Annotated in this window: 44 protein-coding genes and 1 tRNA gene (1 of these 45 cut by a window edge); 34 read left to right on the top strand and 11 right to left on the bottom strand. The window is 61.8% G+C overall.

Annotation, left to right across the window (positions count from 1 at the left end; translation table 11 throughout):
- Nucleotides 1-5, bottom strand: partial view of a class I SAM-dependent methyltransferase gene (locus WJU21_RS04285; protein ID WP_346322141.1) — the start only. 520 nt of this gene lie to the left of the window's left edge; the window shows 5 of its 525 coding nt (coding positions 1-5); it begins with the start codon at nucleotides 3-5; its stop codon lies off the left edge, out of view.
- Between the two features lie 117 nt (nucleotides 6-122).
- Here WJU21_RS04285 and WJU21_RS04280 point away from each other — a divergent pair, with 117 nt between their 5' ends.
- A complete protein-coding gene (locus WJU21_RS04280; RefSeq protein WP_346322140.1) occupies nucleotides 123-545 on the top strand; it encodes a DUF1178 family protein in 423 nt (140 codons plus the stop codon).
- Here the strand turns inward: WJU21_RS04280 and ubiG are convergent.
- Nucleotides 542-1,291 carry a bifunctional 2-polyprenyl-6-hydroxyphenol methylase/3-demethylubiquinol 3-O-methyltransferase UbiG gene (gene ubiG / locus WJU21_RS04275; RefSeq protein WP_346322139.1) on the bottom strand — a complete coding sequence of 250 codons (750 nt, stop codon included), beginning with the start codon at nucleotides 1,289-1,291 and terminating at the stop codon, nucleotides 542-544. The two genes, WJU21_RS04280 and ubiG, sit on opposite strands and share 4 nt — an antisense overlap.
- Before the next feature lie 135 nt (nucleotides 1,292-1,426).
- On the opposite strand from ubiG, the gene WJU21_RS04270 reads away from it, so the two are divergent.
- From WJU21_RS04270 to clpB, 10 genes are all read left to right on the top strand, one after another.
- Complete coding sequence (locus tag WJU21_RS04270) at nucleotides 1,427-2,647, top strand: aspartate kinase (RefSeq protein WP_346322138.1); 1,221 nt, start codon at nucleotides 1,427-1,429, stop codon at nucleotides 2,645-2,647.
- Between the two features lie 4 nt (nucleotides 2,648-2,651).
- On the top strand, nucleotides 2,652-3,668 hold the full coding sequence (locus WJU21_RS04265) for a nitronate monooxygenase family protein (RefSeq protein WP_346322137.1): 1,017 nt from the start codon (nucleotides 2,652-2,654) through the stop codon (nucleotides 3,666-3,668).
- Between the two features lie 2 nt (nucleotides 3,669-3,670).
- Entirely contained in the window at nucleotides 3,671-5,941 is a 2,271-nt protein-coding gene (ptsP, locus tag WJU21_RS04260; RefSeq protein WP_346322136.1) for a phosphoenolpyruvate--protein phosphotransferase, read from the top strand.
- A 251-nt stretch (nucleotides 5,942-6,192) separates the two neighbouring features.
- On the top strand, nucleotides 6,193-6,675 hold the full coding sequence (locus WJU21_RS04255) for a helix-turn-helix transcriptional regulator (RefSeq protein WP_346322135.1): 483 nt from the start codon (nucleotides 6,193-6,195) through the stop codon (nucleotides 6,673-6,675).
- Nucleotides 6,676-6,766: 91 nt separating this feature from the next.
- Nucleotides 6,767-7,891, top strand: a complete 1,125-nt coding sequence (ispG, locus tag WJU21_RS04250; protein WP_346322134.1) for a flavodoxin-dependent (E)-4-hydroxy-3-methylbut-2-enyl-diphosphate synthase — start codon at nucleotides 6,767-6,769, stop codon at nucleotides 7,889-7,891.
- A gap of 22 nt (nucleotides 7,892-7,913) precedes the next feature.
- Nucleotides 7,914-9,155 carry a histidine--tRNA ligase gene (gene hisS, locus WJU21_RS04245; RefSeq protein ID WP_346322133.1) on the top strand — a complete coding sequence of 414 codons (1,242 nt, stop codon included), beginning with the start codon at nucleotides 7,914-7,916 and terminating at the stop codon, nucleotides 9,153-9,155.
- Nucleotides 9,155-10,252 (top strand): peptide chain release factor 1, encoded by a 1,098-nt coding sequence (prfA, locus tag WJU21_RS04240; protein ID WP_346322132.1) that lies wholly within the window; start codon nucleotides 9,155-9,157, stop codon nucleotides 10,250-10,252. Before hisS ends, prfA begins: the two co-directional genes overlap by 1 nt.
- Nucleotides 10,253-11,122 (top strand): peptide chain release factor N(5)-glutamine methyltransferase, encoded by an 870-nt coding sequence (gene prmC / locus WJU21_RS04235; RefSeq protein WP_346322131.1) that lies wholly within the window; start codon nucleotides 10,253-10,255, stop codon nucleotides 11,120-11,122.
- A 229-nt stretch (nucleotides 11,123-11,351) separates the two neighbouring features.
- A complete protein-coding gene (locus tag WJU21_RS04230) occupies nucleotides 11,352-12,188 on the top strand; it encodes a DUF4167 domain-containing protein (protein ID WP_346322130.1) in 837 nt (278 codons plus the stop codon).
- Nucleotides 12,189-12,406: 218 nt separating this feature from the next.
- Nucleotides 12,407-15,058, top strand: a complete 2,652-nt coding sequence (gene clpB, locus WJU21_RS04225; protein WP_346322129.1) for an ATP-dependent chaperone ClpB — start codon at nucleotides 12,407-12,409, stop codon at nucleotides 15,056-15,058.
- A gap of 83 nt (nucleotides 15,059-15,141) precedes the next feature.
- On the opposite strand, the gene WJU21_RS04220 is transcribed toward clpB, so the two are convergent.
- On the bottom strand, nucleotides 15,142-16,509 hold the full coding sequence (locus WJU21_RS04220; RefSeq protein WP_346322128.1) for a peptidoglycan DD-metalloendopeptidase family protein: 1,368 nt from the start codon (nucleotides 16,507-16,509) through the stop codon (nucleotides 15,142-15,144).
- A gap of 306 nt (nucleotides 16,510-16,815) precedes the next feature.
- On the opposite strand from WJU21_RS04220, the gene WJU21_RS04215 reads away from it, so the two are divergent.
- From WJU21_RS04215 to WJU21_RS04200, 4 genes are all read left to right on the top strand, one after another.
- A tRNA-Ala gene (locus tag WJU21_RS04215) sits at nucleotides 16,816-16,891 on the top strand.
- A 296-nt stretch (nucleotides 16,892-17,187) separates the two neighbouring features.
- A complete protein-coding gene (locus tag WJU21_RS04210; protein WP_346322127.1) occupies nucleotides 17,188-18,774 on the top strand; it encodes a site-specific integrase in 1,587 nt (528 codons plus the stop codon).
- Nucleotides 18,775-18,910: 136 nt separating this feature from the next.
- Nucleotides 18,911-19,135 (top strand): helix-turn-helix domain-containing protein, encoded by a 225-nt coding sequence (locus tag WJU21_RS04205; RefSeq protein WP_346322126.1) that lies wholly within the window; start codon nucleotides 18,911-18,913, stop codon nucleotides 19,133-19,135.
- 2 nt (nucleotides 19,136-19,137) lie between these two features.
- Entirely contained in the window at nucleotides 19,138-20,370 is a 1,233-nt protein-coding gene (locus WJU21_RS04200; RefSeq protein WP_346322125.1) for a type II toxin-antitoxin system HipA family toxin, read from the top strand.
- A 263-nt stretch (nucleotides 20,371-20,633) separates the two neighbouring features.
- Here the strand turns inward: WJU21_RS04200 and WJU21_RS04195 are convergent, their stop codons facing one another.
- The gene (locus WJU21_RS04195) at nucleotides 20,634-21,059 is read right to left on the bottom strand and encodes an XRE family transcriptional regulator (protein ID WP_346322124.1); all 426 of its coding nucleotides are present in this window, start codon (nucleotides 21,057-21,059) and stop codon (nucleotides 20,634-20,636) included.
- Nucleotides 21,060-21,334: 275 nt separating this feature from the next.
- Here WJU21_RS04195 and WJU21_RS04190 point away from each other — a divergent pair, with 275 nt between their 5' ends.
- The gene (locus WJU21_RS04190) at nucleotides 21,335-22,345 is read left to right on the top strand and encodes an NADP-dependent oxidoreductase (protein WP_346322123.1); all 1,011 of its coding nucleotides are present in this window, start codon (nucleotides 21,335-21,337) and stop codon (nucleotides 22,343-22,345) included.
- A 262-nt stretch (nucleotides 22,346-22,607) separates the two neighbouring features.
- Entirely contained in the window at nucleotides 22,608-23,225 is a 618-nt protein-coding gene (locus WJU21_RS04185; protein ID WP_346322122.1) for a plasmid pRiA4b ORF-3 family protein, read from the top strand.
- Between the two features lie 600 nt (nucleotides 23,226-23,825).
- Here the strand turns inward: WJU21_RS04185 and WJU21_RS04180 are convergent.
- The gene (locus WJU21_RS04180) at nucleotides 23,826-24,965 is read right to left on the bottom strand and encodes a hypothetical protein (RefSeq protein WP_346322121.1); all 1,140 of its coding nucleotides are present in this window, start codon (nucleotides 24,963-24,965) and stop codon (nucleotides 23,826-23,828) included.
- Between the two features lie 397 nt (nucleotides 24,966-25,362).
- Between WJU21_RS04180 and WJU21_RS04175 the strand changes: the two genes are divergently transcribed.
- Complete coding sequence (locus WJU21_RS04175; RefSeq protein WP_346322120.1) at nucleotides 25,363-25,719, top strand: hypothetical protein; 357 nt, start codon at nucleotides 25,363-25,365, stop codon at nucleotides 25,717-25,719.
- A 250-nt stretch (nucleotides 25,720-25,969) separates the two neighbouring features.
- On the opposite strand, the gene WJU21_RS04170 is transcribed toward WJU21_RS04175, so the two are convergent.
- Nucleotides 25,970-26,644 carry a hypothetical protein gene (locus tag WJU21_RS04170; protein ID WP_346322119.1) on the bottom strand — a complete coding sequence of 225 codons (675 nt, stop codon included), beginning with the start codon at nucleotides 26,642-26,644 and terminating at the stop codon, nucleotides 25,970-25,972.
- A gap of 230 nt (nucleotides 26,645-26,874) precedes the next feature.
- Here WJU21_RS04170 and WJU21_RS04165 point away from each other — a divergent pair, with 230 nt between their 5' ends.
- Nucleotides 26,875-27,801, top strand: coding sequence for a hypothetical protein (locus WJU21_RS04165; protein WP_346322118.1), 927 nt, complete (start codon nucleotides 26,875-26,877; stop codon nucleotides 27,799-27,801).
- Between the two features lie 593 nt (nucleotides 27,802-28,394).
- Here the strand turns inward: WJU21_RS04165 and WJU21_RS04160 are convergent.
- Entirely contained in the window at nucleotides 28,395-29,180 is a 786-nt protein-coding gene (locus tag WJU21_RS04160; RefSeq protein WP_346322117.1) for a hypothetical protein, read from the bottom strand.
- Between the two features lie 209 nt (nucleotides 29,181-29,389).
- Here WJU21_RS04160 and WJU21_RS04155 point away from each other — a divergent pair, with 209 nt between their 5' ends.
- The 7 genes from WJU21_RS04155 (at nucleotide 29,390) to WJU21_RS04125 (ending at nucleotide 44,886) form a co-directional block, all read left to right on the top strand.
- A complete protein-coding gene (locus tag WJU21_RS04155; protein WP_346322116.1) occupies nucleotides 29,390-32,416 on the top strand; it encodes a DEAD/DEAH box helicase family protein in 3,027 nt (1,008 codons plus the stop codon).
- Entirely contained in the window at nucleotides 32,413-33,324 is a 912-nt protein-coding gene (locus WJU21_RS04150) for a hypothetical protein (protein ID WP_346322115.1), read from the top strand. The genes WJU21_RS04155 and WJU21_RS04150 overlap by 4 nt, the downstream gene beginning before the upstream one ends.
- A complete protein-coding gene (locus WJU21_RS04145; protein ID WP_346322114.1) occupies nucleotides 33,324-36,125 on the top strand; it encodes a site-specific DNA-methyltransferase in 2,802 nt (933 codons plus the stop codon). The genes WJU21_RS04150 and WJU21_RS04145 overlap by 1 nt, the downstream gene beginning before the upstream one ends.
- 83 nt (nucleotides 36,126-36,208) lie before the next feature.
- Entirely contained in the window at nucleotides 36,209-37,483 is a 1,275-nt protein-coding gene (locus WJU21_RS04140; RefSeq protein ID WP_346322113.1) for a hypothetical protein, read from the top strand.
- A complete protein-coding gene (locus WJU21_RS04135; RefSeq protein WP_346322112.1) occupies nucleotides 37,465-40,323 on the top strand; it encodes a DEAD/DEAH box helicase in 2,859 nt (952 codons plus the stop codon). Before WJU21_RS04140 ends, WJU21_RS04135 begins: the two co-directional genes overlap by 19 nt.
- Before the next feature lie 2 nt (nucleotides 40,324-40,325).
- Nucleotides 40,326-42,404, top strand: a complete 2,079-nt coding sequence (locus WJU21_RS04130; RefSeq protein ID WP_346322111.1) for a UvrD-helicase domain-containing protein — start codon at nucleotides 40,326-40,328, stop codon at nucleotides 42,402-42,404.
- A 283-nt stretch (nucleotides 42,405-42,687) separates the two neighbouring features.
- Nucleotides 42,688-44,886, top strand: a complete 2,199-nt coding sequence (locus tag WJU21_RS04125) for a Z1 domain-containing protein (protein WP_346322110.1) — start codon at nucleotides 42,688-42,690, stop codon at nucleotides 44,884-44,886.
- 7 nt (nucleotides 44,887-44,893) lie between these two features.
- Here WJU21_RS04125 and WJU21_RS04120 read toward each other — a convergent pair whose 3' ends face one another.
- Entirely contained in the window at nucleotides 44,894-45,883 is a 990-nt protein-coding gene (locus WJU21_RS04120; protein ID WP_346322109.1) for a hypothetical protein, read from the bottom strand.
- Nucleotides 45,884-45,979: 96 nt separating this feature from the next.
- Here WJU21_RS04120 and WJU21_RS04115 point away from each other — a divergent pair, with 96 nt between their 5' ends.
- From WJU21_RS04115 to WJU21_RS04090, 6 genes are all read left to right on the top strand, one after another.
- Nucleotides 45,980-46,381 (top strand): hypothetical protein, encoded by a 402-nt coding sequence (locus tag WJU21_RS04115; RefSeq protein WP_346322108.1) that lies wholly within the window; start codon nucleotides 45,980-45,982, stop codon nucleotides 46,379-46,381.
- A 41-nt stretch (nucleotides 46,382-46,422) separates the two neighbouring features.
- Entirely contained in the window at nucleotides 46,423-47,547 is a 1,125-nt protein-coding gene (locus tag WJU21_RS04110; RefSeq protein WP_346322107.1) for a DNA repair exonuclease, read from the top strand.
- A gap of 3 nt (nucleotides 47,548-47,550) precedes the next feature.
- Nucleotides 47,551-50,214: an AAA family ATPase gene (locus WJU21_RS04105; protein WP_346322106.1), complete on the top strand. Its 2,664-nt coding sequence runs from the start codon at nucleotides 47,551-47,553 to the stop codon at nucleotides 50,212-50,214.
- 86 nt (nucleotides 50,215-50,300) lie between these two features.
- Entirely contained in the window at nucleotides 50,301-50,612 is a 312-nt protein-coding gene (locus WJU21_RS04100; RefSeq protein ID WP_346322105.1) for a hypothetical protein, read from the top strand.
- 313 nt (nucleotides 50,613-50,925) lie between these two features.
- Nucleotides 50,926-51,591: a hypothetical protein gene (locus tag WJU21_RS04095; protein WP_346322104.1), complete on the top strand. Its 666-nt coding sequence runs from the start codon at nucleotides 50,926-50,928 to the stop codon at nucleotides 51,589-51,591.
- A 513-nt stretch (nucleotides 51,592-52,104) separates the two neighbouring features.
- Complete coding sequence (locus tag WJU21_RS04090) at nucleotides 52,105-52,755, top strand: hypothetical protein (protein ID WP_346322103.1); 651 nt, start codon at nucleotides 52,105-52,107, stop codon at nucleotides 52,753-52,755.
- A gap of 561 nt (nucleotides 52,756-53,316) precedes the next feature.
- On the opposite strand, the gene WJU21_RS04085 is transcribed toward WJU21_RS04090, so the two are convergent.
- The 3 genes from WJU21_RS04085 to WJU21_RS04075 form a co-directional block, all read right to left on the bottom strand.
- Complete coding sequence (locus WJU21_RS04085; protein WP_346322102.1) at nucleotides 53,317-54,579, bottom strand: MFS transporter; 1,263 nt, start codon at nucleotides 54,577-54,579, stop codon at nucleotides 53,317-53,319.
- Between the two features lie 70 nt (nucleotides 54,580-54,649).
- A complete protein-coding gene (locus WJU21_RS04080; protein WP_346322101.1) occupies nucleotides 54,650-55,003 on the bottom strand; it encodes a DsrE family protein in 354 nt (117 codons plus the stop codon).
- Between the two features lie 49 nt (nucleotides 55,004-55,052).
- Nucleotides 55,053-55,787: an MBL fold metallo-hydrolase gene (locus WJU21_RS04075; RefSeq protein WP_346322100.1), complete on the bottom strand. Its 735-nt coding sequence runs from the start codon at nucleotides 55,785-55,787 to the stop codon at nucleotides 55,053-55,055.
- Nucleotides 55,788-55,905: 118 nt separating this feature from the next.
- Here WJU21_RS04075 and WJU21_RS04070 point away from each other — a divergent pair, with 118 nt between their 5' ends.
- Nucleotides 55,906-56,562 carry a metalloregulator ArsR/SmtB family transcription factor gene (locus WJU21_RS04070; RefSeq protein ID WP_346322099.1) on the top strand — a complete coding sequence of 219 codons (657 nt, stop codon included), beginning with the start codon at nucleotides 55,906-55,908 and terminating at the stop codon, nucleotides 56,560-56,562.
- Between the two features lie 62 nt (nucleotides 56,563-56,624).
- Entirely contained in the window at nucleotides 56,625-57,395 is a 771-nt protein-coding gene (gene mddA, locus WJU21_RS04065) for a methanethiol S-methyltransferase (protein ID WP_346322098.1), read from the top strand.
- Nucleotides 57,396-57,671: the final 276 nt, after the last annotated feature.

Genomic DNA, 57,671 nt, shown 5'->3' with positions numbered 1-57,671 from the left:
TTCATGGTGGGCTCATCACTAGCGCCCCGGCGGCGCCGTGCCTAGCGGAACTGCAACAAAACATTGAACTCCGATGGTTTCGCAAACATGTTGAGTGGACAGACGAGCGTGGCGAAAGACAGATGATCAAATACGAACTCAGATGCCGCGGCTGCGAACACCAGTTCGAAGGCTGGTTCGCCGACAGCGCCACCTATGACGTACAGGCCGGCTCGGGCGATATCCAGTGCCCGATGTGCTCAGGCGCCGACGTGGGCAAGGCCATCATGGCGCCCAATGTCTCGGTGCGCCGCGACCATGCGCAGCCCAGCAGCGCCCAGATCGCCGCAGAAGTACGCCGTGTGTTCATGGAGATTCGCCGCAAGGTCGAGGACAATTGTGATTATGTCGGCACCGATTTCGCCGACGAGGCCCGCAAGATCCATTCCGGCAAGGCCGACGATCGCGGCATTTACGGCGAGACGACCGAGGACGAAGCCGAGGAGCTGCGCGACGAGGGCATCGACATCGTCGCGATCCCCTGGCTGCCGCGCAGCGACGCCTAAGCGGCCGGCTTGACCGCCACGACCATGTAATTCACGCCGGTGTCGCCGCTCAGCGCCCACTCATCCCTGAAGGGCAGATAGCTGACACCCTGCAGCGCCGTGACCGAAAGGCCGGCGCGGCGGATGGCGCGCGACAGTTCGGCCGGCGTCAGGAACTTCTGCCAGTCGTGGGTGCCGCGCGGCAGCCAGCGCAGCACATATTCGGCGCCGATCTTGGCCATGGCGAGGCTCTTGAGGGTCCGATTGAGCGTGGCGCAGATCATCAGGCCGCCGGGCTTCAGCAGGCTGCCGGACGCCGCCAGAAAGCCTTCCACATCGGCCACGTGCTCGACCACTTCCAGATTCATCACCATGTCGAACCGCGCGCCGGAGGCGGCCAGTTCTTCGGCGGTGGTCGCGCGATAGTCGATATCCAGGCCGCCTTGGGCGGCATGCACGCGCGCCGTGCCGATGTTTTTCGTGGACGGATCGATGCCGGTAACGCTGGCGCCCATGCGCGCCAGCGGTTCGCTGATCAGGCCGCCGCCGCAGCCGATATCGACCACCGCAAGGCCGTCCAGCGGCCTGAGGGTCGCCGGGTCGCGGCGCCAATAGCGCACCGCCTGTTCGCGGATGAAGAGCAGCCGCGCCGGGTTGAACCGGTGCAGCGGCTTGAACGGTCCGGTGGGGTCCCACCATGATTCAGCCATGGCCTCGAAGCGGGCGACCTCATCGGCGTCGATACTGGTAGAATTGGCTTTGGCCAAGGATTCCGCCTCCCTGCGCAGCTTGCGCTGCCGTTGGTGACCGAGTATGTAAGGGCCGCTTTTGTGAGGGCAAGCGGCATTCCTGTATAGCGGCGCGTCGGCCTCCAGATAAACAACACTCTAGTGCGAGGGACGATGGCGCGGATCGTCAAGAAATTCGGCGGAACGTCGGTGGCGGATCTGGATCGGATCCGCAACGTGGCAAAAAAGGTCAAGCAGGCGGTCGATGCCGGCGACCAGGTAGTCGTGGTGGTGTCCGCCATGTCGGGCGTGACGAACCAGCTCGTCTCGTGGGTGTCGGAGTCCTCGACCCTGTACGATTCCCGGGAATACGACTCGGTGGTGGCGACAGGCGAACAGGTGACCAGTGGTCTGCTGGCGCTCACCCTGCAGAACATGGGCGTCGACGCGCGATCCTGGCTGGGCTGGCAACTGCCTGTCCGTACGTCCATGGCGCACGGTTCGGCCCGTATCCTGGAAATCGAGACGGCTGAACTGGAGAAGCGCCTCGACGCCGGCCAGGTTGCCGTCATCGCCGGTTTCCAGGGACTGTCTGCAGACGGCCGCATCGCCACTCTGGGCCGCGGCGGCTCGGACACCACGGCGGTCGCGTTCGCTGCGGCGCTCAAGGCGGATCGCTGCGATATCTATACCGACGTGGACGGCGTCTACACCACCGATCCCCGGATCGTTACGAAGGCCCGCAAGCTCGATAAGATCACTTACGAAGAAATGCTGGAAATGGCCTCGTTGGGCGCCAAGGTCCTGCAGACCCGCTCCGTCGAACTCGCCATGCGCTTCAAGGTGCCGGTGCATGTATGCTCCAGCTTTTCGGATGAACCCGGCACGATGGTTGTCGACGAGGAAGAAATCGTGGAACAAGCAGATATCAGCGGAATTGCCTATACCAGCGACGAAGCCAAGATCACCGTGCAAGGCGTGCCAGACCGGCCCGGCGTGTCGGCCTCGATCTTCGGTCCGCTTGCGGAGGCGAGCATCAACGTGGACATGATCGTCCAGAACATGGCGGCCGACGGCCAGACTACGGACCTGACATTCACGGTGCCGCGCGCCGATCTGACCCGTTCGGTCAAGGTGATCGAGGGCCTGAAGGACACGCTCGGTTACAGGGCGGTCAGTACGGACAGCGACGTGGTGAAAGTGTCGGTCATCGGCGTCGGCATGCGCAGCCACGCGGGCATCGCCAGCCGCATGTTCGCGGCACTGGCGAATGAGGGCATCAACATTCAGGTGATTTCCACCTCGGAGATCAAGATCAGTGTGTTGATTGCCGCGAAATACACCGAACTGGCGTTACGCTCGCTCCACTCGGCCTACCAGCTCGACGCGACCTGATCACATGACAGACACGCGGGGGAAGGCACGTCTCGACGAGCTGTGGCGCCGGGGGTGTGAATTCCTCGGTGCGCGTTATGCAGTTCTCGGCGGCGCCATGACATGGGTGTCCGAGCGGCACCTGGTGTCCGCCATTTCAAATGCAGGCGGCTTCGGCGTGATCGCCTGCGGTTCCATGACCCCTGAACTGCTTGAGCGGGAGATACGCGAAACACGCGCTTTGACCGACCGGCCGTTCGGTGTGAACCTGATCACCATGCATCCGGCGCTGGAGGATCTGATCGGGGTCTGCCGCGAACAGAATGTGGGGCATGTGGTTCTGGCCGGCGGTTTGCCGCCGGGCAAGGCCATCGAAGCCGTCAAGGCGTATGGCGCCAAGCTCATCTGCTTCGCGCCGGCGCTCGGTTTTGCCAAGAAGCTGGTGCGCAGCGGCGTCGACGCCCTGGTCATCGAAGGCAGCGAAGCCGGCGGCCATATCGGGCCGGTCAGCACGGCCGTCCTCGCGCAGGAAATCCTGCCCCATATCAGGGACGTCCCGGTGTTCGTGGCTGGCGGCATCGGCCGCGGCGAGGCCATGGCCATGTATCTGGAAATGGGCGCCAGCGGCGTGCAGCTTGGCACCCGCTTCGTCTGCGCGACCGAATGCGTCGCCCATCCGGCATTCAAGAAGGCGTTCATCCGGGCCAATGCCCGCGACGCCATGCCGTCGGTGCAGCTCGACAAGCGTTTTCCGGTCATACCGGTGCGCGCCCTTGCCAACGCGGCCACCGATCAGTTCATGGATACCCAGCGGATCGTGATCGATCGCTTTCATGCGGGCGAGCTGGATCAGCAGGCCGCCCAGCTCGAGATCGAGCATTACTGGGCCGGTGCCCTGCGCCGCGCGGTGATCGATGGCGACGTGGAGAACGGCTCGCTGATGGCTGGCCAGAGCGTTGGCATGGTCACGGCCGAGCAGCCGACCGCCGATATCCTTGCCGAACTTGTCGATCAGGCTGCCGCGCATCTGGCAGGCCGGTAGTCATGCCTACGGCGCCCCTCAACCCAGCTGGCCCCAGATTGCTGCTGCGGCGCATGCGCGAGGTGATGGCCTCGCCGGAGTCGCCGCAGCTGAAGCTGGACCAGATGGTGCGGGTGATCGCCAACAACATGGTCGCGGAGGTGTGCTCCATCTATCTGGTGCGCGCGGGCGACATCCTTGAACTATTCGCCACCGTCGGCCTGAATCCGCAAGCGGTCCACAAGACCAATCTGCGGGTGGGCGAGGGCCTTATCGGCGAAGTGGCGGCGCGCGGCACGCCGCTCAACCTGGCCGACGCCCAGTCCCATCCCAATTTCGCCTACCGGCCGGAGACGGGCGAGGACATCTACCATTCGCTGATGGGCGTGCCGGTGATCCGCGCCGGACGCGTACTCGGTGTGCTCGCAGTGCAGAACGTCACCCAGCGCCTCTACACCGAGGAAGAGGTCGAGGCGCTGCAGACCGTGGCCATGGTGCTGGCCGAGCTGGTCGGCTCCGGCGAGTTGATCGATCCCGGCGAGGTCCATGCCGGCACCTTCGCCCAGGGCCATCCGCCGAAGATCGACGGCGTGGCGCTGGCAGAGGGCATTGCCATCGGCAAGGTCGTGCTGCATGAGCCGAGGGTGCAGGTGACGCGGCTGATCGCCGAGGACGAGGCCGAGGAGCAGGCGCGCCTCGATGAGGCGCTGGGCGGCCTGCGCTCGTCGCTGGACTCCCTGCTGGAAAATTCGGACCTGGGAATCGAGGGCGATCACTTCGAGGTGCTCGAGACCTACCGCATGTTCGCCAACGACCGGGGATGGATCGAAAAGATCCGCGATGCCATCCGCGGCGGCCTGACCGCCGAGGCGGCGGTGCAGCGTGTCCAGGTCGACAACCGGGTGCGCATGGCCAAGGTGAGCGATGTCTACCTGCGCGAGCGGCTCTCCGACCTGGATGACCTGGCAAACCGGCTGATCCGCCATCTGATGGGGCTGGAACAGGGAGCGGTGGCTGAACTCTATGACAACACCATTGTTGTCGCGCGCAACCTTGGCCCCACGGAATTGCTCGATTACGACCGCGCCAGGCTGCGCGGCCTGATCCTGGCCGAAGGATCGCCCAGCGCGCATGTGGCGATCATCGCCAAGGCGCTGGGCATTCCGGTAATCGGCCAGATAGAAGGCATCGTGGGGCTGGTCGATCCGGGTGACCAGATCATCATCGACGCCATGACCGAGCAGGTCTTCCTGCTTCCCACCCAGGACATCGTCGACGTCTACGAGGAGGCCATCGCGCTGCGCGAGCAGCGGCGGGCGGCCTACGCCGAACACCGCCACCTGCCGGCGATCACCCGGGACGGCGTCGACATGGCGCTGCACATCAATGCCGGTCTGCTGGTCGATCTGCCGCATCTGGACGATACCGGCGCCCAGGGCATCGGCCTGTTCCGCACCGAATTCCAGTTCATGATCGGCTCGACCTTTCCGCGCCACGTGGCGCAGCGCGAGCTGTACAGCCGGGTGCTCGACGCGGCCGGCGACAGGCCGGTGGTCTTCCGCACCCTGGACATCGGCAGCGACAAGGTGGTGCCGTTCCTGGAGCGGCCCAAGGAAGAGAACCCGGCGCTCGGATGGCGGGCGATCCGCATGGGCCTCGACCGGCCCGCATTGCTCCGCTACCAGTTGCGCGCATTGCTGGCGGCCACCGCAGGGCGCGAGTTGCGGGTCATGTTTCCGATGGTCAGCGACGTCTCGGAGTTCCTTGCCGCCAAGTCGATTCTCGACCGCGAGCTCGGCCGGCACATGCGCCTGAAGTACCAGCCGCCGACCAGGCTGCTGGTCGGCACCATGCTGGAAGTGCCGGCGCTGGCCTGGCAACTCGACGCGCTGATCCCGCATGTCGACTTCGTGTCCATCGGCAGCAATGACCTGATGCAGTACCTGTTCGCCGCCGACCGCGGCAACATCATGCTGACCGACCGCTATGACCTGTTGTCGCCGGCGGCGCTGTCGTTCCTGTCCGCGATCATCGACAGGCTGGGGAAGGGCGGGGTCAGCGTCTCGCTGTGCGGCGAGGCGGCGGGCAAGCCCCTGGAGGCGATGGCGCTGATCGGACTCGGTCTGCGCAGCCTGTCCATGACGCCGGCGTCGGTTGGACCGGTCAAGGAAATGATCCGCAGTCTCGATGTCGGCAAGCTCCGTGCCTACCTGATGACCCTGCTCCAGCTGCCCGACCATAGCTTACGGAGCAAATTGACGAATTTTGCCCGGGATCACGGCGTGGAATTGTAATTACCTGCAGCCATGGCCGTTGAATACCCCTCCGGAACTCGTTACCCTTTGAGTTATCGAATCTTCTTGACTGTGATTTCCCGGGAACAGCGCGAACTAAGGTGGATACACACTCGGTGCTCAATCTGATACGGCCCGCGCGCAAAGCGGGTGCGGAGCCGGAAATCGAGGTCGAAGAGTCGGGGCGGGGGCTCCTGATTGTTGACGAGAATGGCGAGGCCCTCCCCTCTGTTCGGCATCAGCGTAGCAATGTGGTTTCCATCAAGGACCGCAAGCCCGGCGCCATGGATGCGGCGGCCGAACTCGGCGAGCGTCTGCGGCACACACGCGAGGCGCGCGGCTTGTCCATCGAGGACGTTGCCGAGGTGCTGAAATTCCGCGCCGACTACGTCGAAGCGCTGGAATACGGAGAAATCAAGGAACTGCCCGTCGCCTATGCCGTTGGATTCCTGCGGTCCTATGCCGAATTTCTCGGCGGCTCCGCTCTCGGGATCGACATTCCCACGGCGGTTGCCCAGGTGCGCCGCGCCTATGAAGATCCGCGCCATCGCGGCAGCATGTGGAGCATCGCGCAGGAAAACGCCATGCCCAAACTGTCGCTGCTGATCGTGGCGGTGCTGCTGGCGTTGGGCATTTGCGTCGCATGGGAGTTGTCGCAGGATCCGTCGTTTACCAAGTCTGAGGCGCCGGCCACCTATCAGGGGCAGTTGTCGGCGATCACCCAGGACCAGTAGACTTCCGTCCGGATCGCCCCAACTGTCAGGCTGACATCGGGGGGGCCTTGGGGTATAAGCCCAGCCAACTGCCACGGGATCACTGATCAACATGACCGTCCGCGCTTACAGACATATCGAACGCCGCAAGTCGCGCCAGATTCACGTCGGCAACGTGCCGATCGGCGGCGACGCACCCATCGCCGTCCAGTCGATGACCAATACCCGCACCACGGACATCAAGGGCACCATCGAGCAGGTGCTGGGCCTTGAGAAGGCCGGTGCCGATATCGTGCGCATTTCGTGCCCCGACGAGGAATCAACGGCGGCGCTGAAGCATATTATCAAGGAAGTGAACGTCCCGATCGTCGCGGACATCCATTTTCACTACAAGCGCGCCATCGAAGCCGCCGAAGCCGGCGCATCGTGCCTGCGGATCAATCCGGGCAATATCGGTTCCATGGACCGGGTGCGCGAGGTGGTCAGGGCCGCCAAGGACCATAATTGCTCCATGCGCATCGGCGTCAATGCCGGCTCGCTGGAACGGGAGTTGCTGGAGCGGTATGGCGAGCCATGCCCCGAGGCCATGGTCGAGAGCGCCCTGAATCACGCCAAGGTGCTCGAGGATGCCGACTTCCGCGAGTTCAAGATTTCGGTCAAGGCATCGGACGTATTCCTTGCCGTGGCGGCCTATCAGGGTCTGGCCGAAGCCTGCGATTACCCGCTGCATCTCGGCATCACCGAAGCCGGCGGCCTGATGACCGGCACCGTCAAATCGTCGATCGGCATGGGCATGCTGCTCTGGGCCGGCATCGGCGACACCATCCGCGTCTCGCTCTCGGCCGAACCGGTCGAGGAAGTGAAGGTCGGCTTCGAGATGCTGAAGAGCCTGGGCCTGCGCCATCGCGGCGTGTCGATCATCTCATGCCCGTCCTGCGCGCGGCAGGCGTTCCAGGTGATCAAGACCGTCGAGACGCTGGAGAAGCGGCTGGCCCATATCGACACCCATCTGACGCTGTCGATCATCGGCTGTGTCGTCAACGGTCCGGGCGAGGCCCGCGAAACCGACATCGGCCTGACCGGTGGCGGCAGCGGCAACCACATGATCTATCTGTCGGGCGTCACCGACCACAAGATCAACGACGAGAACATGGTCGAGCACATTGTCGACCTGGTCGAGAAGAAGGCGGCCGAGCTCAAGATCGAGCGTGCCGCTGCCCTCGCCGAGGCCTCGTAGCGACCCTTACCGGAGCCCCGAAGTGGCAAAGCTGCAACCCGTCCGCGGGACCCATGACCTGTTGCCTGATGAGGCACGCAAGCACCAGTACGTGATCGCCACCTTCCGCGATCTGGCCGAGCGCTACGGCTATGGCCAGATCGATACGCCGATCTTCGAGTTTACCGAGGTATTCGACCGGTCGCTGGGCGAGACCACCGACGTGGTCACCAAGGAGATGTACACGTTCCAGGATCGCGGCGGCGACAGCCTGTCGCTGCGGCCGGAGCCCACCGCCGGTATCGCCCGGGCCTTCATCTCCGGTGGGCTGGCGCAGCATCTGCCGCTGAAGTTCTATGCCTATGGCCCCATGTTTCGCCACGAACGGCCCCAGAAGGGCCGGCTGCGCCAGTTCCATCAGCTCGACATCGAGGTGCTGGGTGTAGCCGAGCCGCAGGCCGACATCGAGGTGATCGCGCTCGGCGCGCACCTGCTCGAACTCCTCGGCGTCCGTGACAAGGTGACGCTGGAGCTGAACACGCTCGGTGACACGGAAAGCCGCACCGCCTATCGCGACGTGCTGGTCGAGTATTTCTCCGGCCACGAGGCAAATCTCAGCGAGGACAGCCGCATGCGGCTGAAGCGCAATCCGTTGCGCATCCTCGATTCCAAGGACGAGGGCGACCGCAAGATTGTCGCCAACGCGCCGCAGATGGGCGATTACCTCAACCAGACGTCGAAGGACTTTTTCCGGAAGGTGAAGGACGGTCTCGACGCGCTGGGGCAGGACTACACCGTCAACGACCGGCTGGTGCGCGGTTTCGACTATTACACGCACACGGCGTTCGAATTCACCACCACGCTGCTGGGCGCGCAGAGCGCGGTCATCGGCGGTGGCCGCTACGACCACCTGATCGAATATATGGGCGGACCGTCCACGGCGGGCATCGGCTGGGGCTGCGGCATCGAGCGGCTGGTGATGCTGCTCGACGAACCGCCGGCGCCCGAGCGGCCTGTCTCCGTCATCCCCGTGGGTGACGACGGAGACGCCGCGGCACTGGTGCTGACGCAGCAACTGCGCCGCGCCGGCGTGAAGGCCGACCTGGGGTTCCGCGGCAATGTGGGCAAGCGCATGAAGCAGGCCAACAAAATCAATGCGTGCATTGCCGTGCTGGTCGGCGGCGACGAACTGGCCCGGGGCGCTGTCGCGGTACGCGACCTGGACACGGGCGAACAGACCGAAGTGTCGATGGACGAGGTCGTCGCCCGGCTGGGCGGGAACTGATGGCCGGCTTTTCGCAGGAACGGGTGCGGCAGCTCATCAACCGCTTCGAGGGGCTCGAGGCGCAGATGGCGGATGCCGGCAATCTGACAGGCGAGGCCTATACCAAGCTTTCGCGCGAATATTCCGAACTGACCGAAGTGGTGGTGGGTGCACGCGAATTGCGCCGCATCCGCGAGGAAATCGACTCTCTGGGCGAGCTGATCCGCGATCCGGACAGCGACGCCGAGATGAAGGCGCTGGCCGAAGAGGAGCTGCGCGAACTCAACACAAGGCTGCCGGAGGTCGAGCGCGACCTGCAGCTTCGTCTGTTGCCCAAGGATGCCGATGACGGCAAGGATGTCATCCTGGAAATCCGGGCCGGAACCGGCGGCGACGAGGCGGCGTTGTTTGCTGGCGATCTCTTCCGGATGTATCAGCGGCATGCCGATTTGCACGGCTGGAAGATCGACCTGATGTCGGCCAGCGAGTCCAGCGTCGGCGGCTACAAGGAAATCATCGTCTCGGTGAACGGCAAGAACGTCTATGCGCGGCTGAAATTCGAATCCGGCGTCCACCGTGTCCAGCGCGTGCCGGTGACCGAGGCCGGCGGCCGTATCCATACGTCGGCTGCTACCGTCGCGGTGCTCCCTGAAGCCGAGGAAGTCGACATCGTTATCGAGGACAAGGACATCCGCATCGACGTATTCCGTGCCTCTGGCGCCGGCGGCCAGCACGTCAACACCACGGAAAGCGCGGTACGCATCACCCATCTGCCGACCGGCATCGTCGTGTCGCAGCAGGACGAGAAATCGCAGCACAAGAACAAGGCCAAGGCGCTCAAGATCCTGCGCGCCCGGCTGTACGACCACGAACGGGCGCAGCTCGATGCCGAGCGTTCGGATGCGCGCCGCACCCAGGTGGGCAGCGGCGACCGGTCCGAGCGCATCCGCACCTACAATTTTCCGCAGAACCGCATCACCGATCACCGTATCAACCTGACCCTCTACAAGCTTGACCTGATCATGCAGGGGCAGGGGCTCGACGAGCTGATCGATGCGCTGATATCCGAGGACCAGGCCGAGCGGCTTGCGGCCATGGAGACTGCCGGAGATTTCTGAGTGACCGACACCGGCGCGACCCTTGGCGACCTGCAGCGGTCCGGACGGGCGCGCCTGGCCGCGGCGGGCGTGGCGTCGGCGGCGCTGGATGCGGCCCTGCTGCTGTGCGCGGCGACCGGTGAGCGGCGCGAGGCACTCATGGCCTATCCGGAACGGACTGTCGATGACCCGGCCGCCGATGCTTACCGCGCCATGATCGACCGGCGTGTCGCCCGCGAACCCGTGTCGCGCATTCTGGGCCGGCGGGAGTTCTGGGGGCTCGACTTTGCCGTGGCGGCGCCGGTGCTGGATCCGCGTCCCGACACGGAGACCCTGGTGGGCGCGGCGCTGGACTGGCTTGAGGAGCGGCCTGCTGCGCGGATCGCCGACCTGGGAACCGGCAGCGGCTGTATCCTGCTCGCGCTGCTGCACGAGCGGCCCGGGGATGGCGGCCTGGGCATCGACATCAGCGATGCTGCGTTGGACGTGGCGCGCGCCAATGCCGCGGCGCTTGGCCTGTCGGCGCGGGCTTCATTTGCCATAGGCGACTGGTCGGCGGAATTGCCCGATGGCGCAATGGACCTGATCGTGTCCAATCCGCCCTACATTCCAAGCGGCGATATCGACGGTCTCGAACCCGAGGTGGCGGTGTTCGATCCCGTCGGCGCCCTCGACGGAGGCGCCGATGGCCTTGCCGCCTACCGCCGCATTGCGGCCGACCTGAAACGCGTCCTGGTGCCTGGCGGCGCGGCATTCCTAGAAATCGGCGCCGGACAGGAAAACGATGTGGCTGCCCTGCTGGAACGGGGCGGCGCCAGCATGGTCCAGCAAATTCCCGACCTTTCCGGCCGAATTCGCTGCCTGGGCGCTTTTTTCCGGGCAGAGCGCTGAAAGATGAATTTTATGTTGGAAAATGTTGGCGGGATGAGTAGGGTCGCCACTAAGAGAAGCGCGGGGCATCTTAGGGCCTGCCCTCTTGAAGTCATCCAGAACTAGAATCGCTGGATGCAGTCTCCTTTGGCTGCACAACCTACGCTCTAGGGCCCGTTACGGGTCTGTCCGGATGATCATCGGTGGCAATAGCCGCAAGACCGAAACGAGATAACAACATAGTGACGCGATGAGACACAGCAACGGCAAGCGCTCCCGGGGTCGCTCGGGCAGAAGACCCGCGCCCCAACAGAATATGAATCGGGCTTACGACAGCAACGGACCGGCGGGCAAGCTCCGCGGCACCGCGGCGCAGTTGGTTGAAAAATATGTCAGCTTGGCGCGTGACGCGCGGGTGGGCCGCGACCGGGTACTGGTCGAGAATTTCCTGCAGCACGCCGAGCATTATCAGCGCATCATGAACGAGATCATGATCGCCCAGGGCATCGAGCCGCAGGCCATCGAGGACGATGAGCAGTCCGGCTACGACGAGCAGTCCGATAGCGACGGCAACCAGACCGGTGAATCGGGCGACGATGACAACCAGGACAGCGGCAACCAGGGCAACCGTGGCCAAGGCAACGGTGGCCAGGACACCCGCAACCAGGACAACCGCAATCAGGATAACCGCAACCAGGACGCGCGTGGCCAGGGTAACGGTGGCCAGAATAATGGCGGCCAGAACAACGGCGGCCAGCAGCGCAACAACAATGGCGCTGCGAATGCCAACGGAAGTCAGCGCCGCGACAATGGCGGGCAACCGGCCGCGCCGCAGGCTCAGTCGCAGCCGCAGCCCAAGCCGGTCATCTCGGGCACCGACGACCAGCCCGACATTTCCGCAGATATCGCCGTCGATGTGCCGCCCGTCTCACTGACGCCGCCGTCATTGCCGTCGGCGCCGCGTGCCATACGTGGTCGGCGTCCGCGCCGACCCGCGGAGCCCCGCGAGGCAGCTCCGGAAGGCGCCGCGGCGGCAGCGCCTGCTGCTGCTGCTCCGGCCACGGAAGAGCCTTCGGACGCCGAGTAACCTTCACTATTGAGTATCTGGACGGGCGGCCCGCTCGGGCCGCCCGTTTTCTTTTACGGCTGCCCGGCAGCGCGCGCCCGCGTCGGGGCGATGCGGGAAACCGCGCCGGTTTTTCCCGTCCTCGTGCCTCTTGTGTTGCCGATGTGCAACACCATATGCAGGCCATGCTCGCGGTTCCCGCCGCCAAATCCAAGCATCCCGCAGAGGGAGGACACACCATGGACATCGAGAAATACACCGAGCGTCTGAAGGGCTTTATCCAGACGGCGCAATTCACCGCACAGCGGATGAGTCATCAGCAATTCACGCCCGAACACCTGCTGAAGGTGATCGTCGAGGATGAGGAAGGGCTTGCCGCCAACCTGATCAACGCAGCCGGCGGCGACGCCAAGCAGGTGTTGCTGCAGGTCGATGCCGAGCTGGCCAAGCTGCCCAAGGTCGAAGGCGCCGGCGCCGGCCAGCTCTACATGGCGCCGCAGCTTGCCAAGCTGTTCCAGAGCGCCGAGGATCTGGCCAAGAAGGCCGGCGACAGCTTTGTCACCGTCGAGCGCCTGTTGCAGGCGCTGGCGCTCGCCGCCGGCACCGGCGCAGCGGAAGTGCTGAAAAAGGCCGGCGTCACCGCCCAGAATCTCAACGCGGTCATCAACGACGTACGCAAGGGCCGCACGGCGGATTCCGCATCTGCCGAGAATGCCTATGACGCCCTGAAGAAATATGCCCAGGATCTGACCCAGGCCGCGCGGGACGGCAAGCTCGACCCGGTGATCGGCCGCGACGAGGAAATCAGGCGCACCATTCAGGTGCTGGCGCGGCGCACCAAGAACAATCCCGTTCTGATCGGCGAACCGGGCGTCGGCAAGACCGCCATCGTCGAGGGGCTTGCCCTGCGCGTCGCCAACGGCGATGTGCCCGAGGGCCTGAAGAACAAGCGCGTTCTCACCCTCGACATGGGCAGCCTGATTGCCGGCGCCAAATATCGCGGCGAGTTCGAGGAGCGGCTCAAGAGCGTGCTCGAGGAGGTCCAGGCCTCCGAGGGCGAGATCATCCTGTTCATCGATGAAATGCACACCATCGTCGGCGCCGGCGCGGCGGAAGGCTCAATGGACGCCTCCAACCTGCTGAAGCCGGCGCTTGCGCGCGGCAAGCTGCACTGCATCGGCGCGACCACGCTCAACGAATACCGCAAATATGTCGAGAAGGACGCGGCGCTGGAGCGGCGCTTCCAGCCGGTTTTTGTGGGCGAGCCGACCGTCGAGGACACCGTGTCCATCCTGCGCGGGTTGAAGGAAAAATACGAACTGCACCATGGCGTGCGGATCACCGATGGCGCGCTCGTCGCCGCGGCGACCCTGTCGAACCGCTACATCTCCGACCGGTTTCTGCCGGACAAGGCCATCGACCTGATGGACGAGGCGGCGAGCCGCCTGCGTATGGAGGTCGAATCCAAGCCCGAGGAGATCGAACAGCTCGACCGGCGCATCATCCAGCTCAAGATCGAGCGCGAGGCGCTGAAGAAGGAGACCGACGAGGCCTCCCGCGACCGCCTCAAGAAGATCGAGCAGGATCTGGCCGGCCTGGAGGAGCAGTCGGACGGGCTGACAGCCCGGTGGCAGGGCGAGAAGGACAAGCTCAATGCCGAACAGCGGCTGAAGGAAGAGCTGGACAATGCCCGCATTGAACTGGACCGCGCCCAGCGTTCAGGCAATCTGGCGCGCGCCGGCGAACTCGCCTATGGCGTGATCCCGGAGACCGAGCGCAAGCTGGCCGAGGCGGCCGCCACGTCCAGCGATCGCATGCTGAAGGAAGAGGTCACCGACCAGGACATCGCCTTTGTGGTGTCGCGCTGGACCGGCGTGCCCGTCGACAAGCTGATGGCGGGCGAACGGGAAAAGCTGCTGCATATGGAGGAGGAACTGGGCAAGCGGGTGATCGGCCAGCACGAGGCGGTCGATGCCGTCTCGAAGTCGGTGCGCCGGGCGCGTGCCGGCCTGCAGGACGCATCGCGGCCTATCGGATCGTTCCTGTTCCTGGGCCCTACCGGCGTCGGCAAGACCGAGCTGACCAAGTCGCTCGCGGCCTATCTGTTCGACGATGAGCACGCCATGGTGCGCCTCGATATGTCCGAGTACATGGAGAAGCATTCCGTGGCCCGGCTGATCGGCGCGCCTCCCGGCTATGTGGGATATGAGGAAGGCGGTGCGCTCACCGAGGCGGTGCGGCGCCGGCCTTACCAGATCATCCTGTTCGACGAGGTGGAGAAAGCCCATCCGGATGTCTTCAACGTGCTCCTCCAGGTGCTCGACGACGGGCGCCTGACCGATGGCCAGGGCCGGACTGTGGACTTCACCAACACCATGATCGTGCTGACTTCCAATCTGGGCAGCGACATCCTGGCCGCCCAGCCCGAAGGGGCTGATGTGGACGCGGTGCGCGACCAGGTGATGGACGTGGTGCGCGGTGCATTCCGGCCCGAGTTCCTCAACCGGCTCGACGAGGTCATTCTCTTCCACCGGCTGGGACGCGGCGACATGACCGGCATTGTCACCATCCAGCTCCGGCGGCTGGAGAACCTGCTGGCCGAGCGCAAGATCACCATCGAGCTGGACGAGGCGGCCAAGGCCTGGCTGGCGAATGCCGGCTATGATCCGGTCTACGGTGCGCGGCCGCTGAAGCGGGTGATCCAGCGGAACCTGCAGGATCCGCTCGCCGAGCTGATCCTCAAGGGCGAACTGGCGGACGGCGCGCGGGTCGAGGTCACGGCCCGTGACGGCCATCTGTTTGTCAACGGCCACGACGTCGATGGATCGGCCTACGGCGCCTTTGGGGGCGCCGGCGCCAGACTCGCGCCTGGCAGCGGCTCGATCAACTAGGATTGTCGGGGTAAACAGGGAAGGGCGGCGCCTCGCGGCGCCGCCCTTTGTCTGTTCCGGCATATCGGGAGGTCGGGCGCGCCCTATTCCGCGTTGGCGACCAGTTGCCGCATGACGGGAAGGGCGGCTATCTGGCTCTTGACCTGCTCCAGCGAGGTCCTGAACGAGGCCAGTTCATTGCCGGCGAGTTGGCGGCCCGACGGCATCTTGATGCCCCGCGGATCGACTTGCCTGGCTTCCTTCAGCACTTCGTAATGCAGGTGCGGGCCTGTCGAACGCCCGGTGGTGCCCACGTAGCCGATGACATCGCCCTGACGGACACGCGCGCCGGCCCGGATACCCTTGCCGAAGCCGTTCATGTGGGCATAGGCGGTGGCATAGGTTCCGTTATGGCGGATGCGCACGTAATTGCCGTAGCTGCCCTTGGGGCCGGCCACCTCGACGGTGCCGTCGCCGGCCGCATGGATCGGGGTGCCGCGGGCCGCTCCGAAATCCAGCCCCTTGTGCATTTTGGTATAGCCCAGGATGGGATGGGTGCGCCGGCCGAAGCCGGACGTCAGCCGGGCGCCATCGATCGGCGTCTTGAGCAGCGCCTTGCGCACGCTCTGGCCGTTCTCGTCGTAATAATCGGCATTGCCGTCGTCGCGTGTGGTGTAAAGGTAGAGATTGTGGGCCTTGCCGCTCAGGTTAAGGCCGGCATAGAGCAGCGGGCCGGTCTTCACCATCCGGCCTTTGCCGTTCTCGTAGCGGTCGAAATAAATCTCGAAGCTGTCGCCCGGCTGGACCTCGCGCTGGAAATCCACGTCCCAGGAATAGATGCGGATGAACTCGGCAATCACGTTGTGCGGCACCCCGGCCTTGCGCATGGCGGCGTACAGGCTTTCGTGGATTTCGCCGGCGGCGCGGGTGGCATGGGTGTCGAGCCTGATGGCTTCGATGGCGCTGACAAACGAGCCATCGTTCTGCCGGGCCACGCGAACGGCGCTTTCGACCTCGGACTGCAGCCGGATGGCCTGCAGGGTCTGCTCGTCGCTGGCCGGATCGTCATGGCCGAACGTCAACTCGATTTCCTGGCCTTCTTTCAGGCGGCGGACATTGAGGTGCTCCGACAGGGCGGTGATGGCGCTGTGTGCGTCGGCCAGTTCGACGCCGGCCTTGATCAGCACGCCAGCCAGCGTGTCGCCGCGCATGATGCGCGCCTGTTTGACCGGGGAGGTGTCGACTTCCTCGAGCAGCACACGGGCGATGGGGCTGCCGTCGCTCATGGGGCCGGTCAGGCTCAGGCCCGGCTGGCCGCTGCGGGCGCTCGGGCCCATCGAGGCGATGGTCGAGAAGGGCGAGGGAACCGAACCGCCGATCGCCGCGTTGTAGGCATTGTAGACAGAAAAGTTGGACTGGACGCCAAATCCGACGGTTGTGCCGACCAGCATGACAAGTGCGGCGGTGCGCAAAAACCAGCCCGGCGAGCCGACATGACGGTGCAAATCAAATTGCGCCGCCGGTTGGATGTTCTCTAACCCGCTGTTTTCGTTGACCATCAAGCGTCCGATGTCTTCCGTGTTCTCCGCGAAAATACAACGCCACCGCGCCGGCTTCTCCAAAGAAGTCAGTGTGACTGACCTAAGGATGCCGGTCGTGAGAATCGCTGTCAACGCCGAACGCCGCCGCCGATAACTTTTTTGTGAGTAAGCCTGTGTCTTGCCGGGCAACGCGACATTGACTTGCCCCGGCCCATACCGATATAGACCACCGTCGTTGGGGCCATAGCTCAGTTGGGAGAGCGCTAGCTTTGCAAGCTTGAGGTCGTCGGTTCGATCCCGTCTGGCTCCACCATTTTCCCTAAAAACCCCAATGTTTCCGCGGGGTCTGCGGCGCGCCGTTCGACACGAGGGCTCGATCGTTACACAGATCGTTACACAGAGTGCCCCGTGGTTACCTCAAACATCTACCCTCGAGCCGGGATCTACCGGCTGCGGCTACGCATCGCTGGCGACATCTCCGGCCGCATCGGCCGCAGCGAAATATCCCGCTCTTTAGGCACCCGAGACAACTCGCTAGCGCGTGTGCGAGGTGCCCGGTTGGTCGCGCATCTTGCACGGGCAATGGCGCTTATCAGGAACGATCCCGATATGCCCAAGGTAATGATCAACGACCTCGTGAACGGTTGGCTGCGGTTGAGGCTTGATGAGGATCTGCAGGCCCGCTCCAGTCGAACCGCTGGTTATCTCGATGGCGCGAGAGAACTCGATCTTCCTGTCGGGCACTATATCAACATCGGCATTGGTCTCGATGCGACAGACGAGCTCGCGCGGATGGCACACATCCTGAGAGACGCCGATCTGCATGCGATGCAGACTTCCATGAGCGGAGAGATAACCGCGTTGGGAGTGACGGCGGAACAGGGTACTCCCCAATACATCAAGCTGGCTCAGGCACTTTTTGCGGCGTCACAGCGCCTGAGGGAAGTGCAAGTCGAACGCTCCGATGGCCGCACGATCAACGCCTCCAGACTTGACCTCGTAGAGTTCCAGGAGGAAGAAATTGAGATATCTGGAGGCGCTTCCGCACCGGCCGCCGCCGCCGCATCCGGGGCTGTTGAATTATCGCCTCCGTCTCAAATGGTTGATGAGGAGGCGGCGCTATCCACCGTTAGAGACCGTTATATCGCGGAGATGCGCGCGACCCAGTCGCTTCGCATCAAAGCCATGGACACCCACCTGACGGCCACCTCGCTCCTGGTCGAGGTACTGGGCAACGATGCCCTACTGCAGAGCATCACTCCTGCAATGCTTGGGAGATTCAAGCAGGTGGTGCTCAGCCTCCCGAGCAACAGAACGAAGAAGCTGCCGGGATTGGGCTACGCTGAAGCCATTCGTGTAGCGGCCGAGCGCGGCCTACCGAAACTCGATAACGGCACCGCGAAGGGCAAGTACCTGATCCCGATGAAGCTGTTTTTCAGGTGGTGCAAGGAGTCAGGTCTCCTGGGCATCAACCCAGCAGAGGGGATCAATCATCGCGCTCCCAAGAAAACTACCAAGCCGCGCAGCCCGTTCGATGCCTCGGAATTGCAGATCCTTTTCGATGCACCATTGTTCCGAGGCTGCAGGTCGTCAGGCCGTGTTACGGAGCCAGGAAATTTTCAGGTTCGTGATCACCGCTTCTGGATGCCGCTCATCGCGCTGTTTACCGGGGCACGCCTCGGTGAAATCTGCCAGCTTCGGGTTGCCGATATCGTGACCGAAGAGGGTGTGCCGTGTTTCGATATTAACGACGCCGGCGACAAGAATCTCAAAACCGCGGCCTCGAAGCGACTAACGCCCATCCATCGCGAACTGCTCGATATCGGTTTTCTGGACTACGTGGCGCAACGTCGACGATCTGGAAGTGCTCTACTGTGGCCAGCCGTCAAGAAGGGCGCTTCTGGATATGAATCCGATCCGGAGAGCAAGCGGCTCAACCGCTTGCTAGGTCAGATCCTCGGCGAGGATTTGCGTAGGAGGCGGTCACTGAGTTTCCACAGCTTCCGCCATACGATGATCGACGCCCTTCGAGCTGCCGACGTAGGCGAGGATGTGAGGCACGCTGTTGTCGGCCACGAGGGCACCCATGTCGAACAGCAACATTACGGGAAGGGTTATGGGCCACAATCGCTGCTGAAGGCGGTGAACGCGGTCAACTACCCGATCGATCTGACCGGCCTGTATCCAGGCACATGATTGGAGAAGCCGGTTTGATGGAATTGACCCGATCGGGCAAACGTCAACATGACCGCAGCGCGCGGAGACGATTTCCCGAACGGGATAATTCGCGCTGCAAGGTTCTCAACCCCCTGCGTTTTCCCGATCAGGAAAAATGAACACTTCCCTAGTCATATTCAACGCATCCGAGTTCGGGGCCGTCATCCGTCAAGGTCGCAAGTCACAGGGTCTAACCCAGAGCGAGCTGGCCCTCGCCGCGGGTGTCAGTCTCCGGTTTGTCAGCGAGCTGGAGCGCGGCAAGCAGAGCGCCAGCCTGGAATTGGCCTTCCGCATCGCCGGGCTGCTGAATATCCGCGTAAGCGCCTCGTTGCCGGCCTGACCATGTTGGGTGTCTGGTGCGAACAACAGCGGGTCGGTATCCTGGAGCGTACCAGCGGGGGGGGGCTGTCCTTCGCCTATGACCCTGACTGGATCCGAGAAGGGTTCGCGATCTCGGTGTCGATGCCTCTTGTTAAGGATGTCTACCCCATCGACGTGGCGACGCCCTGGTTCGCCAATCTGCTGCCCGAGGAACCGCAGCTTGAGATGATCGGCCAGATTCTTGGCCGCGCTGCGGGCGACACATATGGCATTTTGGAAGAGATCGGTCGCGACACCGCCGGTGCACTGTCGATCGGCGACGCCAAGAAGCCGGAGAGCGGGCGCTACCAAGCTCTTGACGAGCACGACCTTGCGGCTGCAATCCGTCGGCTGCCGCAGAGGCCGCTACTCATCGGCGACGAAGGGGTGGCCCTGTCGCTGGCGGGGGCGCAGAGCAAGATGCTCGTCGCAGTGATCGGAGGGCGCGTAATGCTGCCGATCAACGGCGCCGCTTCGACGCATATTCTGAAGCCCGCCAATGATCGCCTCTACGCGTCGGTTGCAAACGAATTGATGTGCATGAGGCTGGCGTCTGCCGTGGGAATCCCCACGCCGGAAGCCGCTTTCGGGCGAGCCGGGGATCAACGCTATCTGCTGGTGCGCCGCTATGATCGTAGCATCGCCCAGGATGGGCGGGTCACCCGCCGCCACCAGGAAGATTTCTGCCAGGCTCTTGGGCGCTACCCAACGGAGAAGTACCAGGCATCCGGTGGCCCCGGCCTACAGCAGCTATTTGAGGTGGTGGTTCATCACTCCGCGGCCGCGGCGCGCGATCGACTGACGCTGCTCGACATGGTCATCTTCTCGTGCTGCATCGGCGACACGGATCGGCACGCTAAGAACTACAGCTTGTTGCTTGATGACCGAGGCTGGCGGCTTGCGCCGCACTACGATGCCATGACGTCACTGATCTACAGCAACATCACCCGGAACATGGCGATGAAGATCGCAGACAATTCGCGTGCTGAGCACCTGCAAAGGCGGCATTGGGAGAACTTCGCTCAAGCGGTCGGTTTAGCGCCTGCCGCGACCGTGCGGCGAGTGGAGGCGCTCGCCGAAAGCGTTCTCGCAAGGTTGCCTTCCTTGACCAGGCTGGCTGCGAATGATGCTGGCGGCGTGCTGATACCCTTCGTGGTCTTCCAAAGGCACATCGAGGAGCGCACGCGCGCCGTAATGACGAACTGTCGACTATAGCCGACCCACCAATCGCTTGGGCTTGCCTTGGCAAGATGACGTCGAAACTGGTGAAGGCCGGGGGCGCGCATCTCGCACTCGTCGGTCGGTGAAGAGCTACGGAAACCAGAGGGGCGGAAAATTTAGGAACGGCTCGATCCCATCGTAGACCCTCAGCAGGATGCCTGCGTGTGCACCCGCGTACCGAGCCAGGCGGATTGACGGCGGCGGATGTGCGTTCGACGAGGTACCTCTTCCCGAACGCCTATCCGCCGCCGCCTTGCTCAGCCTTGGGTGACCACGTTGTTGCGGAAGTGCTCTTCAAGAAGGCCGCGGATATCGGGGGTTATCCGCGGATCGGTGTCGCCGGAGATGTGTCGCACCACCTTGAGCCATTCTTTCTGGTTCGGTGTGGCGATATGATCGAACGTCTCCTCCATCGCCCGCAAAATCGCCGGGCAGTAGTCTTCCAGCGCGAGCGTCATCATGTGAGAGGGCTCGACGTTGAGCGCCCTTGCCAGGCTGGGTACCTTGTCGATCGGCACCTTGCAGATGCCGGCCAGCATCATCGTGAGCACGTTTTCGCTGCGATATCCCATCTCATGCGCGATCTCGGCATGTGTCTTGGGGGAGCGCTCGAAGGCGAATTCGAGGTACTCGAGGAGGCTGGTGAAAGTGGTGCGGGTGTCTTCATTCATGCCGTCGGTCATCTCGTTCCTGTTGTCTGTGAGAGATCAATACAGACATAATAGTTATCGGGATAAACGGTATACAGATTATTAGTTAGGATTTAATAGATATTATTTAGGCGCCATACGATCTATGCATTATGCGAATATCTATACGGGAATCATTTATGGTTATGAGCAACGGCGGCGCGCCCAGCGCGCGCCCAGCGCGCGCCATCGACGGTTAGTGCGGCATTGTTGCGCTCGGGTTGAGCGCTCTCTAGGTTCAATGGCTGTGGCATTGGAGGGGAGGTGTGATGCTCAACACACAATTGCGCTTGGCTCGTAGGCCGAGTGGGGAAGCGAAATCGACCGACTTCAGTGTGACGCGCGAGGCGGTGCCGTCGCCGGAGAACGGGCAAGTAACTGTGCGCGCGGAGTATATCTCGATCGACCCATCCGTGCGCACCCACCTCAACGCTGGTCAGTCGTACCGCGCCATGGTGGGCATTGGCGACATTGTCGATGTTCCCGTGGCGGGAGAGGTCGTCGCCTCGGCGCATCCGGGTTTCATCTCAGGCGATAAAGTCACCGGCATGCTGGGCACGCAGGAATATGCGGTCGTCGATGGCGCCACCCTGACGAAAGTAGACGTGTCACTGGCGCCGCTTCCGTCTTGGCTCGGGGGGCTTGGGTTGACGGGCCTCACGGCGTATTTCGGCTTCGAGGAAGTCGGTAAGCCGAAGCCGGGCGAGACGGTCGTGGTTACAGCAGCCAGCGGCGCGGTAGGCTCCGTCGCCGGTCAGATCGCCAGGATCAAGGGCGCGCGGGCGGTCGGTATCTGCGGCTCCGACGAAAAGTGCCGGTGGCTGACAGAGGATCTCGGGTTCGATGCCGCCGTGAACTACCGCTCACCCGATCTTTACCGCGACCTGAAGGAGGCGACACCTAACAGGGTCGACGTCGTGTTCGACAACGTGGGCGGCCCGCTGCTCGACACGCTCTTCCGCCGGCTGGGGATGCGCGGGCGCGTCATCATCTGCGGCGCCACGTCGCAGTACAACGAGGGCGAGATCTACGGGCCGAAGAACTATCTGGCACTGGCAACGCTGCGGGCCCGCATGGAGGGCTTCATCATCTTCGACTATGTGGATCGCTACGACGCGGCACGCCGCGAGATGGCTGGTTGGATGAAGCAGGGCCTGCTGGGCTTCAGGGAGAACATCGTAGAAGGCACTGTCACCGACTACCCGACCGTGCTTCACCGCCTCTACCAGGGCGAGAACGTTGGCAAGATGGTTATGCGGGTGGTGCCATCTAAACCGTGAGCGGTGCGGCGTGGTCTCCAAAATGACCGCGGAGAGCGGCCGGGTGTCGACATCACGCTATCGCTCTTAATGCGCTAATCCGTATGACCTCACTGTCTATCTGATGCTTAATTTTCTCTATGCATGGAGGTTGACTTAGATCTGATGTTCGAGTTTCGTCAAAGACACATCTGGTAGATCCGCGGTTAAGATGCTCGCGCAGGCATCCAAGCTGCCGAATGCTAGTTGTTTGGCCATCAGCCAGATTCGGAAATGTGCCCGCATGACCAGCAACAGCATCAACGAGATCGCCACGCTCCGGATCGAGTTGACCGGCTCCAATCCGTTGATCTGGCGCCAGGTGGAGGTGCCAACTTCGGTGACACTCAAGGTGCTGCACAAAATCGTGCAGGCGGCGATGGGGTGGTTCGACGAGCACCTTTGGGAGTTGAAGATCGGCGATCGGCGCTACGTCTTGCCGGTGGATGGGGAATGGCGCGACACGCCGACTACCGACGCAGGCAAGGTGCGGCTCCGGCAGGTTCTTCAGCCTGGCCAGACGGTGATTGACTACCTGTATGACTTTGGCGACGACTGGCATCACCGCCTGGTGGTCAAGAACATCCGGGCGGGCGACCCGGAGATTGGTTACCCCCTCTACGTTGGCGGTGAAAACGCGGTGCCGCCGGAGGACTGCGGCGGGCTGGGCGGCTTTTACGATCTGGTCGCCATCCTCGCCGATTCGGATCATCCGGAGCATGATGAGATCAGCGACCAGCTCGGTGACTTTGATCCAACCGTTGTCAATGAAGACGCCATTCGCGTTGCCCTCGGGCGCATCGCAGGGGCACGCCGTGCGATGCAGGTGCGAATGAGGAAGAAGGCGAAGGGTGACGCCTGATGGTCTTGCTGGCGGTCGTCTAGTGCGCCCAAAGCTCGCGTGATCGACATGCTGATGCAGGGTGCCGTTTCCCGACTCCCTGGGGCTCGCTGAGTGCGCATGCGACGTTCTGGGGTGTTATCCATGCCCGGGAGAAGCGACGCGAGTCAGCACGCTTCTGTGCGACTTGATCGGTCTTGCCGTGAGATGAAGCCGACAGGGTGGGGCGCCGTCGTGTTGCACATTGTTCGAAGGGATGGGTAGTCTTAGCACCGAGGCGAGCCTCGTGGGCCATGCCGGCACATTTTGGCAGCTGCCCGGCGTCGGATCCTTCCACAGGCGGCGTGCGTTCGCCGATGCCAGCTTGGCGGTGGCCGTCTGAAGAGCCGCGCTGGCGCTGGTCTGGCGACTGCCTGGTGCACGCCACTGCCCAGTGCTCGCATGCCGCCTAGGTGTAAGTTTCAGTCAAATCCGACCTGTTTCCGACGTGAATACGGCTGTTTTGGCCGTATATGACGAGGCGAGCGCCGCCCAGGCTGGGCTTGGCCAAACCGGCGGCATTTCCGCTCTCCATCTAATAACTAGATACTAAGCGGAACGGGAAGCCATAGCCAGAGCGGGTTACAGGTTGAGATTGCGGAGCGCGGCGCCGATCCGCCTGTGCAGCGCGCCGTACGCCACCAGCCGAGCGTTCTCTCCCACCCGCAGACGCCGCAGTGTGCCGTCAGGCGCTCTGACCTTCCCCTCGGTTCGCTTGCGGTTGAGGTCGGCCCTGGTCACATCGGCGGCGCGATCCATCCTCAGCAGCCCGTACACCCCGGCCTGGGCGAACAGCGACCATCTCAGTTCCTCGTACTTCTCCCTCGCGGCCTCGATGCCCTTGCCCTCCACCTCATCGAACGTCGGCAGTCTGAACTCGAAGTAGGGCTTCCTCAGCTTGGTGAAGAACGGGCTCTTCAGGTCGTCGAGTGTCTCCAGCCCCATTGCTGCCACCGTCGCATCACCCAGGGTCACCTCTATGCGCGCCCGCTTCTTGTCTTGCATCAGCGCCATCGCCTTGACGCCTTTGCGGTCGTCGGTGGTCTTATCCATGATGCGCCATGTCACCGGCGCGCCCTCCTTGCCGAAGTAGACCGTGGAATCGATGAGCGGCGTGGTGGCGCCTTTCTTGCTGTAGATCCGGAAGGTCTTCTTGCGGGGCGGATTGCCGTACGTGAAGAAGAACCGCCCCTTTGCCATCTTCCCTTCGACATGCTCGTCGGGCGCCAGGAAGTGTCGCTGCAGTATGCCTACCATCATGCGGCGGGTCTCATCCGTCTCATCCTTCGGATAAAAATCCAGCGACACCTCAATCTGCAAGGGCCTCGGTTCGCCCACCAGGCCCCATCGATCATCCAGCTCAAACAGCACTTCATCGAGCTTGCGTCTCTTCGGCTGCTGTACCCGGATGCGAAAGTCGTTGCCGGTGTAGTGCGACTCTCCATTCGGCCCCTCGACGTGGGGTTGCCGGCGGAGGATTGGGCTAAGTAGGGTGCTGACATGCACGCTCTGCGTCACATTCCGTAGCGACACACCGAACACCAGCCAGTCAACCTCCGCGGAACAGGCGAAGCTCTTCCCAGACACGTCAACATCCGGCTCAACCACGTAGCGGCCCTGCAGTCGCGCTTGGGCGCCGGTGAGTTCGCCAACGCGATAGGGGAGCGTCAGCGACTGCGAGTGCAACCTCATCGGCAGCTCGACCTCTCGGTGGATGGGCACGGCGTTCCTCTCTGATGGCGATAGATCGAGCTGGCGGGGAATAGAGGAAGCATCCGCTTTCGGCAACATGGCATGGCCTATTTCGAGGATCCCGCACTCGCCACTGCACGCGGTTCATTGACCGGCGCCTATGCCTCACCCATGGCTGTGGTTGTCTGTTCAGACGCGAGCGGTTCTCAGACTCGCTGGGCGCGATCAGGCCCGTGGTGCCCACTGACACCAGAAAGGGAGAGATGGCCCGCTGGTGACTCTCCCTGGCTCAGCAATCTCTATCCGGCGATGCGCCGGGGCTCCCGGCAGGTTCATTCCCTCAAACGGCCGTCTTGCTGGAGACCAACGCAGCTCTGTAGCCTTGAACATACGCGGTATCGTCAACGCGGATGATTGAGCGCCTGGAATGCGCAGGCCCAAAGACCGTGCGTCTGTTAAGCCTGATCAGGTTCTCCAGCCGGCAGTTGCGGTTGTCGCGATCAAGGTGAACAACGTCAAACACGGCATAGGGCTGGCCCGAGAAGCCGCAGACAACCAGCCTGTCAACCCGAAGCCTGTGACGCTGGTGATCATGGTCTCGGAGCCACACCCAAAGATGGTGGCCGGCGAAGTTGGGCTCCAGGATACGGGTGTAATCGAGGCGCTGATCGAGGGTGCCAGGCCGCGGCAGGCGCAGCACTCTGCCCATACTCGATACTCGATAGAGATATATGAATCCCGGCGTATCGATCCAGACCTCTTTGTCTACCGGCTTAGAGGCTGAGCTACGTGATGTAATCATGGAAACTTTGGCCTCTATCGCGATCTTTAGTGGCATTGGACGCTGGGCGACAAGGGCGCAGGGTGATCCATAAGATATTGAATTATAACACAAAAAATCTAAATGTGTCGCGAAACAGATAATCGCGCCATATTATCTGTCGCGATCCGCACGAATTGCAGGAGGGCCCTCAGCATTAGGCTTCGTCGCTGAAAGTAGGTTCGATCGGAAGCTAGATCGGTACGATGTCTCATCATCCGCTCGATGCGGTATCCATGCAACCCACCTGCCAAGCCAGCTCAAATGCCTCTGCGAGCGCTAATTCGGGAGCCGATGCGGCCGCCCCTGATTCCTTACATTCCAAGGTCTGGCTTGCTTCGACACTAGAGTGGAGCAAGAACCGGATGGCATCAGCCAATTCCTCAGTCATCGCCGGGGAGAGAACAATGCGTGGAGCAGTTGGTCTTTCTTCCCCAGTCTCATCTCCCTTGTCATCGGCCGTCAGGATCACGGCACCGCCGCGGCGCCGCACATCGAGGCGCCGCCCGCCATGTTTGGTGCAATTGTACTCCCAGGGTCGGTTGACGCGCGCCGCTTCCTCTAGGGCTTTGGCGAGTGCAAGTGCTTCCGAGCTACTGCCGGTATCGTCTTCTAAGGTCACCCTTAGCAGCGTGACGGGGAGCCCAGCATGGCGCAGTTCTATGAATGCGATGCCGTTCACCGAAATCTTCCTGACACTGGTGTCGGGTGGCGCCCAGTGAGGGATGCCGTCGGCGTTCAACCCTAGGGTCTTCAGGCCGTTGCTGATCCAATCCTCGATTACCTCTCGCGGCGAGCAGTTATATGCCTCCGCGAGACGGCGCAGCTGCTCGGCACGATCCCGAGAGATAGAAAGGTTCGTATCCCGTCGAATTTTCTTTACTCCCATGTAAGTACCCGGTATAGGATGTGCACAGGGTAGCTGATCCCTCACGGAACGCAATCGGAGACTTTCTATGAACACCTATCCTCACCACATTTGGCTATCGTTCCGCGCCGGTCAGCACGCTGATATCGATCTGCTCACGCAGATGCGGAATACCTTTATGTCTGCGTTACGCGGGCGCGCCTTGGACATGTTGAGCTTTTTAACGAGTTCAACAAACCAAGGAGCCGACAATGAAAAACATCTCTATCTCGCGCCGCAATACGAGCGAAACCACTAGCCATGCCTATATGCATAAGACTTCCCGCCTGAAGGATTTTGCTGCTGGAAAGCTTGGTCAGCTGAGGGATCTGGCTGCCGCCAAATTCGAAAGCTTCCAAGCTTACAGTTTCCCGGTTGAGCAATATTCCCCTCTCCTGGCGAAGGTCGCCTCTTCGGCATTGATCGATGAACTGGAGGCTATTGAGTCGTGTCTCCTGGGTTGTTCGACCGCGGAATACTTCAGCTACAGGGAGCGTAAAGCCCGGATCCACATCGAACTCAACATGAGGGGAAGCGTCTGGCCGGCGTTTCGCCCGATGAGTGATAACCTCAGGCAGGGCGAGATGGCTTCTTGGGCCTCCGAGGCACGCGCCTGTGTTCGTAAGCGCTGGAATTTGCAGGATCGCCAAGTGATAGATATGCACTGGGTGTTTGCCCTGAACCAGCGTGCTGGACTGCGGTTCGCACCTTGGAAATTCTCCCATGAGATTCGCAATCTCTGTTGGGGTGCCACCTTCGAGTTCGATCGCGCGGCGCGATATGCGGCCGAAGAGAAGGCCGCAGACGTAAAAGCGGACGAACTTGGCATCCCGTTCCAGGTGGCGATCAACCTGTCGTGGCTGCAGAATATCGAGATGGCATCGAGGATGGACAAGTTGCTTGTTAATGGCGGCCGCCTTGAGCGTTTCATTCGCGAAATAGCAAAGGACAGGCCTTGGTTGCGCGGACGTTCGCGCGCCTACAAATGGATCTGGGTCGCGGATCAGATGATGGAAGGAAGCTACGGCGCCAAGCGTGACTGGTATGTCGTCATAACGAAAGAATGGCTGCTTGCCCACGATTTCCGGAAGCACCTGCGCCGGGCGCGCTCCCTGAATGCCGAATGTTTGGCGAGCTGACGGGGTCTTTAAGTACCTAACGAGGTCGGAGTGCTTTTTGTCGAGCGCTCCGACCGCTTGGGGTGGGGACATGAGATTGCCGGCTTCTGCGTAATGCCGGCATTGCCGAGAGCCGTGGTACGCTGATTCCATCCTAGACAAGATTGAGATTTTTTTGGGTCAGATGGCGGCAACACGAGCGCGTCAGGGGTTCCGTCTCAACGTTCGATCGGCGGCTACATGACCACGTTCGCCGGAACGGACCTCTATGCCTGCCCGTCGTGTGGCTTGGTGCATGCGGTGCCCAGGGTGAAATCCGTTTATCTCGGAAATTGGCCGGTGCGTAGCGACGGCAGCTACGCCCCGCCACTGTCGCGCGACATCAGGTGCGGCTGCGGCACGGTGTTTCTTTGGCGGAACGCTGCCCTGGTTGGGCGGCGCACCTTCTCGAATGACGCCGGGCCGAGTTTGTTTGATCGGGTGAAAAGGCCTGAGCGACGGCCTTGGCTCGGCATGAGGGCATGGCGCAAAATCCGAGCCTTTTGGAAGAGGTAGACGCGCTTTCGCCTGGCGGTGTTTGGGGAGCGGCGTCGCCTCCCGATTGGTAGCGCCGGCTAAGGCTTGAAGTGACCTACAATGGCTGCTGCGTGGTCACGGATGTCGGGTGACGAGCTGGAAGACCAGGCAGCGAGCAACCGGCTATAGCTGCATGAATGGAACTCGACTTCATCGCCGGCGACGAGTTTCGCGAACAGCTGGATCTCCTGGCGGTGCGCTTCGTGGATCTCGGGCCCGATCACCTTTCCACCAACCGGCCAGCTGGCAGGCTCGGCATAGAGATAGTAGAGAATCGGCACCCGCGGGTTTCCGGCGCGGTGCCTGCGCTCCGCCTCGCTCCTCAGCCCGAAGGCGTGCTTCACCAGCTGTGCCGCGTCGAGCATCGTGAACGGCGAGGCGTTCTGTCGGTACAGATCGCGGATGCTCTCATACCCCCGCATCGCGTCACCCCACTTCGGGCGCATGTATGCGTCTGAAAACTCCCCTAGCTGCTTCGGCCTGAACGGCTCGAACCGCTTCGACTCCACGCCGATCAGGGCCGTGCCGGTTTCAATGAGGGCGTCGAGGCACGGGTGGAGCCCCCCGCGCCATGGGAACCTCACCACCTTCTCCAGCCCGACGCGGCCGGCGGGCCAGCCGCATTCCTCCGTGCCCGGCAAACGAGGCAGGTCGCCGGGGTGATCCAGAAACAGCCCGAAGGTGTTGGCGGCGAGGGCGGCGGATGATTCCTTGCTGACAAACTTGCCACTGGCGATTTCGTTGCCGGGCGCCGAGGCGTACTCGGCCAGGATTCGTTCGGCTGGAAGATGGTTCAGTATTCCGTTGTTCTTTTCTTGTTCCATAATGCCACTCTATCGGACCTGATGCCGTGGCAGCAGGGGGATTTTCTACCCCTCTGAGATCGAAAGCCACTGAGGTAGGCAAGTAAGTGACACGGTCGCCCAGTTTGGGCTAGCCTCTCCCATAGGGGGATTTCTGCCTTGGCCAATATCGTTCAAAGACATCGTTTCAGCGGCGCGCCCGACATGGGTGCGCTTTTTCGGTTGCGCCCATGAGCGACCAGTTCTTCGAGCGGCCGATCCTGAATTCGCCCTACGCCTATCCAGGGCAGCACTGGGCGCTGGACGAGGACGGCCAGCCGACCAGCGAGATCGTCAATACGCGCCGCCGGTCGGATCTGATCACGCCGGTGCCCAAGCCGAAGAAGCGCAAGAGCCCGCGGGAACAGACATCCCTGGTGCTCGACGCCGGCGACGGTCTCTCGACCGCCGAACAGGAATACAATCCCACCCCGATCATCAACGAGATTCGCGGTTACGTCGAAACCTGGCGGGCGCTGCCAAACCCGGATCAATGGCTGGTGACGCCCGAGACGGCCCGCCTATTGCAGCACTGGCGGCACCATCAGTTCGAAGGCCTGCGGCCCTTCTTCTGCCAGGTCGAAGCCGCTGAGACGATCATCTGGCTCACCGAGGTCGCGCCGAAGATGGGTGCGCGCGGCGCCAAGTTCTGGGAACACATCCGCGGCGCCAACGAGCAATCGAACCCCGAACTGGTGCGGCTGGCGCTGAAGCTGGCGACGGGCGCCGGCAAGACCACAGTGATGGCCATGCTCATTGCGTGGCAGACGGTCAACGCCGTGCGTCACCCGAACAGCAAGATGTTCTCGCGCGGCTTCCTGATCGTCGCGCCCGGCATCACCATCAAGGATCGTCTGAGGGTGCTGATGCCCAATGATCCGGAAAGCTACTATCGCCACCGCGAGCTGGTGCCGAACGACATGATCGGCGACATCGAGCGCGCCAAGATCGTCATCACCAACTACCACGCCTTCAAGCGCCGTGAGGAGATGGCGGTATCGAGGGTCGGCCGCGCCTTGCTCGGTAACCCTGAGACCATCGAGAGCGAAGGCAAGATGCTCCAGCGGGTCATGCCCGAGCTGATGGGCATGAAGAACATCGTCGTCATCAACGACGAGGCGCACCACTGCTACCGCGAAAAGCCGCAGAGTGACGGCGAGGGCGATCTGAAGGGCGAGGATAAGGCCGAGGCGAAAAAGAATAACGAGGCTGCGCGCCTGTGGATCTCCGGCATCGAGGCCATCAAACGGAAGATGGGCCTGCAAGGTGTTTACGACCTGTCTGCCACACCGTTCTTCCTGCGCGGCTCGGGCTATGCCGAAGGCACGCTGTTCCCATGGACGGTGAGCGACTTCTCGCTGATGGACGCCATCGAATGCGGCATTGTTAAACTGCCGCGTGTACCGATCGCCGATAATCTGCCCGGCGGCGATGACGACATGCCCCGGCTTCGCAACCTATGGGAACACATTGGCAAGCAGATGCCCAAGAAGGGGCGCGGAAAATCTGGCGTTGGTCTGGATCCGCTGAAAATCCAACCGCTACTTCACACCGCTCTCGAAGCGCTCTACGGCCACTACGAGAAGACGTTCGATCTCTGGGCCGCCAGCGGCATCAGCGTGCCGCCCGTGTTCATCGTGGTCTGCAACAACACCTCTACCTCCAAGGTCGTCTACGACTTCATTTCGGGGTTCGACCGCGACAACGACGACGGCTCCACGACGCTGGAAAACGGCAGACTGAAGCTGTTCCGCAATTATGACGAGCACGGAAACCGCCTTGCGCGGCCTCGCACCCTGCTGATCGACAGCGAGCAGCTGGAATCCGGCGAGGCGCTCGACAAGGATTTCCGCGAGATGGCCGCGGATGAGATCGATCGGTTCAGGCGCGAGATCGTCGAGCGCACCGGCGACGCGCGTGCCGGCGACTCCATCACCGACCAGGATCTTTTGCGTGAGGTGATGAACACGGTCGGTAAACAGGGCCGGCTGGGCGAGTCCATTCGCTGCGTCGTCTCCGTCTCCATGCTCACCGAGGGCTGGGACGCGAACACCGTCACGCATATCCTCGGCGTGCGGGCCTTCGGCACCCAGCTCCTGTGTGAACAGGTCGTCGGTCGGGGTCTACGCCGCCAATCGTACGAACTTAATGAAGAGGGCCTGTTCGACGTCGAGTACGCCGACATCCTCGGCATCCCATTCAATTTCGCCGCAAAGCCGGTGATTGCGAAGCCCGCGCCACCGCGCGAGACGATCCGCGTGCAGGCGATCCGGCCGGATCGCGATCTCCTGGAAATCACTTTTCCGCGTGTCGAGGGCTACCGTGTCGAACTGCCCGAAGAGCGGCTGACGGCGAAATTCGGGCCGGATTCGGTACTTGAGTTGACGCCAGAGTTGGTCGGCCCGTCGATCACCAAGAACAAGGGCATCGTCGGCGCTGACGTAGACCTGACCGTCGAGCATCTGGAATCGCGCCCCTCGACCATCCTTTTCCATCTCGCCAAACACCTTCTCTACAACAAGTACCGCGACCCGGGCGACGCGCCCAAGATGCACCTGTTCGGCCAGCTCAAGCGCATCGCGCGCGAATGGCTCGACGGCGGCTATCTGAAGTGCACCGGCGGCACCTACCCGGGCCAGTTGCTCTACCAGGAGATCGCCGACCGGGCGGCCGAGCGCATCAAGGCCGCGATCACCGAAAGCCTGGCTGGCGAGCGGCCGGTGAAGGCGATCCTCGACCCATACAATCCGACGGGCTCCACCCACTTCGTCAACTTCACCACGTCGAAGGAAACCCGCTGGCAAACCGACCCGCGCCGGTGCCATGTCAACTGGGTGGTCTGCGACGGCGACTGGGAGGCCGAGTTCTGCCGCGTCGCCGAGGCCCATCCCCGCGTGCGCGCCTATGTGAAGAACCAGAACCTGGGGTTGGAAGTGCCGTATCTGGCAGGCGCGGTTGCTCGCAAATACCTCCCCGATTTCATCGTGCAGATCGACGACGGCCATCCCGATCCGCTCAACCTGATCGTCGAGATCAAGGGCTTCCGGGGCGAGGACGCCAAGGACAAGGCCAACACCATGCGCGCCTACTGGGTGCCGGGCGTGAACAACCTGGGCAAGTTCGGCCGCTGGGCCTTTGCCGAATTCACCAGCGTCTATGAGATCGAGGCAGAGTTTGCAAAGCTGCTCGCCTCAATCCCCGTGAGGGAAATGGCATGACTGAGATCGGCCGACTCATCACGACACCTCCTCGCCAAGCCTGGCCGCACGAGGCCATCGACTTCACCCCCTGGCTTGCCGCGAACCTCGACCACCTGTCGGAGGTGATCGGCATTCCGCTAGAGCTGGAAGGCCAAGAAGTCGCGGTCGAGAGTTTCTCCGCCGACATCCTCGCTCGAAACTTGGCCGACAACAGCCGTGTGCTGATCGAGAACCAGCTGGAGGCGACCAACCATACCCATCTCGGCCAGATCATGACCTATTTGGTCGGGCTGGAGGCGAAGACCATCGTCTGGATCGCCACCGACTTCCGCGAACCGCATCTGTCGGCCATCAAGTGGCTCAACGAGCACACTGCGGATCCCTTCGCGTTCTTCGCCATCCGGCTGCGCGTGGTGCGCATCGGCGACAGCCCACTCGCGCCGATCTTCGAGGTGCTGGAGAAGCCGAACCAGTGGGAGCGGCGGCTTCAAGCCGTCGCGCAGGAGAACCGCGGGGTCAGCGCCGTCGGTGAGTTCCGCCAACGCTACTGGACGGCCTACCGCGAGCGTTATCCGGAGGACGTTGAACGGCGCGCGCCGCGGGGCGGGTCAGCCTGGTGGTGGTACATCGGCGACAAGGACCTGATCCTGTCGATCTACCTCAGCAAGAAGGGCGTCGGCATCTTCGTCAGGGGGCACGGCAGCGATGCGGTCGAAACCTACCGACGGCTTGCCGACCATGCGGCGCCATTGAGCGAACGCCTTGGAGCGCCAATAGGCGGCGAAGGCGATACCTATCTGTTCCAGTCGACGCATGACGCCGACATGGAGAACGAGGCCAACTGGCCGGCGGCCATGGAGTGGATGCACACCGAGGCTCGCCGCTACGACGCGGCGGTACGAGAGATTTTGGGGATCAGCGGATAATGGCCAAGAAGCCCATTGAGGTTGAAACCCTGCAGCACGGCGCGGCGAAGCGGCGGAACATTCCCACGGCCGAGCTGGAAGGGGTGATGCGCGAGGACGAGCGCAGCCCGATCCGCCTGGCATACGAGCGGCGCAACCGCGACCTCGACCCGCAGCTGGTGTGGCGCGGCAAGGACGAGCAGGACTGGTCTGACCTGATCGTGCAGGCGCCGCCGCTGTACATCCAGGAGAAGGTGCACCCCAAGGTGCTGATCGACGACCTGCTGCGCCAGTCGAAGGCGCGTGCCCGTCAGGAAGCGGACAAGAGCGGCTCTGGCATGCCCGACCTGTTCGCCGACTTCAACGGCCTGCCGGACCGCGAGGCCGCCACCGAGTTCTATCAGCACAACGCCCACTGGACGAACCGCATGATCCTGGGCGACAGCCTGCAGGTGATGGCCTCGCTGGCCGAACGGGAAGGCTTGCGCGGCCAGGTGCAGTGCATCTATCTGGACCCACCCTACGGCATCAAGTTCAACAGCAACTTCCAGTGGTCGACCACCAGCCGCGACGTGAAGGACGGCAGCAAGGACCACATCAGCCGCGAGCCTGAGCAGGTGAAGGCGTTCCGCGACACCTGGCGCGACGGCATCCACTCCTACCTCACCTATCTGCGCGACAGGCTCACGGTGGGACGAGACTTGCTTGCCGAGACTGGCTCGATTTTCGTGCAGATCGGCGACGAGAACGTGCACCGCGTTCGAGCGGTGATGGATGAGGTCTTCGGAAGTGACAACTTCTGCAACCTCATTGGCTTCAAGAAAACAGGGGGGCTGATTAGCGGCTTTCTCCCGTCAACTGGCGACTATCTACTTTGGTACGCCAAAGATATTGAGAAGGCGAAGTTTCGTCAGCCATACTCTGCGAAGGCCTATGGTGGGGACTCTGATTATCGGCATGTTAGGCTGCCTGATCTGTCTGTACGTCGTTTGACCGGTGATGAGGCGGAATATCCGGACAAGCTGCCTTCCGACTGGCAGATCCTCCAAACAACGGCCCTTGAGTCAGCGAACCCGCTGTTTGCGTTTAACTTCCGTGGGCGCGTGTATAATCAGCGGTGGAAGACCAATCTCTCCGGGCTGAGCAGGCTCTCAAGAGCTGATCGACTATATGAAGCTACTGCGAAGCTCAGATATTTGCGGTACGTAAACGACTTCCCGGTCATTCCTATCATTAACAATTGGGATGACACTGGTTCCAGCGGCTACAGGGATGCTAATATTTACGTAGTTCAGACGGTTGCTAAAGTGGTTGAGCGGTGCCTGCTCATGGCGACTGACCCTGGAGACCTTGTACTGGACCCCACCTGCGGCTCCGGCACGACCGCCTATGTTGCTGAGCAATGGGGAAGGCGGTGGATCACCATTGATACCTCCCGCGTAGCGCTGGCCTTGGCCCGGTCACGCATAATGGGCGCGCGCTATCCCTATTACCTCTTGGCTGACAGCCCTGAAGGGCAACGCAAAGAGGGGGAGGTAACACGTACCGCACCACGCAGTACGACGACGCGCGGCGACATTCGTCAGGGGTTTGTCTACGAACGAGTGCCGCACATCACCCTGAAATCCATTGCCAATAATGCCGAGATCGATGCGATCTGGGACAAATGGCAAGAGACACTGGAACTCCTGCGGACCCGGCTCAACGCGGAGCTGGGCATGGCGTGGGAGGAATGGGAAATCCCGCGCGAGCTTTCCCCAGCTCAGGCTGCGAACAGCGAGGCGGCGAAGTTGCATGCAGACTGGTGGAAAGCGCGCATTGGCCGGCAGAAGGAGATTGATGCCTCCATCGCCGCCAAGGCCGAGTTCGAATACCTCTACGACAAGCCCTATGTGGACAATAGCCGTGTGCGCGTCGCCGGGCCGTTCACGGTGGAAAGCCTGTCGCCGCACCGGGTGCTGGCGGTGGACGAAAACGACGAGCTGCTCGATACGCTGGAGGCCGCCGAGGGCAAGCGTGGCCCACGGGGCGGCGGCGAGGAAGCTGACTTCGCCCAGATGGTGCTGGACACGCTGCGCGCCGCCGGCGTGCAGCAGGCACACAAGGAAGACCGCATCGCCTTCACGGCGCTCACTGGCTGGCCGGGCGATCACATCTGCGCCGAGGGCCGGTTCATGGAGGGCGACAGGGAACGCCGCGCCGGCATCTTCATCGGCCCCGAATTCGGCACTGTGGCCCGCGCCGACCTGGTCGCCGCGGCGCGCGAGGCGGGCGACGCCGGCTTCGACGTGCTGGTGGCCTGCGCCTTCAACTACGACGCCCATTCCGCCGAGTTCGAGAAGCTCGGCCGTATCCCGGTGCTGAAGGCGCGCATGAACCCGGACCTGCACATGGCCGGCGAGCTGAAGAACACCGGCGCCGGCAACCTGTTCGTGGTGTTCGGCGAGCCGGACATCGCCATCGAGGACGCGGGCGTCGCCGATGGCAAGCCGCAGATCCGCGTGCACATCCGCGGCGTCGACGTGTTCCACCCGCAGACTGGCGAGGTACGCAGCGGCGACGCCGACAGCATCGCCCTGTGGATGATCGACACCGACTACAACGAGGAAAGCTTCTTCGTGCGCCACGCCTACTTCCTGGGCGCCAACGACCCCTACAAGGCGCTGAAGACGACGCTGAAGGCCGAGATCGACCAGGAAGCGTGGGAGAGCCTGTACGGCGACACGTCGAGGCCGTTCGACAAGCCGGCGTCGGGCCGGATCGCGGTGAAGGTGATCAATCACCTGGGCGACGAGGTGATGAAGGTGTTCGGGGTGGGGTGAAGTTAAACATGAGCCCTCCACCAAAGAAGCTCTCAAGGACGGCGGCCAAGGTGCCTTCAAAAGCACTCCGCAGGAAGCAGCGGATGTTGGTGCTCGCGTCGGCCGCGGATCTGATTTGGGCGGATTCAGATCACTTGGCAGCCGATACTTTCGACTCTCCTGACGATGAGCCTTGGTCAAGCAAGACCATTCAAATGGAGCGGGCATCGCCGGTAGACGACCACATCCAAGTTCAGCACGATGAGTTGGCTTCTAAACTGCCGGACTCTACCTTTGTAGTCAAAGACCTCCCCGACAAAGTTGAAGAGCGCTTAATCTCGACAATCATGTCTGCCCGGCAGAGTGATCTCGATGGTCAGTTGACTGAGAACGATGAGACGCCTCGCATTGGGCGAGAGATCGAGCACTCAACGCTGGTCTCTTGTGTCGAAGACAAGACCGCAGATCGTGAGAGGACGTTCGGTAGCGACGATACCGATGATGAACCGGCAGACGTCGCACGGCAGGCAGCTTATTTCGAAAGGGCCTTGAGCGGTGTTGTCGAGATAACTCCCAATTTGGCCGAGCTGCGATCAAGGGTGGTGGAAATTGAAGGGGACGAGAGATACGACGCGGCGGATGATGTCGAGGATGCCGAAGATCCACTCGAAGAAATGTCTGTCGAAGACGACGACCATTTTTTCCTCGAGGAACTAGGTGCCGACGACGAGTTCGGTTCCTTTGCCGGTATCGAAGCGGACCATCACGACCAAGACATCGACATTCCGGACTATGATGCTGACGCACGCCAGAGCCCGTGGGAGCAGGCGGAAGACGATGATGGGCCTGTTCTGTGGAAGGCTCGGCTGAAGGCGGCGACAATCACGGGACTGCTGGAGATTGTCTCGGTTCGGCAGCGAGAGACGAGCCTGGCCTATCTTACCGAACTGTTTTCAGAGTTCAGACATTCATCGACGTACCGCGCAATTGAACGCATAGCTGCCGGCCTCGACTTCGAATTATTGCAAGCGATGGCGGAGCTCAAACGCTACTGGACAGAGCGCGATGAGTGGTGGGCTGGTCGGTATGGTTTTGGCGCCGCCCCCGGCCGGATGACAAACGGGGCGTCGGCGCTGAGCTGGCGTCTCGCGCACCGTGTCTGCCTCGCCCGCAGTGATGAGCAACCTCAGACGATGATCGAGGAATCGTGGTTCGAAGAGTGGTTGAACCTCTCACGAGGGGACGAAGGCTTTCTCAGCTTCGTCGACTACGTGGGCGTGAAATGCCGCGGATATGAGGCGGAAAAGCTCTACGCAGGATTGCTGCTGGAACACCAAGACAACCGGGAGTGGGAGAGCAGATGGTCGCGGATGTTCTAGTGCCCGTCGAAGGCTGCTGGGTGCGGCGTATCGAGCTTCCCAAAATACTTGGGCGGGTTCTTGCCAGTAGGGGCTCAGGAAGCTCTACGCAGGTCAGAGTTTCGTGGCCAGGCAACAACCAGGAATGGATTGATCTGTCTCTGTTGCAGTCAGGCATTCAACAGGGCTGGACGGTACAGGACATTCCGTTGTCGACTACGCGCAGCCCGCTGGGCCTTGGAGAGGTTGTCAGCCGACGTGTGCTCGGCGGACGCGAGCAGATACTGATCCAGCTGCACGACGATGGGCGATCGGTTTGGTTGCCGTACGAAAATCTCCGCAGGGTCAAGGACGTGCGCATGCGCTATGTGCGCGCGGAAACCGGCACGCCTGACCATGCGGAGCGGTTTCGATTAAGGCTTCTCGCCCACGCGCTCGAGAACTGGAACCACCTCACTGGGTCCCTGGACAGGCTCGACGTGGATCCATTGCCGCATCAGATACAACTTGTTCACCGCATCCTCAGTTCTGGAAACTATAACTGGCTGATCGCTGACGACGTGGGTCTCGGCAAGACCATTGAAGTCGGCCTTCTGCTCGCCGCGCTCAAGCGGAAAGGGCAGGCGCGGCGGGTGCTGATCGTTGCGCCCGCGGGTCTGGTGCGCCAGTGGCAGGACGAACTCAAGTACAAGTTCGACCAGGATTACAAAATTTACGGACTGGACTTCGTGATCAATCGCCCCGAGCACTGGAAGGGCGAGGATCACGTTATTGTCTCGATCGATCTGGCCAAGCGCGAGCAGCACATGCAGCTGTTCAAACAAACGGGAGGCTGGGACGTCATCGTATTCGATGAAGGCCACAAGCTGACACGGCACGGTGATGGCGAAGTCAGCGAGCGTTATCGCCTGGCGGAAATGCTGCGGCAGATGTCGGACGCGTTCCTTCTGCTGAGTGGCACGCCGCATCAGGGCTACGCGGATCGGTTTATCGCTTTGCTGGAGTTGGTTCGCCCGGACCTGAAGCCCCAGATTCAGACCATGGAAGCCAATCCGGAAGTCGTAGGGGAGATGATCCTGCGAAATCGCAAGAGCGAAGTAACCGATGCCGACGGCAAGTTCATCTTCAAGGGACAGCAGATCCATCGGGTGCCCGTAGAGCCTTCACCTGAAACACGCGCCTTTCAGCAGAAGCTCCAGGATTATCTGCGTCGTGGTTACAAGGCGGGCGAGAGTGGTGGCGCTATCGGCCGAGCCATTGGCTTTGTTATGACGACGTATCGGAAGCTGGCGTCATCGAGTATTGCAGCAATCGAACGTGCGCTGAATCTTCGCCTCGACAGGTTGTCTGGAGCTGCGGATGCTGAACCGATTTCAGACTACGATCACCAGTTCTCCTTGGAGGATTTGGAAGATGGGGGCGACGAGCAGGACGATCTTGCAACCACCATAAGGCGAACGACGAGCAGCGAATTTTTCGATTTTGAAGCAGAAATGATTCATGCGCTGCTGGAGCTTGCAGTTGATGTGCGCCGGAATGATGAGAAACTTCGCCTGTTTCTTGATCAGGTCGTCGAGCCGCTCGTGAGGGAGGGAAAGAAACTTTTGGTGTTCACGGAGTATCGTGCCACCCAGACTTACCTTGAGGGCGCATTAAAGCGCCGTTTCCCAGAACTGGGCGAAGTCGCGCTCATCAACGGATCAATGAAGCTGGATGATAAGCGCCGCGCGATTGAGGCGTTCGATGGGCCGGCGACCTTCATGATATCGACGGAAGCGGGCGGAGAGGGGCTTAATCTTCATCGGTCGTGCCACGTCATGGTCAATTACGACATGCCCTGGAATCCCGCGCGGCTGGTGCAACGGATTGGGCGCCTCTACCGGTATGGGCAGCAAGAAACCGTTGTCGTGTTCAACCTCCATGCCCAGGACACGTTCGACAACAGCGCCATCGACCTGATGATGCGGCGGGTCGAGCAGATTGTGCAGGATATGGCGCCGGTAAACGCCGACTTCCACGAACGGCTTTATGCCGAGATCCTCGGCGAACTCCTTGAGAACCTGGACCTGTCATCCGTGTTGAGGGGAGCCAACGCTATGCAGCCTGAAAAGACTGAAGCGCAGGTTGCCGAGGCACTCGATCGCGCACGACGTGCTCGGAACATGCAGGAAGAAATATTTACACATGTCGCCGGGTTCGACCCGAACGGGTTGAGCGGTACGCTGGGCCTCACGATGAGGCATGTCGATATGTTTATTCGTGGCATGTTGCCGCTGCTGGATATTGAGGTGCTGTCATCACCATTTGGCGGCAGGGCTCATGAACTCAGATTGCCCGAGGAACTGAAGGGGCAGTTCGGTGAATTCAGTCAACGCACTGTTGTGCGTGTTACCACCGATCGTCGCTTGGCCCAAGACAGGAGGGATCTGGTTCTCCTCGATTTCGAAACGGCATTTTTTCAGCATCTGGTTGCCGAGGCCAAGGAGCAGCGCTTCGACGGCCTTTATGCGCCTATCGTAAACCCGCGCGGCCAAGCAGGGGTACTTGCAGCTTTCAACCTGCGCTGGCAGAACGACCAGGGGGACCCAACAACGGTGGAGTTTGTGACACTGTTTGGAGCGGATGAAGGTTCTGTGGTAGCGAACCCGCCCTTCGTAGCTGATTGGCTGGCCGGGCTGCAGCCGGGATCGATCCCGAACCATTCGCTTGAGAAGAGGCAAGCCAGTATCGCGCGTCTCTTCGATGCTGCGGGGCGACGGCTTGCGGAAAAAAGCACCCGCTTCAATCACCCTAATGGACTAGTTGCGCTCGCTGCTGCAGATGCCGGAACCGTTCCTCCTTCGGCTGCGCCTCCAGCATAGCAATGGAATTTCGTATCGCTGACACGTTTACGGCCAGCCTCGCGCGCCTTACAGGGCAGGAGCAGAAGGCGGTCAAGACGACGGCTTTCGACCTCCAAGTCGATGCCGCAGCGCCGGGCATGCAGTTCCATAAGCTAGACCGTGCTCGCGATGCGAATTTCTGGTCGGTGCGGGTGAATGCCGACATCCGCATGATCGTGCACCGGACAGAGCGCAGCCTGCTGCTGTGCTATGTCGACCATCACGACGACGCGTATACCTGGGCTGAGAGGCGCAAGATCGAGCGCCACCCAACCACAGGCGCGGCGCAGCTGGTGGAAATCCGTGAACGGGTCGAGGAAGCAGTTTCCTATACTTCGGACGGCGAAAGCCAAGCGCAAAGGATGGCGCCGCCAGCGCCTCTTTTCGCCAACCTCGATGACGCGGCCTTGCTGGGCTATGGCGTGCCGCCTGACTGGCTGGCGGACGTGCGCGCCGCCACGGAGGATACTCTTCTCGCGATCACCGACCACTTGCCACAGGAAGCCGCGGAGGCTCTGCTTGATCTGGCGACTGGCGCTACGCTGAATGTTCCCGTCATGGCGCCGGACGAAGTCGATCCGTTCCTGCATCCAGATGCACAGCGTCGCTTCCGCGTGCTCACCAATGTCGAGGAGCTAGAGCGGGCGCTGGAGTTCCCCTGGGAGAAGTGGGCGGTGTTCCTGCATCCCGCGCAGCGCGAGTTGATCGAGCGCGGCTATTCCGGCCCGGCCCGCGTCGCTGGCTCGGCCGGTACCGGAAAGACGGTGGTGGCGCTGCACCGGGCGGCGTTCCTGACGGGGCGTGATCCGGCGGCGCGGGTTCTGCTTGCGACGTTCTCCAAGTCGCTGGCGAACGCGCTGAAGATCAAGCTGGCGCATCTGGCAGGTGAGGGCGCGACGACCGAGCGCATCGCGGTGCGGACCATGACCGGCATCGGCTATGAACTATACGGTCGTCTGTTCGGGCAGCCGAACATGGCCTCTCCGGCGCAGATCCGATCATTGCTTCGGCAGGCGGCAGATGCGCTAGGCGAACAGCGGTTCTCGGATCAGTTCCTCTTCGCCGAGTGGACCGACGTCGCTGATGCGTGGCAGCTCAATAGCTGGGACGACTACCGCAACGTCGCGCGACTGGGCCGCAAGACGCGGCTGGGGCCGAAGCAGCGGGAAGCCCTTTGGGGCGTTTTCGAGCAGGTACGTACTGGACTGGCCGCGCGCAAGCTGACTACCTGGCCGGAGATGTTTGGTCGGCTGACGGCCCATTTCGCTGGTGGCAAGGTGCCATTCGATCACGCCGTGGTCGACGAGGCGCAGGACGTCTCGGTGGCTGAACTTCGTTTTCTCTCGGCGCTCACTGGTGGACGGCCAGACGGACTGTTCTTCGCTGGCGACCTGGGCCAGCGCATCTTCCAGCAGCCCTTCTCGTGGAAAGCGCTGGGCGTGGACGTGCGCGGCCGCTCCTTCACCCTGCGCGTCTGCTACCGCACATCACACCAGATCCGTAGCGCTCTGGATGGGTTGCTGCCGCGTTCTGTAGCCGACGTGGATGGCATCGCCGACAGCCGAGATGGCACCGTCTCGGTCTTCAACGGCCCGCCACCGGACATCCAAATCGCCGAGGACGAGGCTGATGAGACCGGCATCGTCGGCACCTGGATCACGGACCGGCTGGCGGAGGGTGTCGCGCCGCAGGAGATCGGCGTGTTCGTGCGGAGCGAGCGTCAGATGAAGCGCGCTCGCACAGCCGTAAAGGCCTGTGGCGCGGCATTTGTCGAGCTGAGCGACACCGTGGAGACAACGCCGGGCTCCGTCTCGATCGGCATCATGCACCTGGCGAAGGGGCTGGAGTTTCGAGCCGTCGCTGTGATGGCCTGCGATGACGAAGTGCTGCCGTTGCAGGAGCGGATCGAGACAGTCGCCGATGAATCCGACCTGGAAGAGGTCTATGCGACCGAGCGCCACCTGCTTTATGTCGCCTGCACCAGGGCGCGGGATCATCTGTTGGTCACGGGGGTGGAACCTGGGTCTGAGTTTCTGGGGGATATCGCCCTAAACGTCTAGCGGACCGGCACTGTCTTATGTGGAGTGGTGGCTCGCTGCCATCGACATGCAGAAGCGCATGAAGAGGTTGCTTCGTCGCAACCGAGGGTAGCATGATTGGCCATGGCCGCGTTTGTGGGGAAGCGTTTCAAGGAATGATAAGGAAACATGGACAGGGTCACCTCGCACCCGTTCGACAAGCCGGCGTTGAGAGGGATCGCCGTGAAGGTGTTTCTCCACCTAAGCGATGAAGTGATGAAGGTGTTTTGGGGTGGGTTAACCCATATTTAATGAAGAGGCTGAAATGCATAGTCGAGGATTTTACGAACGGCTCAAGGCGATCCGCGCCAACGCTAATATTCCCGAAAGCCGCGAGGCCGAGATGTGTGTGCTTGAGACAGTTCAGGAACTGATCTCGCAACCGACGGACTCGCGGCGGCCTGGCATGCTGCTCGGGAAGATACAATCGGGAAAGACACGGTCATTCCTTGGGATCATCGCGGCGGCGTTTGACGAAGGGTTCGATGTCGCCATTGTGCTGACCAAGGGCACAAGAACACTCGCGAAGCAGACAGTTAATCGCATCTCGAAGGAGTACGCATCGTTTCGGGACAACGAAGAGCTCGCGGTGTACGACATCATGTCGATACCGGAACTCACGGCGTGGGAAATCGAAGATCAGAAGCTCGTGATCGTAGCCAAGAAGGAGACCAACAATCTTCGGCGTCTGATCAAGCTTTTTGGAGAGACGCATCCCTCCTTGGCCGCAAAGCGCGTGCTGATTATCGATGACGAGGCGGACTTTGCTTCCATTCGGTTCACCAGAAGCAAGGATAAGACTGGACTGGAACAAGGTAGAATTGCCGATCAGATCGACGAACTGCGCCGGGAGTTGACGAATCCAGCGGTCCTGCAGGTGACCGCGACCCCTTACTCTCTATACCTCCAGCCCGACGAGTATGATGCGGCTCCCGGAGCCAACTTCACATTCGAGCCGAAGCGGCCGGCATTCACCAAATTGGTGCCAATACATTCAATGTACGTCGGCGGGGAGCAATACTTCGGCGAATACGATGAACGGGATCCACAGTTTTACCTCTGGAATGAAGTGACCGATGACGAACTCTCGGCGCTGAAGAAGGAGGATCGTCGCAGGGTCAAAACCGCACAAGCTCTCACTGCCGATAAGATCAAGGGTCTCCGACATGGCTTGGTCACGTTCGTGACTGCGGCGGCAATCCGCCGCCTGCAACAACGCGCGGCCAATGAGCGGCCCCGCCGGTATTCGATGATCATCCATGTCGAGACTGCTCGACGTGCACACGCGTGGCAACATATGGTCGCTGGAGAGATCCTTGATGCGCTTAATACGGCTATCAAGGAGCGGGATCAGAACTTTGAGCTTCTCATTGATGCCGCACTTGATGACCTTGATAGGTCAGTCAGCGCGGGCGGATTTCGCATGCCGGATCGGCAGGATATCGTCGATGAGGTGCGGAGGGCTTTCCTTAAGGGCGCCGTGGTCACGGAGAAGGTCAACTCCGACAACGACGTTGAAGCACTTCTCGATGAGAATGCCGAGTTGCGGCTGAGAACGCCGTACAATGTCTTTATTGGTGGCCAGATCCTTGATCGTGGCATCACCGTGCCGGGCCTCATCGCCTTCTACTATGGGAGATCCCCGAAGCGCATGCAGCAGGACACCGTTCTGCAGCACGCTCGCATGTACGGCACGAGGCCGCCGAGTGACCTAGCGGTTACTCGCTTCTATACGACGGCGCACAACTTCAATGCCTTGAGATCGATACACGAATTCGATGCAGCCCTTCGTTACGCCTTCGAAACCGGAGCGCATGATCGAGGCGTTGCCTTTGTTGTCAGGGATAGTGGCAACCGGATCATTCCCTGCGCTCCCGGCAAGATCCTGGCTTCGGACATCGTTGCGCTTCGCCCTGGTGGTGCACTGCTGCCGTTCGGCTTTCAGACAGGCGCACGAACCGCGATGGCCAGGTTAGTTGGGAAGGTCGAAAAGCTCATCACCTCCGGTGCGATCTCGTCCGGTAAGCCAGAGAAGGTCACGACCGAAGTAGCGATCGAAATTATCAACATTGTTGAACAGTGCTTTGACTTCGAAAGCGGGTATGGCTTCGACTGGGAGGCTTGTAGGGCAGCTATCGAGTATTTCTCTCGAATCGCCTCGCCGCCCGAGAGCCGCGGATACTGCTGGATCTTCGCCGAGACGGGCAGAACGCTAAGCCGCCAGCGTACTGAGGGGCGGTACTCAGATGCACCGCATACCTACCAGGATCGTGCCAAAGTGAAGACAGCAATCGGAGGGTTACCAGTACTCGCGTTGTTCAAGCAAGAAGGGCGCCTCGAAGATGGCTGGAGAGACGCGCCGTTCTGGTGGCCGGTGCTCTTTGCACCGGCCAACGCCGCGCCCAGCATCTTCGCATCAACAATTAGAGATGATGACGGCGCGGGAGAGGACGACGACAGCTAAGGCAAATTCATTGATCAAGGAAAATGCGAAGCGCCTCTTCCAGAATCTCTTGCTCAGTTAGATCCGGAAGCCGCTTCCTGAGGGCGCGCATGTAGCTAGCGGTGCCGCCAGGATGGTCTGAGAGCGGTACTTGCATCGCGACAGGAACCAATTCGTTCGCCATATCGCGATCGCGTAGCACGATTGGCGCCTGGTGGGGCGCCTTGAGCGTAATTGGTTCCTCAAGCTGATAGCGCTTCAGGAAGTAGACCAGCTGGCACTGGCGAACTCGGACGATCTTTCGACCGCCAATCATGCCGTATTGCTCCTCGATGAGGCCGCACTCGTGCGCATCGAGACCGGGATTGGGAATGATTTCGATCTCGACGATGGCGTTCCAGGATTCATCCTTGCCCATAAGTTCCTTCGACGCCGGCCGCGTGTCGATGGTTACGTCTTCGATCCGGTCGAGCACGATGTCGCCCCAGTAGCCGTGTTCTTCGTCGCGATGTACGTAACAGCGTGCCGCCCAGCGGAAGCCGTCATGCGTCAGCGCATGTGGATAAATCCACACCGGCCTTGCCTCCCGTGACCGCGCGGAGCGGTAGTACACGAGCAGTTCCTGCGAAGCCTTGATGCATCGGATGACCGATTGAAGGACGGTTGGATCGATCGGTCTGCGATCAATGTCGGGAACGACATCGACAGGGATTTCGACGGACTGCCGCGCAGTAAGTGCGCCCAAATAGCCCTCGGGATCGGGCGACTTGCCAAGTCGGGGCTCGTAGTCGAGTGGTACGCGATAAACGTTATCTTGATCGTCAGGGGTCAGGTCTGGGGCGAGGTCGAGCCGATAGCGTCTAAGATCTGCCTTGGCCGTGTCATGGGAAACACCGAAGGTCTCAGCGATGCGGCGGCGGGTGATTTCGCCGCTCCAGTAAAGTTCCTGGTCGATGAATTGCAGCCTTGATACCTGACCAAATCTCTTCGCTGAAACTTGTTCTCTGTTTGATCGCATCGCCCACACCCCCCCCCGGGTAAATGCTCCCTCTGAGCCCTGCATGGTTCAACAGCTAAACATTATGCACAAGCTGTTACGCATCAGGAGGCAGACATGATGAGGCAGATCGAGAACTTTGGAAGCGGCCGAGTGAAGCCAGCGACATGGAAGCCCTTTACTGCAGACCATCGGAGCATTTGCGGCCACTGGAGCGCGACAGGACATCTGCATGAGCGCATCGACCAGCGACACATCCTGCCTGATGCCGTCGACGCGGTGCTCACCTTTGCAGATCTCTTCGTGTCGCTCGGTGACGGCAAGCTCAAGCTCGCTTGTTCACGGAAGGCCATCAAGCGTGCCTGCCACACCAGAACCTGCGACAGGGTGCGGCGGCAGGTAAGAAAGCTGGTGGTCATCGTCTCGGAACAAGGCGCGGTCGTTACCGCTTGGCTGGAACAGGCTCGCTCACTTCATCCAGTTGTTGATGAAGATCGTTACGAGATGGTCATCCACTGAGACCGCAGATAAAGTTACGAAAAGAATTTTAGGGGGCATCAATGGTCAGATTTATCCACACGGCGGATTGGCAGATTGGCAAGCATTTCGCCAACATTCCCGGCGATGCCGGCGCGGCGCTCCGGTCGCAACGTATCGACACCGTAAAAGCCATCGCCGCTCTCGCGCGGACGGAAGAGGTTGACGCCGTACTGGTCGCTGGCGATGTCTTCGACGCGAATACAGTCAGCGACCGGACCATCAGGCAACTTGTTAACGCGCTGTCGGGGTTTTCGGGGGACTGGGTATTCATTCCTGGCAACCACGATGCCGCACTCGCTGTTTCAGCTTGGAGCAGGCTGAGTGGCATGGGCGCTCCGCCCAATGTGAAGCTCGCGCTGACGCCAGAGCCGTTGATGGTCGCCGATGGCCGAATTGCGCTGCTGCCTGCGGTGCTCCAACGTCGACATGAGGTCGGCGACCTTACCGAATGGTTTGATGGCGCCGTTACGCCGGCCGGAGTTCCGCGTATTGGTCTCGCCCATGGCAGCGTGCCGGAATGGCTCCCGAGCCAATCCGAGGCGCCAAACCCGATTGCGCCAGATCGGCCGACACGCGCAAGGCTGGATTACCTGGGACTCGGTGATTGGCATGGAACACTAAAGATCAACGACCACTGCTGGTATGCCGGTACGCCGGAAGCGGACCGGTTCACGTCATCCGATCCTGGGAACGTGCTGCTCGTCGACGTGCAGGGAGCCGGTGCGCCCCCCGTGGTAGAGCGGCGGCGCGTAGGCCGCTATCGCTGGAGCCAGCAGGATGCGACGCTGAACGATCCGGCCGATCTGGAAGCTGTGGGCCGCCTTCTAGGCTCCCTGGAGGGCGATCATGCCGATCACCTGGTGTGGCTGCGCCTGGAGGGCTTGATTGACTTCGCTGGCCGCCGGCACCTCGACGAGATGTGCGCGGACTGGGAGGGACGCTTCCACCATCTGCGGCTCGATCAGGATGGTCTGACAGCGGTGCCGAACGAGGATGACATCGATCTGATTGACCGGTCGGGCTTCGTACGGGAGGCGATCGAGCACCTTCGCGGGATTGCTGCATCGCCGGGCCATGAGCAGGCATCCACAGCGCGTGACGCGCTTTTGCGTCTCTATCAGGAACACGTTCGGCTGGGAAATTGATCTATGTTCATTCATCGCATTGCGCTTAAGAATTTCCGTAAATTCACCGACAAGGTCGAGGTCGGCAGCATCGGCGATGGCCTGACGGTCATCGTTGGCGACAACGAAGAAGGCAAGTCGACTCTGCTCAAAGCGGTTCAGACTTCGCTCTTCGACCGGGCCAAGCTGACGGGCCAGGGGCGCGACCAGATGACGCCTTACGGTGCCCAGGTGAATCCGGAACTCGAGGTGGATTTTTCCCTTGATGACGAGACCTATCAACTTCGCAAGGTGTTCGCGAACCAGCAAGGGTCTGCACTTCTGAAATGCACTCGTGGCGGACCTTGGCAGAACGACGCCGCGGACGAGCAGCTGCAGGAGCTCCTGAAATACACACCGCGCGGCCGGGGTGAATCGTCGAACGAGAACAGGGGTCTTGCGGGGCTGCTTTGGATTGAGCAGGGCCGCGCATTCACGACGCTCGACCCGAACCGCGATAGCAAGGACGCCATATCCTCGGCGATCGAAGGCGAGGTTGGTCATGTGCTGGGCGGGGAGCGAGGCCGCCGGCTGCTCGATGCCGTATCGAACCAACTGGAGCGGTACTTCACGCCGACGGGCCAGAAGAAGGCGGCGCTCAAGGCTCCCGCGAGCCAGCTGGACGACCTTTGCGCGCGGCACGATTCCGTCTGTGCCAATCTCAAGGAGCACGAAGACAAGGTTGACCGCCTGGGAACATCGCGGCGCACGATTCGCGATATTGAGGAAGGCGGCGTGCTTGCCATGGCGGAGGCTGCGCTGACGCAGGCGAGTGCTCAGCAGGCACAACTCGGGGCGCTCGAGCAGAGCCTCAAGGAGGTCGACAATCACTTCAAGACAGCGCAGCGCGAGGAGGAACGGGTACGCAGCGAGATGGAGCAGCGCGCCAGGCTGGCGCGCCAGATCGAGCAGATCGGGCTGGGGCTGGCGTCGCGCGAAGACGACGAACGGACGCTCGGTGGGGATGTCGCCCGCCTGGCGGACACCCTCCATCAGCGGGAGACTGATCGCGAGCGTCTGCGCAGTGAGAGGAACGAGCTACGCGAGGTGTTGAGATCTGCCCGCGAGTCGCTGGATTCGGCCGTAGCGTCGGAGCGTCTGCAGGAACTCGAGGCCCTCATCGCCGAGGCCGACGCGAGCGAGCGGAAGATCTTGGAGTTCGAATTCGAACTGAAAGGTCATTCGATCGACGCAAAGGTGCTCAAGGAGCTTCAGCGCCTGTCCGACGCCGTTACGATCGCGCGGGCGGCGCTGGAGGCTGTGTCGGTTCAGTTGAGCTTCGCCCCGGATGGGTGCAAGTCGGTGAAGCTCGCCGGCAGTATGGTAAGTGAGGAGTCGATTACCGTCAGCGAACGAGTGACGCTTGCCTTCGAGGGTTTCGGCGACGTCACGGTGGCGCCGGGAGCCGGCGAGCTGACGACCCGCAGAGATGTATTCATCAAAGCCCAGTCAGCGCTGGACGAGGAGTTCACGGCGCACGGCGTGGAATCACTGGGCGACGCGCAGGCCTCTCACGATCAGCGGAGCGACCTGGCGAACCGGGTGAGGATACTGAAGGAACAGATCGAGCGGGCCCCTCGTTCGCTGGCGGACGTACGGCGGGAAGCGGCCTCGCTGCGGGAACAGATTGGCCAGTTGCCCGGCCATGCTGGTAAAGAGACGGGAGCCGTGGATGCGCGTCGAGCCCACCTGACGGCAGCTGAGGAGAATCTTGGGCGCGCCGAGAAGGCGTTCGCCGCAGCGGAACTGGCGCATGCCGGTGCCATGAAGGAATGGCAGGGGCTGTGGGACGAGTTGAACCAGCTGAAACATGACTTGGCGAGCGAAAGGTCGAAGCGCGCGACGCTTGAAGACCAGCTGATCGCGAAGCGCGAGATCTTGAGCGATGGCGATCTCGATCGGCAGACCGATGTGGCGGAGGTGGAGCGCGCCAACAGTGAGCGGCGTCTCCGCGAACTGGAGCAGGAGCTATCGGGGATCAACCGCATCGCCATCGAAGGAGAGCTCGAACGCGCCCGGGATGCCGTCGAGCAGACGCGGCGGATCATCAGCGATACCGACCGGGAGATCCTCAAGCTGGAAGCTGCGCTCGGTGAGGCCGGGCAGCAGGGGCTTGGCGAGGAACGTGAAGAGCTCGAAGGCCTGATCGAGGTACAAGCTGCGGAGGTCGCACGGCTGGAGCGCGACGCGAGGGCCTACCGGCTGCTCCACGACACGATGAGCGCCGCGGAAGTGGCCAGCAAACGGGCGTTCCTTCAGCCCATCATCAGCAGAATGATGCCCTATCTCTCTCTCGTCTTTCCTGGAAGCGACATCTCCATCGACGAGGAGAGCTTTGACATCCGAGGCATCAGGCGGAACGACAACGAGGAAAGCTTCGAGCAGCTCAGCCTCGGCACTCGGGAGCAGCTTGCAGTGCTCGCGCGGCTGGCGTTCGCCGAGCTGTTACTCGAGAAAGGACAGCCGGTAGCACTGATCCTTGACGATCCGCTGGTTAACAGCGATGACGGCCGTTTTCGGGGTATGGAGCTGGCACTGCGCAGGGCGGCAAAGAAGGTGCAGATCATCATTCTGACCTGCCACCAGGGGCGGTACATGACCATTGGTGCACCGATGATTCATTTATCAGAGTGCAGGGTCGAGGGCTGATCATGGGATGCGAGTTGCGCACCCATATACCTCTGCCTAATAATCTTCGAACTTGATATGTGATGTTTGGAATTGGGGGGCTTTTTATGCTGAATTCTCTGATAGATTTTCTGCTCGAGATATTTACACGAGCTCTTGCGATCCGACACTGGCCCTATTGGGGCAAAGTTGCCTTCCTCACGCTTTTTCCAGTTTCCGCGCCGGCGTGGCTTGCCATCACCTTTTGTGCCCTGTGCCTGCTGCTCGTGATTTACCTCGCGAACTGGGCGCTCGATGTGGTCAATGGTCGTGACAAATGCGTCTGCTATGCCGAGGGCATGGAGGGGCGCTGTGTCGACTTCGTACGGGCGCTGCGGGGAGGGGGTGGGGGATTGGCGGGGCTCTCGAAACAGCCTTAGCAAAAACCCAAAGCATCTCAACTGTCGCTAGCGTTCCTTTGCATACTCAGAACCGGAGTGTTGGACGTGAATAAGCTGCAAACAATTCTTTCAGTGTGCATTTTGGCCGCATTGATTGCCAAGACGATCTAGAAGTCGTTGGATTATGTGCCATGAAGGCCTTCTCCGTAACGTTGTGCTTGATCCTTCTCTCCGCAAGCTGGCCTCTGCGGGCTGAGCCTCAGCTCCATAGAGGCCGTACGTATCAAGAGGCGAAGGCTTGGCATGAGCGTTTCCTGGCAGGCAATCCGACCTTAGCCCCGCTCGGGAGGCGATGAGGTCGCTCGTCAGGACAGGCCCAGTCGGAGAGCGAGGTCTCCAACGGATATACGGCAACTTCGAGGGCACACGCTCTATCGATCCATCCATTCCGGGTATCGAGAAGCTCGCTCTCTTACAGCGGTCACCGAACCGATCGCAAGCCAAGGGTTACAGACGAGAACTGCTCTATGCGACCGCGACCTACAACGATCCTCGTTTCGACCTGGTGGAACTCAGCCGCGTGGTGGGCAAAGGGGAGAATCGCACGGATGCCGATCAGATTTTCCGAGATCGCCGAACCGGCCTCTATGGCCGGATCGAGGTCAAGGACGTCACCCCAGCATCCCAGAGAACAAACCTCCGCAAATACCAGCGCCAGATCGACCTCATGGCTCGAGAGGCGGCACGCACAGGCCAGCAACAGGCGTTCTTCAATCGACGGGAGATCATTCTGGGGTTGCGCGACTACGCGAACCGTCGCGGGGTCTTCATTCGCCGCGGGGTCGTGACAGGGCGGTCAACCGCTCCCAATACGGTGCCCTACAGAGTTGCGATGACCGACCTCCAGCAGGAAATGGTGCGTGCCAGCCGCGGCCGAGCAATCGGTGGCGGCGCTGGTCTCGCTTTCGGCACATGGATGTTGATCGACTCGTCTCCCGAAGCCGTTCGTGCGTTGTAAACTGTCTGGGATCCGGCAACGCGCTCTGGCGAGGCATGACGGCGTTCTCGGCTAGCACGGCTCGGACGTCGTCGCCGGAGGCACCATGGCTCTATCGGGTGGCGCGCTTCTGGCTAGCCAATACGTGCGGGAGCCGCTCCGGTATCGGCTCTTCGGCGCATAGCGCTTAGGAATCGTGGTCTCCTTGGAGGCCTTGGGCGCGGGTGAGGTCTACCTTATTTCCAGGCGCGTGAACGGTTAGATTTCCTCGCGCTTCGTATCTCGAGCAAGATCGAGCAGGACGGCATCAGGGCCGAACTGACGGACGGCGTGATGACCCTGGTGCCGCCGAAAGCTGAAATCGCAAAGCCGCGCAAGATCAGCGTCAATTAAGTTTGGCCGGGCGGCCGGTTGAGCATTGAGGCTCTTGCCCCTCGCTCGACCGGCCGTGCGGTACGGCTTCGAAAAGGGAGTGGTAACGACCAGGTGGGCGCGCGATAGTATTGATCTAATATGCTCGGAAGGAGGCGGCGCGTGACGGACAAGGCTCACGGATTGCCCCCGGTGTCTGTACCTGCGGATGTTGGCGCGCTGTTGAATGCGATGGACGGCGTGGCCTACCTAACCGCGCCCGATGGCACCATACTGGCTGTCGGGGAGCGGAACTGGTCGGATTTTGCGTCGGCGAACGGCGCTCCGCAACTGAGCACTGCTGCGGCGGTCGTAGGATCGAACCTCTTCAAGCAAACCGCTGGTGTGGAGGTACGTCAGGTGCAGGAGCATCTGCATCGGGAAGTCGCCTCTGGGCGGCGCGTGACAGTTACATACACCTATCGGTGCGACTCCCCGGGAGCCGAGCGGCTCATGCGCATGTCGGTAACTCCGGTGATGCAGGGAGGCAAGGCCGGGGCGATCCTTTACCAGTCTGTCGTACTCAAGGAGGCTCCCAGGCCGCCCATGTCGCTTTTCGCCAGCCGCGGAGAAGGCCCGGAAGCCGGGCGAGATCCTGAGATCGTGCGGCTGTGCAGTTATTGCCACGATGTCGCCTGGCCGGCCGAGCCAGGTTCCGATGTCGAATGGATCGAACCGGATGAATACTACCGGAGGGGCGGTTCCCCCGACGTGATGATCAGCCACGGCATATGCCCCGACTGCTTCGATCGCCTTGAGCTTGGCCGGGCTTGACGGATCGCTTCGCCCTTCCCTATTTGACGCGCGCCCGCATCGTCAGCGGCTTTGGAGTGATCGAAAAAGCGCATGAAAAAAGCGCTTGATGCGCTGACAGGCGAGCGTGATCGGGCCGCATCGAAACGTTCAGCAAGACCCAGAAGAGCAACTGGAAGCCCTGCGGCGTGAAGCTGCTGACGGGCGCGAGAAAGTGGAACGGGCGCTGAAGCAGTCAACCGACGACTTCGCGGCGAGCCAATGCCTGGCCAGGCAGAAAGGCGCAGCAGGGGCCGATCGACTCGGACATGTCGGCCCCAGTCGATCAAGCACGGCAGCGATCCAGCAGTTTCAGAGATCACTGAAGCGCGCTGACGTTTCGCGCTACTCGCACACGTCGAAACCCCGACCACGCACTCAGCAAGCGTCCCTGAGTCAGCAACCCGGGCTCCCGACGCTGATCGCGCTTTCGACGGCGTCGACGCACGCGACATGCTCGGCTCGCGCCAGATCGCGTCAATTTCAATTCAACGGATGAGCCTGCTGCATCGAGCTCGGCGCCCAGGTCGATGCGGTAGCCGATCACGGCTGCTTCGAGCCTTGGCTTTTGGGCTCGACCATGGCAACGGCTACCACGACACCGGAAACGAACGTGAGCCCGCCTGTGGCTCCGATCGCCCACGCGGCACCGAACAGGTCAGTGATGATGCCGGCGACCAGCGCGCCGACGGCGTAGCCGAGGTCGCGCCAGAAGCGGTAGACGCTTAGTGAGCGCGCCCGCCATGAAGGATGCGAGGCGTCGGAGACCGAGGCTATCAGTGTCGGATAGACCATCGCGGTGCCCAGGCCGAGCAGGACGCTGGCGCCAAACCACCAGGCGAAGCTCTGCGTCAACGCAGTCATAAGCAGCCCGATTGCTTGAACCCACATGCCGGCGACGATCAGCCCCTTGCGCCCCCAGCGGTCGCTCAAGGGGCCGGTCACGGTCTGGAGGACGCCCCACACCACTGGGTAGATCGCCTTCAGGATGCCGATGCGTTCGACGCCCAAGCCGAACGACGTGAAGAACAGCGGGAAGATGCCCCAGCTCATGCCGTCGTTCAGGTTGTTCACCAGCCCGGCCTGTGAGGCCGCGAACAGATTGCGGTCGCCGTATGACGCGCGCCGGAACACCTCCCGGAACCCGATCGGTGAAGCTTCCCGGGCGTGGTTCGCGATCTCCAGCCCGACGTGATCCCGGGTGTCGCGAACCAGCAGCACCGACAGCAGCAGCCCCAGCACCGCGTAGCCGATGCCCAGGTAGAACGGCTCCGGCCTGAGGCCATAGCGCTGCGCGAGATAGCCGGTCAGGAAGGCGGTGACACCGACGGAGAGATAACCGGCGAATTCGTTCAGGCCCACCGCCAGCCCGCGCGACTTGGGGCCGACCAGATCCACCTTCATGATCACCGTCATCGACCACGCACAGCCCTGACTGACGCCGAGCAGCGCGTTGGCGGCGATCACCCAGCCCCAGTTCGGTGCCCACGCGATCATGAACGGCACGGGAAGCCCGACCAGCCAGCCGAGGACGAGCATATGCTTGCGGCCGTAGATGTCGGCGAAGTGGCCCGAGACCAGGTTGGCGAACGCCTTGACGAGCCCGAAGCTGACGATGAACGAGACGATGACCGTGGTGGAATCGATCCCGAACTCCTGCGCGCCGATCAGGGGAACGACGGTACGCTCAAGGCCAACCATGCCGCCGACAAAGGCGTTGACCAGAACGAGAAGGGAGAACTGGCGCCAGTTCTCCCGCAGCCCGAGCCGGATGCCGCCGGGCGCGCCGGGTGCGTGTGCCATCATAGGGAATGTCTCTTCGTCATCTTGCTACCGGGTGGAGGTCGACCCTGTCGCCGGAAGTCTCCTAATGGCTTCAGAACACCAGCACCTTGTCGGCTTCCAGGGTGGCGGCAGCGAGTTCCTCCATCGAACTTCGCCGCGCGCCAGCAATGACGTCGTCGATAGCGAGGCCGCGCGCATCCATACACATGCCGCAGAGCAACAGCGTATGCTCGCCGGTCGTGAACCGCGTCAGCATGTGTTCGAGGTTGTAGTATCCTTCTGGCGTCTTCTGGCCCTTCCGGGCGCACCCGACGGCATCGGCCATCAGGAAGACTGTGATCTCCGCAGCCGGATCTTTGCGCACCATCGCGTTCGCCAGTCGGACACCGTTGTAGCAGCGCTCCGTGCCGTAGGGAGGATCGTTCAGGATGAACAGCACTTTCATCTCGGTGGCCTTGGTCTGGATAATGCGAGTGGAGCTGCCGTCGGCCTTGTCAAACCACCACGAGGCCGGCATTGCGGGCGCGCAGCTCGGCGGCGTGCTCGGGCGGTGGCGGAATGTCGCTGGTCATCAGATTGAGGAAGGCGCTCTCGTCGCCGACCTTGAACGCGGCGTTGTACCGGCGTTCGAAGCCGATCGTCGATGTGGTCTTGCCACTCAGGCGGCGGCCGCAGACCGAGCCGGAATAGGCGCCGGGCAGCACCTCGACATAGTCGGGCAGTTTCCTCAGCCCCTCCAGGCTGCGGAACAGTGTGCGGGCACCGTCTTCGGCGCTGGTCGCGAGCTCGGTTCTGCCGACGTCGCCGACCATCAGCGTATGCCCGGTGAACACCAGCCAGGGCTCGTCGGCTCGCGTGCGGTCGGTAACGAGCAGGGAAACATGCTCCGGGGTATGGCCCGGCGTGTGCAGCACCTTCACGGAGACGTTGCCCAGCTCGAGCACGTCGCCGTCATCGACGCCGCTGAACGGGGGCGCCGCTTCGGCGCGAGCGTGCAATACGTACTCTCCGCCTGCGGCCCGGGCCAGTTCCCTGCCAACCGAGGCGTGGTCGGCGTGAATGTGGGTGTCGATGACATAAAGGATCCGCATGCCAGTTTCTTCGGCGGCGCGAATATACCGCCCCACGTCGCCGAATGGATCGACGACGGCTCCAGCGGCCTTGCCGCCGCAACCGAACAGATAGGACAGGCCGACGGGGTCGCTATGCAGGTATTGGCGCAGGATCATGGCATTACCGACTGGCTGGGGTTGGGAATGGACACCGAAGGCCATGCCGACGCAGGCTTGACAACGGCGCCCAGAATCATTCAATTAATGAGTTGAATGTTTGTTGAGGCAGTCTCGGATGTCAATCCACAACGCGAAGAAAACCGTGCTGACCGGAGTCGCCGAGGTGGCGAAGGGGCTCGGGCATGTGCACCGGGTCGAAATCCTCGAGCTTCTTGCCCAGGGCGAGAAGAGCGTCGAAGCGTTGGCGGAACGGGCAGGCTTGTCGGTCGCAAACGCATCCCAGCACCTTCGGTTCATGCGCCAGGCGGGTCTGCTCGCCTCGCGGCGGGACGGCAAGCGCATTCTCTACCGGGTCAACGACACGAAGGTCATTGAGCTTCTTGGCGCGCTACGCCGCGTCGCCGAACTCAATCTGGCGGCAGTGCGCGAGGCCATCGGCGGCTACTTCCGTGAACACGACGCCATGGAGCCTGTCTCCCGCGACGAACTCACCCGACGGATGAAGGATGACCTGGTAACGGTTCTCGACGTGCGGCCGGAGGACGAATTCGACGCTGGGCATTTGCCGGGTTCCATCAACATCCCGCTACGCCAGTTGGCCGCGCGCCTGCGCGAGCTCCCGAAAGGCCAGGAGGTCGTCGCCTACTGCCGCGGCCCCTATTGCGTGTTCGCCTTCGAGGCTGTCGCCCTGTTGCGCAGCAGCGGGTTCCAGGCCCGCCGGCTTGAGGATGGCTATCCCGAATGGAGGGCCGCCGGGCTGCCGGTAGCGTAGATACGCGCGGCGAGGAGATTCTTCGAACAGCCGTCGCCCTGCCGGGGACGGGATCGCTCAACATGGCCAAGCCAGAGGAGGACACCATGGGTAGAATTCTCGCACTTGTTTACGGCATCGCCTGCTACGCCCTGTTTTTCGTGACGTTCCTGTATTCCATCGCCTTTGTCGGCAACTACCGGATAGACGGTCTGGTGCCGAAGACGATCGACTCCGGCGTGATGGGGGCGATCGTTCCGTCGATCGCCATCGACTTGCTACTGCTCGGCGTCTTCGCCGTGCAGCACAGCGTCATGGCTCGCCCCGGCTTCAAGACCGCCTGGACCAGGATCGTGCCTCAGTCGATCGAGCGCAGCACATACGTGCTGTTATCGAGCCTGGCACTGATCCTACTGTTCTGGCTCTGGCGGCCTCTGACACAACCGATCTGGATCGTCGACAATGCCCTTGCCCACGATCTGCTGGTGGGGCTGTTCTTCGCGGGCTGGGTCATCGTGCTGTTGTCGACCTTCATGATCGACCATTTCGAGCTGTTCGGCCTGAAACAGGTGCTCCACAATATGCGCGGGCGGAAGGCACCCTCGATGGCGTTCAAGATGGTGGCCTTTTATCGGATAGTGCGCCATCCCATCATGCTCGGGTTCATCATCGCGTTCTGGGCAACACCTTCGATGACGCTGGGCCACCTGCTGTTCGCGGTGGTGACGACCCTCTACATCCTGGTCGCGCTGCATTTCGAGGAGCGTGACCTGGTCGCGGGGCTGGGGGAAGATTACGTGCAATACCGCACGCGGGTACGCATGATCATTCCGGTTCCCAGGAAGCGCCCGTAGCGGCAACTGACTTAACTGGTGTCTCCATACCGAGCTAGGCCCGAGGTGGCCGGATATTGGAAGCGTATGTGGGAAACTCAAGCTCCTCCTCCCACCGGGAGGCCAGCCGCCTCCTCAAGGGTCGTGCTGAATGATGGATCCGTACATCGGAGTAAATATCCCGCGCCACGTACCCGGTTAACATCGACGGTGGCGTGGCGGGGGGGCGATCCGTTCCCGGGGCAATCTATTGAGGTTCTGTAGGGATAACGACTGACTTCTCCTAGACGGCTTAAG

This window comes from Emcibacter sp. SYSU 3D8 (genome assembly GCF_039655875.1).
Taxonomy (GTDB): domain Bacteria; phylum Pseudomonadota; class Alphaproteobacteria; order SMXS01; family SMXS01; genus RI-34.
This window is presented reverse-complemented; position numbering and strand designations above follow the sequence as displayed.

Bases quoted from the DNA above. Each gene is read 5' to 3' on its own strand.
- WJU21_RS04190 (WP_346322123.1), top strand. From the start codon at position 21,335: ATGCTCAACACACAATTGCGCTTGGCTCGTAGGCCGAGTGGGGAAGCG.
- WJU21_RS04210 (WP_346322127.1), top strand. From the start codon at position 17,188: ATGCCCAAGGTAATGATCAACGACCTCGTGAACGGTTGGCTGCGGTTG.
- WJU21_RS04075 (WP_346322100.1), bottom strand. From the start codon at position 55,787: ATGATCCTGCGCCAATACCTGCATAGCGACCCCGTCGGCCTGTCCTAT.
- WJU21_RS04080 (WP_346322101.1), bottom strand. From the start codon at position 55,003: ATGAAAGTGCTGTTCATCCTGAACGATCCTCCCTACGGCACGGAGCGC.
- WJU21_RS04100 (WP_346322105.1), top strand. From the start codon at position 50,301: ATGCTGAATTCTCTGATAGATTTTCTGCTCGAGATATTTACACGAGCT.
- WJU21_RS04130 (WP_346322111.1), top strand. From the start codon at position 40,326: ATGGAATTTCGTATCGCTGACACGTTTACGGCCAGCCTCGCGCGCCTT.
- WJU21_RS04155 (WP_346322116.1), top strand. From the start codon at position 29,390: ATGAGCGACCAGTTCTTCGAGCGGCCGATCCTGAATTCGCCCTACGCC.
- WJU21_RS04085 (WP_346322102.1), bottom strand. From the start codon at position 54,579: ATGATGGCACACGCACCCGGCGCGCCCGGCGGCATCCGGCTCGGGCTG.
- WJU21_RS04145 (WP_346322114.1), top strand. From the start codon at position 33,324: ATGGCCAAGAAGCCCATTGAGGTTGAAACCCTGCAGCACGGCGCGGCG.
- WJU21_RS04270 (WP_346322138.1), top strand. From the start codon at position 1,427: ATGGCGCGGATCGTCAAGAAATTCGGCGGAACGTCGGTGGCGGATCTG.
- WJU21_RS04230 (WP_346322130.1), top strand. From the start codon at position 11,352: ATGAGACACAGCAACGGCAAGCGCTCCCGGGGTCGCTCGGGCAGAAGA.
- ispG (WP_346322134.1), top strand. From the start codon at position 6,767: ATGACCGTCCGCGCTTACAGACATATCGAACGCCGCAAGTCGCGCCAG.
- WJU21_RS04170 (WP_346322119.1), bottom strand. From the start codon at position 26,644: ATGGGAGTAAAGAAAATTCGACGGGATACGAACCTTTCTATCTCTCGG.
- WJU21_RS04150 (WP_346322115.1), top strand. From the start codon at position 32,413: ATGACTGAGATCGGCCGACTCATCACGACACCTCCTCGCCAAGCCTGG.
- ptsP (WP_346322136.1), top strand. From the start codon at position 3,671: ATGCCTACGGCGCCCCTCAACCCAGCTGGCCCCAGATTGCTGCTGCGG.
- WJU21_RS04115 (WP_346322108.1), top strand. From the start codon at position 45,980: ATGATGAGGCAGATCGAGAACTTTGGAAGCGGCCGAGTGAAGCCAGCG.
- WJU21_RS04125 (WP_346322110.1), top strand. From the start codon at position 42,688: ATGCATAGTCGAGGATTTTACGAACGGCTCAAGGCGATCCGCGCCAAC.
- WJU21_RS04105 (WP_346322106.1), top strand. From the start codon at position 47,551: ATGTTCATTCATCGCATTGCGCTTAAGAATTTCCGTAAATTCACCGAC.
- WJU21_RS04280 (WP_346322140.1), top strand. From the start codon at position 123: ATGATCAAATACGAACTCAGATGCCGCGGCTGCGAACACCAGTTCGAA.
- WJU21_RS04200 (WP_346322125.1), top strand. From the start codon at position 19,138: ATGTTGGGTGTCTGGTGCGAACAACAGCGGGTCGGTATCCTGGAGCGT.
- WJU21_RS04205 (WP_346322126.1), top strand. From the start codon at position 18,911: ATGAACACTTCCCTAGTCATATTCAACGCATCCGAGTTCGGGGCCGTC.
- WJU21_RS04110 (WP_346322107.1), top strand. From the start codon at position 46,423: ATGGTCAGATTTATCCACACGGCGGATTGGCAGATTGGCAAGCATTTC.
- WJU21_RS04165 (WP_346322118.1), top strand. From the start codon at position 26,875: ATGAAAAACATCTCTATCTCGCGCCGCAATACGAGCGAAACCACTAGC.
- WJU21_RS04195 (WP_346322124.1), bottom strand. From the start codon at position 21,059: ATGACCGACGGCATGAATGAAGACACCCGCACCACTTTCACCAGCCTC.
- WJU21_RS04185 (WP_346322122.1), top strand. From the start codon at position 22,608: ATGACCAGCAACAGCATCAACGAGATCGCCACGCTCCGGATCGAGTTG.
- WJU21_RS04070 (WP_346322099.1), top strand. From the start codon at position 55,906: ATGTCAATCCACAACGCGAAGAAAACCGTGCTGACCGGAGTCGCCGAG.
- mddA (WP_346322098.1), top strand. From the start codon at position 56,625: ATGGCCAAGCCAGAGGAGGACACCATGGGTAGAATTCTCGCACTTGTT.
- WJU21_RS04160 (WP_346322117.1), bottom strand. From the start codon at position 29,180: ATGGAACAAGAAAAGAACAACGGAATACTGAACCATCTTCCAGCCGAA.
- WJU21_RS04265 (WP_346322137.1), top strand. From the start codon at position 2,652: ATGACAGACACGCGGGGGAAGGCACGTCTCGACGAGCTGTGGCGCCGG.
- clpB (WP_346322129.1), top strand. From the start codon at position 12,407: ATGGACATCGAGAAATACACCGAGCGTCTGAAGGGCTTTATCCAGACG.
- WJU21_RS04135 (WP_346322112.1), top strand. From the start codon at position 37,465: ATGGTCGCGGATGTTCTAGTGCCCGTCGAAGGCTGCTGGGTGCGGCGT.
- WJU21_RS04120 (WP_346322109.1), bottom strand. From the start codon at position 45,883: ATGCGATCAAACAGAGAACAAGTTTCAGCGAAGAGATTTGGTCAGGTA.
- WJU21_RS04175 (WP_346322120.1), top strand. From the start codon at position 25,363: ATGCGCAGGCCCAAAGACCGTGCGTCTGTTAAGCCTGATCAGGTTCTC.
- WJU21_RS04140 (WP_346322113.1), top strand. From the start codon at position 36,209: ATGTTGGTGCTCGCGTCGGCCGCGGATCTGATTTGGGCGGATTCAGAT.
- prfA (WP_346322132.1), top strand. From the start codon at position 9,155: ATGGCCGGCTTTTCGCAGGAACGGGTGCGGCAGCTCATCAACCGCTTC.
- WJU21_RS04095 (WP_346322104.1), top strand. From the start codon at position 50,926: ATGAGGTCGCTCGTCAGGACAGGCCCAGTCGGAGAGCGAGGTCTCCAA.